The sequence below is a fragment of the Bradyrhizobium cajani genome (assembly GCF_009759665.1).
GTDB lineage: Bacteria > Pseudomonadota > Alphaproteobacteria > Rhizobiales > Xanthobacteraceae > Bradyrhizobium > Bradyrhizobium cajani.
Window position 1 is genome coordinate 57,672 of the sequence record NZ_WQNE01000025.1, and the last position, 57,671, is coordinate 115,342.

Sequence of the window (57,671 nt, forward strand, 5' to 3'; positions counted from 1 at the left end):
GATCAGCCGCGAGCCGAGCTGCGCGAGCTTGCCGCCGATCTGCGCCTCGGCTTCGTAGTGGAGGATGGTGACGTCGGGCGCCTCTTCCTCGAGCCTGACCTTCGCGCCGCCCTTGGCAAAGCCGGCCACGCCGCCGGTGCCCTCGCCGACGATGCGATAGCCGTCGGGCGCATCGATATCGGTCAGCGTCACCTTGCCGCTGAACGTCGCCTTCACCGGGCCGACCTTCAGCACCACGGTTGCCGTCATCTCCGTGGGCGACGCCATCTCGAGCGATTGGCAGCCGGGAATGCAGCGCCTCAGAATCTCGGGATCGTTGAGCGCGGCCCACACCTTGGCTTTCGACGCCGGGATGCGCTGGCTGTCGTTCATTTGCATCGCTTCCGCCCTCCGTTGTGCTTGTCGAACTCGGGTAGAGCGGCACTCGCCATCGATCAATCGCCAGGAAGTACTAGGCGAGCGGACGCGGCACGGGGGCCGGCGCCGCAATGCCCGGCGCCAGCCACGCCCAGGGCACACCCACAATAAAATCAATGACTTAACAATCCGCCAGGTACTACCAAGATCGCGATTACAAAGCCGCGAACGCGTGCTCCTATTCGCGGCAAGGAACAACATCCAAGGGAGAACAACGTGCGATAGGCTGAGCTCGCGGACGAGTGGCGGCGGCACGCGACGTCGACGATGCGACGTTGCCTGCGGATGCGCTGCAGAACTTTCCAAACCTGCCTTGCGGTTGCGCCAAGCGTTGGCGGCGACCTGGAGCATCATGATCGAATCGCGCGCCGTGACGGAAGCCACGATGACCTTTCCATGACGCGGGGTCACCAAAATGCCAGTTGCAAAGTTCCGTTGCGCTGTTTCTAATTAGAACCAATCAAAATCATTCTGGGAGGACTTCACGTGTCTACAGTCAAACTGACGGTCAACGGCAAGGCCGTTTCCGTCGACGTCGAGGACCGCACCCTGCTGGTCCACGTCTTGCGCGATCACCTCAACCTCACCGGAACCCATGTCGGCTGCGACACCAGCCAGTGCGGCGCCTGCGTCGTGCACATGGACGGCAAGGCGGTGAAATCCTGCACCATGCTGGCGGGCCAGGCGGACGGCTCGAGCGTCACCACGATCGAAGGCATCGCCAAGGGCGACGAGCTGCATCCGATGCAGGCCGCCTTCCGCGACAATCACGGCCTGCAGTGCGGCTATTGCACCCCGGGCATGATCATGTCGGCGATCGACATCGTGCAGCGCCATCATTCTCAAGGATCTGGCGGCCAGCTCGACGAGGCCACCGTGCGGCAAGAGCTCGAGGGCAATATCTGCCGCTGCACCGGCTACCACAACATCGTCAAGGCCGTGCTGGATGCGGCCGGGCGCATGAAGGTTGCGCAGGCGGCCGAATAGCGGCCGCCGCGAACAAGAAAACCACTGCCGCTTTCGATGGAAAGCGCAGGTCAACAAATTTCCGGTCGGGAGGACCAGCCATGGGTGTTGAAGGCATCGGCGCACGCGTCGTGCGCAAGGAAGACAAGCGTTTCATTACCGGCAAGGGCCGCTACGTCGACGACATCAAGCTGACGGGCATGACCCATGCCCATTTCATCAGAAGCCCGCACGCGCACGCCAAGGTGAAGAAGATCGATTCGTCCGCCGCGCTGAAGATGCCGGGCGTGGTCGCGGTGCTCACCGGCCAGCAGCTCGTCGACGACAAGGTCGGCAACCTCATCTGCGGCTGGGCCATCACCTCCAAGGACGGCAGCCCGATGAAGATGGGCGCATGGCCGGCGATGGCGCCGGAGACGGTGCGCTTCGTCGGTCAGGCCGTCGCCGTCGTGATCGCCGACAGCAAGAATCTGGCGCGCGACGCGGCCGAGGCCGTGGTCGTGGATTACGAAGAGTTGCCCGCGGTCGCCGATATGCAGGCCGCGATCAAGGCCGGTGCGCCGCAGCTTCACCCCGAAGCCCCCGGCAATCAGGTCTACGACTGGGTGATCGGTGACGAAGGCGCGACCGACGCCGCCTTCGCCAAGGCCGCCAACGTGGTCAAGCTCGACGTCACCAACAACCGCCTCGCGCCGAATGCGATGGAGCCGCGCGCGGCGATCGCCGATTACGACGCGGCCGAGGAGCATTTCACGCTCTACACGACGTCGCAGAACCCGCACGTCGCCCGCCTCGTGCTGTCGGCCTTCTACAACATCGCGCCCGAGCACAAGCTGCGCGTGATCGCCCCCGACGTCGGCGGCGGCTTCGGCTCGAAGATCTTCATCTATCCCGAGGAGATGGTGGCGCTGTGGGCCTCGAAGAAGGTCGGCCGTCCCGTGAAATGGACCGGCGACCGCACCGAGGCCTTCCTCACCGACGCGCATGGCCGCGACCATGTGACCCATGCCGAGATGGCGTTCGACGCCAACAACAAGATCACCGGGTTGAAGGTGAAGACCTACGCCAATTTCGGCGCCTACATGTCGCTGTTCTCGTCGTCGGTGCCGACCTATCTCTACGCGACGCTGCTGTCGGGCCAGTACAACATCCCGGCGATCCATGCAGAGGTGATCGGGGTCTACACCAACACGACGCCGGTCGACGCCTATCGCGGCGCGGGCCGCCCCGAGGCTAGCTACCTGATCGAACGGCTGATGGAGACGGCGGCGCGGCAGCTGAAGGTCGATCCGGCCCAGCTGCGCCGGACCAACTTCATCACCCAGTTCCCGCACCAGACGCCGGTGATCATGGCCTATGACACCGGCGACTTTAACGCCTCGCTCGATGCGGCGATGAAGGCGATCGACTATGCCGGCTTCGCCGCCCGCAAGGCGCAAGCGAAGTCACAAGGCAAGCTGCGCGGCATCGGCGTCTCCTGCTACATCGAGGCCTGCGGCATCGCGCCGTCAAAGGCGGTCGGCAGCCTGGGCGCCGGCGTCGGCCTGTGGGAATCCGCCGAGGTGCGCGTCAACCCGGTCGGCACCATCGAGATCCTGACCGGCTCGCACAGCCACGGCCAGGGCCACGAGACCACCTTCTGCCAGCTCGTTGCGGATCGCCTGGGCGTTCCGATCAGCCAGGTCTCGATCGTCCATGGCGACACCGACAAGGTGCAGTTCGGCATGGGCACCTACGGCTCGCGCTCCGCGGCCGTCGGTCTCACCGCGATCCTGAAGGCCATGGAAAAGATGGAATCCAAGGCCAAGAAGATCGCGGCGCATGCGCTGGAAGCGTCGGAGGCGGACATCGTCATCGAGAACGGCGAGTTCAAGGTGACAGGCACCGACAAGGCCATCGCGTTCCCGATGGTCGCGCTCGCCGCCTATACCGCGCACAACCTGCCTGAGGGAATGGAGCCGGGCCTGAAGGAAAGCGCCTTCTACGATCCCACCAACTTCACCTTCCCGGCCGGTGCCTATATCTGCGAGCTCGAGGTCGATCCCGGCACCGGCAAGACCTCCTTCGTCAACTTCGTCGCGGCCGACGATTTCGGCCGGCTGATCAACCCGATGATCGTCGAGGGTCAGGTCCATGGCGGCCTTGCGCAAGGGATTGGCCAGGCGCTGCTCGAGCACGCCATCTACGACGCCAACGGCCAGCCGGTCACGGCCTCGTTCATGGATTACTCGATGCCGCGCGCCGACGATTTGCCCTCGTTCAACCTCTCCCACACCACGACGCTGTGCCCGGGCAATCCCCTGGGCATCAAGGGTTGCGGCGAGGCCGGCGCGATCGGCGCTTCCGCGGCCGTGATCAACGCGATCACGGATGCGATCGGCAAGAACGACCTGGAAATGCCCGCCACCCCGGACCGGGTGTGGCGCACGATCCACGCGGCTTGACACCACGTCGTCATTCCGGGGCGACGCGCAGCGTCGAACCCGGAATCCGGAGCTGAAGAATTCAACCTCGAGATTCCGGGTCTGCGCCTGCGGCGCATCCCGGAATGACAGAGAAAAGATTTCAGGAGCAACGAAGATGTACCAGACCACCTATCATCGCGCTTCCTCGGTCGACGAAGCCGCCAGCCTGTTCGGCAAGAGCAGCGAGGCGAAATTCCTCGCCGGCGGGCAGACGCTGCTGCCGGTCATGAAGCAGCGGCTCGCAGGTCCCTCCGACGTGATCGACCTTTCCAAGATCAAGGACATGATCGGCGTCGAGGCCGCCGGCGACACGCTGACGATCAAGGCCGCGACGCCGCATTATGACGTCGCCACCAGTGACGCCGCGAAGAAGGCGATCCCCGCGCTCGCCTATCTGGCGTCGCTGATCGGCGACCCCGCCGTGCGCTATCGCGGCACGATCGGCGGCTCGATCGCCAACAACGATCCCGCCGCCGACTATCCGGCTGCGCTGCTGGCGCTCGGTGCCACCGTGAAGACCAACAAGCGGTCGATCCCGGCCGAGGATTTCTTCCAGGGCCTGTTCACGACGGCGCTCGAAGACGGTGAGATCATCACCGCCGTGTCGTTCCCGGTTCCGGCAAAGGCAGGTTACGCCAAGATGCGGCATCCGGCCTCACGCTTCGCCCTCACCGCGGTGTTCGTCGCACAGACGAAGTCGGGCGAGATCCGCGTTGCCGCGACCGGTGCCTCGCAGAGTGGCGTGATGCGGGTTGGTGCCATCGAAGCCGCGTTGAAGGCGAACTGGTCGCCGTCGGCGATCGACAGCGTCAGCATTCCCGCGAGTGGACTTCTGTCCGACATCCACGGCACGTCGGAGTACCGCGCCAACCTCGTCAAGGTGATGGCGCAGCGCGCGGTGGCTGCTGCCGGCTAGCAATCCAGCGTCTCGACGCAATTTTTCCGCGGCGCGCACTTCGGTGCGCGCCGCTTTTATTATGCGCCCATGCATGAAAAGCGCTTGCCTCGCTGACGTGAAGGCGGGAAAAGTTAATCAGCCAATTAACTCGCCCACAGAGGAACGTCCGACGCGGCTGCCGTGCCACCGGCATCCGCCCGCGACCCGAGGAAACAACGACGTGCTCGATAAACCAGCCCCAAACTCGTCCGTCCGCACCTTCGGCCCGCTGTCGGGCTTCCGCATCGTCGAATTCGCCGGCATCGGACCCGGCCCGTTCGCCTGCATGATGCTGGCCGACATGGGCGCCGACGTCGTCACCCTCGACCGCGTCGGCGCGAAGAAGAGCATGAAGTCGGTGGCGGGCCGCGGCCGCAAGGTGATCGAGCTCGACCTCAAGGACAAGGCGGCGATCGCCGAGGTGCTCGACCTCTTGGCCAGCGCCGACGCGCTGGTCGAAGGCTTCCGTCCCGGCGTGATGGAGCGGCTCGGGCTCGGGCCCGATGTGGTGCTCGCGCGCAATCCAAAACTCGTCTACGGCCGCATGACCGGCTGGGGCCAGGAAGGCCCGCTTGCGAATGCCGCCGGCCATGACATCAATTATATCTCCATCACTGGCGCGCTCGCCGCGATCGGCACCGAAGAGGCGCCGGTGCCGCCGCTCAACCTCGTCGGCGATTTCGGCGGCGGCGCGCTCTATCTCGTGGTCGGCGTGCTCGCCGCGCTGCTGGAAGCATCAAGGTCCGGCAAGGGGCAGGTGGTCGACGCCGCGATGTGCGACGGCGCGGCGTCGCTGATGTCGTTCTTCTTCGACATGACCACGATCGGCCGCTGGACCGAAGGCCGCAACCAGAATTTCCTCGACGGTGGCGCGCATTTCTACGGCGTCTATGAATGCGCCTGCGGTCACTTCGTCTCGATCGGCTCGATCGAGCCGCAGTTCTACGCGCTGCTGCGCGAGCATGCCGGCCTCTCCGACGCCGATTTCGACGCACAGATGGACCGCAACGCCTGGCCGGCGCTGAAGGAGAAGCTGAAGGCCGTGTTCAAGAGCAAGACGCGCGAGGACTGGTGCAAGATCATGGAAGGCACCGACATCTGCTTCGCCCCGGTGCTGACCATGTCGGAGGCGACCCGGCATCCACACATGGTCGCCCGCAACGCCTTCGTCGAGCGCCACGGCGTGAAGCAGCCGGCGCCCGCGCCAAGATTCTCGCGCACGCCGTCGGCGGTGCGCGAGCCGGAAGCGGCGGAGATCGGGGCGGTGACAGCTGCGTGGAAGGCGGGGCATTAGACCCCTGTTGCAACAATTTCCGCTGTCGTCCCGGCGAACGCCGGGACGCATAACCACAGGGAGTGGTTTGGCGAAGACTCGGAGTTCGGCGCTTCTGCCGACCCCAATCGATGGATTCCGCGGTATGGGTCCCGGCGTTCGCCGGGACGACACCGATGAATGTAGCGCGAGTTGCGTCTGACGCGGACGCCCCTACGCCGCGCTATCCACCTTCAGCACCCCGCGCCGGATCTGATCTTCTTCGATCGATTCGAACAGGGCCTTGAAATTGCCCTCGCCGAAACCGTCATCGCCCTTGCGCTGGATGAACTCGAAGAAGATCGGGCCGATCGCGTTGGCTGAGAAGATCTGGAGCAGCACCTTGGTCTGGCCGCCGTCGACCACGCCTTCGCCGTCGATCAGGATGCCGTTCTTCTGGAGACGTGCGAGGTCCTCGCCGTGCTTGGGCAGGCGCGCATCGATCTTCTCGAAATAGGTGTCGGGCGGCGCCGGCATGAACGGCAGGCCCGCCTCGCGCAGACCTTCGATGGTGCGGTAGATGTCGCGGCAGCCGCAGGCGATGTGCTGGATGCCCTCGCCGCGATAGATCTTCAGATATTCCTCGATCTGGCCGGAATCGCCGGCGTCCTCGTTGATCGGAATCCGGATCTTGCCATCCGGGCTGGTCAGCGCGCGCGAGAACAGGCCGGAGGCGCGGCCCTCGATGTCGAAGAAGCGGATCTGGCGGAAATTGAACAGCTTCTCGTAGAAACCGGCCCAGACATCCATGCGGCCGCGATGGACGTTATGGGTGAGATGGTCGAGATAGAACAGGCCGGCACCATCGGGCCGCGGATCGCGCGCGTCCAGCCATTCGAACTCGGCATCGTACGCCGAGCCCTTGGCGCCGTAGCGATCGACCAGATAGAGCAGGCTGCCGCCGATACCCTTGATCACGGGCACGTCGAGCGTCTTCTGCGCCGACGGCACATCGGCAGGCTCGGCGCCGAGCGCGATCGCGCGCTCATAGGCCGCCTTCGCATCGACCACGCGGAACGCCATCGACGGCGCGCAGGGGCCGTGCGCGGCGACGAAATCGTAGCCGTGGGTGCCGGGCTCTTCGTTGACGAGGTAGTTGATGTCGCCTTGGCGATAGACCGTGATCTTCTTGCTCTTGTGGCGTGCGACGGGCGCATAACCCATCAACCTGAACAGCGTGTGCAGCTGTTGCGGATCGGGATGCGCGTATTCGACGAACTCGAACCCGTCGGTCCCCATCGGATTGTCGGCGCTGATCGTGGCCGGCGGTGCATCGTGCGGAAACGGACCCATGGTGCTCTCCCAAATTGCGCTGGCTGGAACTATCCTTCATGAGGCGCGCAATGAGCGTGCAAACGGGACACGATTTCGCTATCCTACGCACGATCCGTGCACGGAATAGGCAAAATACGCATGATCTCAGTTGACGCCTTCGACCTCAAGATCCTGGGCGCACTCCAGGACGACGGCCGCCTCACCAACCAGGAGCTCGCCGATCTCGCAGGCCTGTCGGCCTCGCAATGCTCGCGGCGGCGGATGCGGCTGGAGGAGGAGAAGGTGATCGCGGGCTATCACGCCGACCTCTCCAGCGAGGCGCTCGGCTTCGGCGTGATCGCCTTCATCCAGGTGGGGCTTGCGACCCATTCGCCGGACAATTCAAAGCGCTTCCGCGCGCTGGTCAATCGCATCGACGAGATCCAGGAAGCCTATTCGCTGACGGGCGATGCCGACTATGTGCTCAAAGCCGTGCTGCGCGACCTCAAGGGCCTCTCCAATCTCGTCAACGACGTCCTGATGCCGCACCAGAGCGTGGCACATGTGCGCTCCTCGATCGTGCTCGACAGGCTCAAGGAAAGCTCAAAGCTGCCGCTCAAGGAGATCAAGCCCGGCTGAAATCGAGGGAACTACGGCATTCGCGCTGCCGGCCGGATCTGCGATGATCTGCGCCAATCCGGAGACTCAGCCATGGCCCTCCAGCTTCGACCGAACTGCGAATATTGCGACCGCGACTTGCCGCCGAACGCGACCGACGCGCGGATCTGCTCCTATGAATGCACGTTCTGCGCGGACTGCGTCGAGACGAAGCTCTCCAATGTCTGCCCGAACTGCGGCGGCGGTTTCGCGCCGCGGCCGATAAGACCGACGCAGGAATGGCGGCCGGGTGTGTGCACGACCAAGCAGGTGCCGTCCGACAAGAGGGTGCATCTGAAATACAGCCCGGAGGACGTCGCGGCGCACTGCGCGAGAATACGGGACGTGCCGCCGGAGGCGCGCTAGGTTGGAAGCCGTCGTTCCGGGGCGATGCGCAGCATCGAACCCGGAACCTCGAGATTCTCCGGTGCGCAATTGCGCACCGTAGTTCGCGCTGCGCGCGCCCCGGAATGACAGCAGCTACCCCGCCGCCAAAATCGTCCCCTCGACCTCGCCAAACCCGACGCGATAGCCGTTGCCCTGGCACCAACCGCGCATCACGAGGCTGTCGCCGTCTTCCAGGAACGAGCGTTTCACCCCGCCCGGCAATTCCACCGGCTCGGTCCCGTTCCAGCTGATCTCCAGGAGGCTGCCGCGCTGGTTCTTCTCCGGGCCGGAGATGGTGCCACTCCCCAGGAGATCGCCGACGTTCATCGCGCAGCCAGAGGAGGCGTGGTGCATCAGCTGCTGCACCGAGGACCAGTACATGTACTTGAAATTGGTACGGCTGATGCTGGCGGGTGCGTTGGCGCCGGCGGCACGCAGGGACACGTCGAGCGCGATGTCGTAGTTCTGCGGCTTGCTCTGCTTGAGATAATCGAGCGGCACCGGCTCCTGCTCCGGCCCCTTCAGGCGGAACGGCTCCAGCGCCTCGCGCGTCACCACCCAGGGGCTGATCGAGGTCGCGAAGGCTTTTGCCAGGAACGGGCCGAGCGGCACGTATTCCCATTGCTGGATGTCGCGCGCGCTCCAGTCGTTGAGCAGCACGAAGCCGAAGATCATCTCTTCGGCCTGTCGCTCGGTGAGCATGCCACCCATCGGCGAGGGCTGGCCGACCACGACGCCCATCTCCAGCTCGAAATCGAGCCGCTTGCACGGCCCGAAGCTCGGCACCTCGACATTCGGCGGCTTCAGCTGTCCGCGCGGGCGCTTCACCTTCGTGCCGGAGACCACGACGGTGGACGCGCGGCCGTTATAGGCGATCGGCATGTGCAGCCAGTTCGGCTGGAGCGCATTGTCCTTGCCGCGGAACATCACGCCGACATTGGTGGCGTGCTCTTTCGACGAATAGAAATCGGTGTAGCCGGAGACAGTGAACGGCAGATGCAGTGTTGCATCGCGCATCGGCACCAGAGCCTGCTTGCGCAGCTCCTCATTGTCGCGCAGCTCCGGATGATCGTGGCGCAAGAGCTCGCTGATCCGCGCCCGCGTCTTCGTCCAGACCTTTGGTCCCAGCGCCATGAAGGGATTGAGCGACGGTCCTGAGAACACACCGAGCGGCCCGACATCGAGCCGGGAGTCCTGCTCGAGCTCCCAGAGATCGAGCACGTAATTGCCGATCGCGACGCCCACGCGCGGTGTCGGATTGGCCGCGGTCGAGAACACGCCATAGGGCAGGTTCTGGATCGGGAAGTCGGAGGCGGGATCGACGTCGATGAAGGAGCGGAGGCTGAGGTCGTTGGGGTGGGGCATTGGTTTCCTGCCGAATTATTTAAAATTTTCTCCGCCGTCATTCCGGGGCGCGCGGAGCGCGAGCTCCGATGCGCAATTGCGCATCCGAGAATCCATACTCACGACCGTGGTTATGGATTCCGGGCCTGCGCCTTCGGCGCATCCCGGAATGACGAAGCAACTACGGCCTGTTCGGATCGAACCGCTTCTCCAGGCCCTTCCAGCAGTCCGCATAGTCGTCCTGAAGCGTCGACGAACTCGCAGCATGCGCCGTCACGCGCTGCGGGTAGCGGGTCTCGAACATGAAAGCCATGGTGCCGGTCAGCTTGACTGGCTTCAATTCGCCATTGCTGGCGTGCTCGAAGGCGTCGCGATCGGGGCCGTGCGGCAGCATGCAATTGTGCAGGCTGATGCCGCCGGGCACGAAGCCCTGCGGCTTGGCGTCGTAGACGCCGTAGATCAGGCCCATGAACTCGCTCATGATGTTCATGTGATACCAGGGCGGACGGAAGGTGTTGTCGGCGACCATCCAGCGCTCGGGGAAAATGACGAAATCGATATTCGCGGTGCCCGCGGTCTCCGACGGCGAGGTCAGCACCGTGAAGATCGAGGGATCGGGATGATCGAAGCCGATCGCGCCGACCGGCGAAAACGTGCGCAAATCGTACTTGTACGGCGCGTAATTGCCGTGCCAGGCGACGACGTCGATCGGCGAATGCGGCAACGTGGTCCTGAACAGCGAGCCGCCCCATTTCACGTAGAGCTCGGTTGGCGTGTCCTTGTCTTCGTAGTTCGCCACCGGGGTGAGGAAGTCGCGCGCATTGGCGAGGCAGTTGGCGCCGATCGGCCCGCGTTCCGGCAGCGTGAAGGCGCCGCCGTAATTCTCGCAGAGATAGCCGCGCGCCGGCCCGTTCGGAATCTCGACGCGGAATTTGACGCCGCGCGGGATCACCACGATCTCGCCCGGCTCGGCATCAATGCGGCCGAACTCGGTGACGAGGCGCAGATTGCCCTGCTGAAGCACGAACATCAGTTCGCCATCGGCATTGTAGAAATGCTGGTCCACCATCGACTTGGTGATGAGGTAGACATGCGCGGCCATGCCGGCCTGCGTGTTCACATCACCGGCCGTGGTCATGGTCTGCACGCCCTGAAGGAAGGTGACCTCCTCCTTCGGCATCGGCGTCGGATCCCAGCGCAGCTGTGCGATCGGCAGATCGTATTCATGGCACGGCGCCGAGCGCCACAGCCCGGCATCGACCTTCTCGAAGCGGCCGGAATGCTTCACCGAGGGGCGGATGCGATAGAGCCAGGAGCGCTCGTTGGTGCCGCGCGGCGCCGTGAAGGGCGAGCCGGAGAGCTGCTCGGCGTAGAGCCCGTAGGCGCAGCGCTGCGGCGAGTTGCGCCCGATCGGCAGCGCGCCCGGTAGCGCCTCGGTCTCGAAGCTGTTGCCGAAGCCGGACATGTAGCCCGGCGTGACCTGAGCCGAACTTCGGACGATCTGATCAGGCGAGGTATTGATGTTCATGACTATCCTCCTCCTTGCAGGGCGGCCCACATTTCCTGGTCGCGTTTGTCGGTCCAGATCACGGGATCGTCGATCCCCGACGCTTCGTCATAGGCGCGCGACACGTTGAACGGCAGGCAGTGCTCGTAGATGGCGAAGCTGGAAAATTTTGGATCCATCACCTCGCGCGTCGCCGCCATCGATTCCTTCAGCGTGCGGCCCCTGGCAACGGAGATTTCGGCCGCGCCATAGAGCGAGGTGACGAAGTCGCGCGTCATCGCGATGGCTTCGCGCACTGTGCCTATGCCCTTCAGCGCGTCACCGCGGCCCGGCGCGATCGCCTTGGGATTGAAGTTGCGGATCTCGTTCAGCGTCAGCGGCCATTCGCGCAAATGCGCATCGCCGCAATAGCAGGCCGAGTGATATTCGATGAGGTCGCCGGAGAACATGACTTCCGCGTCCGGCACCCAGGCGACGATGTCGCCGGAGGTGTGGCCGGCGCCAAGCTGCATCAGGCGCACCTCGCGTTGTCCCAGATAGATCGACATCTCGCCTTCGAAGGTCAGCGTCGGCCAGGTCAGGCCGGGGATGCTCTGCGCGTCCTGGAACAGGCGCGGGAAGCGGCCGTATTCGGAATCCCAATCCTGCTTGCCGCGCTCCGCGATCAGGCGATAGGTCTCCTGCGAGGCGACGATGCCTTGCGCCTTGTAGGCGGATGCGCCCAGCACGCGCACGGCGTGATAATGCGACAGCACGACATATTTGATCGGCTTGTCGGTGACGGTGCGGACGCGCTCGATCACCTTGTTCGCCATCGCGGGCGTCGCCTGCGCATCGAACACGAGGCAGCCGTCGTCACCGACGATGACGGCCGTGTTGGGATCGCCTTCGGCGGTGAAGGCGTAGAGATCGGTGCCGATCTCGGAGAAGGTGATCTTCTTCTCGGAGAGATCGCCGGTGGATGCGAAATTCTTCGCCATCAATTCGTCCTTCAAGTCACTGGGTTATTGTTGTTGCTGTTGCTGCTGGCCGTCGATCATGCGGCGCTTCGCGAGTCCGATCGCCTCGCGCAGCACGTCGATGTCGCCGATATGGTTGGCGAGGATCAGCACCAGCGCCGCATCGAAATCGGCGCTCTGCTCGTCGGTGAGGCCGCGATGCGCCTCGACGACGGCGCGGAAGGCATCGTCGGGCCGCGCGAAGTTGGAGCTGGTCGACAGGGGCATGCGCAACCTCAATTCACGCCATTCAATTCGAGCCACTCAATTCAGGCCTTGGGCGCGCGACAGCGCTGCCGCGATCGCCTCGCGCGTCGGATTGCGGAAGCGCGCCGCGACATAGCCATCAGGCCTGAGCAGATAGGCCGTACCCGGCTCGGCGTCATAGCGCTTCGCGACAAGGCCCGAGGGATCGGCAAGCCCGCCCTCGCCGCCGATACGGATATCCTTGACGCCATCGGGCGGATCGATCACCGCGCCATTGCTGAACGACAGCAGGGCGAAGTCCGTTCCACCCTTGCGGAAGGCATCCGTCAGATAGGCCTGCTCGGCAACGGGCGCGTCGAGCATGGAACAGCCGGGCGACGGTCCGCCGCGCCACGCATCAGCATCCGGAGATGACAGCGGCGATTCGTAACTGCACGGCACCGACAGCCGGCCGCCATTGACCATGCGCTTGCCGAACTCGGTCTCCTTGGCCAGCGACAACACCGCCTTGCGCAGCCGCGCTTCCTGATGCGAGTTCGGCGCCATGAAATCGGTCGAGCGCGTCGATTCGCGGATGTTCTCGTCGGCCGCCATGCTGCGCTCGGCATGATAGCTCTCCAGCAGGCTCGCAGGCGAAGCGCCGCGAAGCACGCGGTCGAGCTTCCAGGAGAGATTTTCGGCATCCTCGAGCCCGGAATTGGCGCCGCGCGCGCCGAACGGCGAGACCTGATGCGCGGAATCGCCGGCGAAGATCACGCGGCCATGGATGAAGCGGTCCATCCGCCGGCACTGGAATTTGTAGAGCGAGATCCACTCGAACTCGAACTTGTCGTGGCCGAGCATGCGCGCGATGCGCGGCCGCACGTTTTCCGGCTTCTTCTCGACGACGGGATCGGCATAGCGGTTGAGCTGGAGGTCGATGCGCCAGACGTCGTCGGGCTGCCGGTGCAGCAGCGCCGAACGTCCCGCATGGAACGGCGGATCGAACCAGAACCAGCGCTCGGTGGGGAATTCCGCGGTCATCTTGACGTCGGCGATCAGGAACTGATCCTCGAACACCTGGCCGGCAAATTCCGCACCCACCATCTGTCGCAGCGAGGAGCGTGCGCCGTCGCAGGCAATGACATATTGCGCATGCAGGCGATAGGCGCCCTCCGGCGTCTCGATCGTCAGCGCAACGGAATCGTTGCGCTGCTCGAGTGCGGTCACCTTGTTGCGCCAGCGCAGGTCGATATCAGGCAGATCACCGATGCGATCGACCAGATAGGCTTCCGCGTAATATTGCTGGAGGTTGATGAAGGCCGGCCGCTTGTGACCGTCCTCGGGCAGAAGATTGAACTGGTAGAGCTGGGACTCGCCGTGAAAGATACGGCCGACACTCCACACCACGCCCTTGGCGACCATGCGGTCCGCGACGCCGAGCCGGTCCCAATATTCCAGCGATCGCTTGGAGAAGCAGATCGCGCGCGAGCCCTCGCCGATGCGGTCGGCATCATCCAGAAGGACGACGCGCTGACCGCGCTGGGCGAGGTCGATTGCGAGCGACAGCCCGACCGGTCCGGCGCCGACCACCACGACCGCATGCTCGGCCGGGTCCTGGCCGGGACGATCCTGATCGGGGTGGCGTCGATAGCCGAACTGGGATTTGGCCTGCGCCATGCACTATCCTTGGCTCTGGTCAGGGGAAGACTGATCTGCTAGATAGTCTCACGTGCAACTATTTTGGACCGGAGCCGGCCGGCCGTCAACTGGAATTCGGAGCGAGCTGATTTGGCCAGGACATCCAGCGATACGGCGCTGAAGACACGCGAGACGGACGAGGCGTCGCCGCGGCCAAAGGCGCGGCTCGACCTGTTCAAGTTCGTGCCATTCCGCCTCAACCGGCTCGCCGCGGAAGTGAGTTCCGCGCTCGCTGTCGAATATCAGGAGCGTCATGGCCTCGACATTCCGGCATGGCGCGTCATCGCCACGCTCGGCTTCCGCAACGATGCCTGTAGCGCGCAATTCATCTCGCAATGCACCCGCACGCACAAATCGACCATCAGCCGCGCAGTGACGACGCTGTTGCAGGAGGGGCTGATCGAGCGGGTCGAGAACGAAGCGGACCGCCGCGAATTCCGCCTGCAACTGACGAAGAAGGGCCGCGCGCTTTACGAGGAGTTATTCCCGCAATTGCTGCGGCGGGAAGACGAGATCCTCGCCTGCCTCTCCGCGCAGGAACGCAAGCAGCTGTCGGCGCTACTCGGCAAGATCGAAGCGAGCCTCGATCTGATCCAGACCAGCGAAGAGGCGGACGCGAAGCAGGCGTATTAGCTGCCCCTCATGGTGAGGAGGCGCGAAGCGCCGTCTCGAACCATGAAGGCCCCGCTGCTGCATCTCGGCCTGCATCCTTCGAGACGGCCGCGATGCGGCCTCCTCAGGATGAGGGTTTCGCACCATACTATTTCGCAAACGATCTCGACGGCGGCAGGTGCAGCGCCCAGGCGTCGACCTTGTCGCTGGCGCGCGGATAGATCTCCGTCACGATCGGATCATGCCCGGGAATGAATCTATCGGGGTGGCCGGCGAGGCGTTCGATGGTCTCCCAGCCCTGCGCCATGTCGCCGACATTGTAGACGATCGGGAACGGGCTCCTGCGCTGGAGATTGGCGTAGTAATGCGCGGCATCGGAGGCCAGCACCACCGGCCCGCGCGAGGTCTCGACCTTGACCACCTGCAAGCCGTCGGAATGGCCGCCGACACGATGCACGGTGACGCCCGGCGCCACCTCGCCATCGCCGGAATGGAAGTGGACGCGCTCGCCGTAGACATGGCGCACCATCTGCGTGACGTGCTCGACCGTAAATGGATGCCGCAATAGGCCGTTGCACATGCAGCGCCCCGTCGCATAGGCCATCTCGCGCTCCTGGAGATGGAAGCGCGCATTCGGGAAACGATCGAGATTGCCGGCGTGGTCGTAATGCAGATGCGTCACGATGATGTCGCGGATGGCGGACGCCGCAACGCCAAAGCGCTCCAGCGCATCGACCGGATTGAGCGTCAGCTTGCGCGCCCGCGCGCTCGCCTCCTCGGCGTTGAAGCCGGTGTCGACCAGAATGTCGCGGCCGCCGCCGCGGATCAGCCAGACGAAGTAGTCGAGATCCTGCGCCGCGCTATCGTGCGGATCGGGCGCAAGGAAGTTCATGTGGGGGGTGCGCGGCGACATCGTCGCATAGCGCAGCGCGTAGATTTCGTAGGCGTTTCCCATGGCTTTGTTCTTCTTGCTTTTGGCTGTGTTCTTCTGATTGGACTTGCGGGACGAACCCCTTCACCAAGCCATTGTCCGCCGCAAAGGTCAAATACCGCGGGTTGCGGCGCGGCGCTGCAATGTGAGACCAATCACATTTTCATCGCCATGGCGGCCCTATCATGCCGCCGATAGGATCGAACCAGATCGCATCGAGCACATCCATGACAGCCCGGTCATTCCCCTGCGGCGCGCCCACGCGTTCCGGTCAATTGTTGCGATAATGCCGAATCTCCAAGCGGTTGACGCCCCCCATCCCCGGTTTGATAATGCAAATTGCGTAAGTTAAGGTCGCCGCGGCGCAAGCTGGGAACGGCGCCTTTTTGGCTGGACCGCGCTGATTATGAAAATTCGCTTCCTTGTTCTTCTGCCCTTGCTCCTCTCGCTCGTCCCGGCCGCTCCATCGCTTGCGGCCGGCGACCGTTATGCGTTGGTCATCGGCAATGCCAAATATCCGGACGCGGACGCTCCGCTGAAGGAACCGCTCAATGACGCGCGCGACGTCGCCGACGAGCTCAAGCGCGACGGCTTTTCGGTCGAGATCGGCGAGAACCTGACCGGCGACGGCATGCGCCGCGCCTTCGACAAGCTCTACACCAAGATCAAGCCGGGGTCGGTGGCACTGGTGTTCTTCAGCGGTTTCGGCATCCAGTCGGCACGCCAGAGCTACATGCTCCCGGTCGATGCGCAGATCTGGACCGAATCCGACGTGCGCCGCGACGGTTTCAGCCTCGAGACCGTCCTTGGCGAGCTCAACACCCGCGGCGCCGGCGTCAAGATCGCGCTGATCGACGCCTCCAGGCGCAACCCGTTCGAACGCCGGTTCCGCAGCTTCTCGGCCGGCCTGACGCCGGTCATCGCGCCGAACGGCACCCTGGTGATGTATTCGGCTGCGCTGGCCTCGGTGGTTTCGGACGCCGGCGGCGAGCACAGCCTGTTCGTCCAGGAACTCCTCAAGGAAATCCGCGTCCCCGACCTGATGGCCGAGGAGACGCTGAACCGCACCAAGATGGGCGTCACCCGGGCCTCGCGCGGCGAGCAGGTGCCGTGGATATCCTCTTCATTGGCCGAAGACTTTTCGTTCATGCCGGGTGCAGCGGGATCGCGTCCGGCGACGCCGCCGCCCGCGCCTCCCGCACCGCCGGCCGTGGTTGCCAACAATCCGCCGCCGGCGCCGCCCGCGCCACCATCACCGCCTCCGCCGCCGAAGCCGGCCGACACGGCGGCGGCACCTGCTCCTGCGCCCGCACCTCCACCTGCGCCCGCCCCATCACCGAAGCCGCAGGTCGAGGCGGCCCTGCCGCCACCGCCACCGCCGGTGAAACCGGCCGAGACCACCCCTGCGCCGAGCACGGATAGCGGGCCGAGCGCGGCCGCCCTGGCCGACGACCCCACGATCAAGAGCCTGACAGCCAAGATCGCCTCCAATCCGGATGACGTGAATGCGCTGTACCGGCGCGGTCAGGTCTATGCCAGCAAGGGCGCCTATACCCTCGCCATCAAGGATTTTGACGACACGCTCCGGATCAACTCGAAGGACGTCGAAGCGCTGAACAACCGCTGCTGGACCCGCACTGTGGTCGGCGACCTCCAGGCCGCATTGAAGGATTGCAACGAGGCGTTGCGGTTGCGGCCGAACTTCGTCGATGCGCTGGACAGCCGGGGACTCGTCAATTTGAAATCGGGCGCGGTCAAGAACGCGATTGCCGATTTCGATGCGGCCCTGAGGATCAACCCGCGCCTGACCTCTTCACTTTATGGCCGCGGCATCGCCAAGCAGCGCAATGGCTCGGCCCAGGAAGGGGCACTGGACATCGCCAATGCCAAGGCGATGGACCCGAACATCGTTCAGGAATTCGCAAGTTACGGAGTCCGTTGATTTTTTTTGAGTTGAGACGCGACTCGCCTCGAACCTTGAACAGCCCAAGGAAGACTAATGGGCGGATGATGAAGGCGGCCTTTTTCCCTGGCGGCCTATTGCGGAATTTGGAAGAGCGCGAACTGACTGCGCAGGAGGGACTGGCTATGAGAATGGCTGCAAAAGGGCGTACCGCGATCCTGTCCATGATCATCGGCGCCGCTCTGTCGGCCTCGCCGGTGTTTGCCGGCGACGATGGCAACAGCAAGAACGTCACCGAGGACGAGATCGTCCGCGCGCTGGCGCCGCCGCCGAAGAAGCCCCTGACCCGCGGCCTCTCGATCGCCCCGCAAGCCGATCCCGCGCCGAATGCGGCGGAGACCAAGCTGATCCAGTCCATGCGCGGCCGCTCAACGCGCTCGCTGTCCTCGACCGAGCGCGAGGAGATCGCCTCGGCCGCCAAGGACAAGCCGAACATCGATCTCGAGATCACCTTCGACTACAACTCCGCCAATATCAGCGCCAAGTCGATGCCTTCCGTGCAGGCGCTCGGCCGCGCGCTGACCAGCCCCGATCTGAAGGGCTCGACCTTCGTCGTCGCCGGCCACACCGACGCCGCCGGTGGCGAGGCCTACAACCAGGACCTGTCGGAGCGCCGCGCCGATTCGATCAAGCGCTATCTCGTCGAGAAATACAGCATTGCCGCGACCGACCTCGTCACCGTCGGCTACGGCAAGAGCAAGCTGAAGGACCCGAACCAGCCGATGGCGGAGGTCAATCGACGCGTGCAGGTCGTCAACATGGAAAACAAGACCACCGCATCGAAGTAGCACGACGTAATCCTTTGAAGTGACAAGTCGTGATGTGGTGTAAAGTCTCGCTTCCAAAGCGCGTCCCGCAGCTTTGCGGGACGCTTCATTTCAGGGAAACGCTCTCTCTAGGCCTCGTGCGGACGGCCGTGAGCCAGGCCAGGACAATCCGGCGATGAAGGTCTCCGAATATCTCAAACCCGCCGGAACCGTGGTGTTCGTCGTTGCACTCGGCGTCGGCTATTATCTGTTCGAGCATCGGCGTCGCGCCGAGCCGAAGGAAACGCCGGGCGAGGCGCTCGTCATCGTGACGAAGTCGACCAATGCCTGCTTCTCCGACCTGGTCCGGGTGACCGGCTTCTTCGTCCCGCGCCGCGAGGCCGTGGTCGTCGCCGACCAGGAGGGGTCCAGGGTCACCGATGTCTTCGTCACCGAAGGTACCATTGTCACCGAGAACCAGGAACTGGCGCGCCTGACGGCGCCGCCGCAGATTCCGGGCCAGCCGCAGCGCCCCGGCCCGCAGGGTCCGATCTCGCTGAAGGCGCCGGCGCCCGGCCTCATCACCGAGGTCCGCACCGTCGTCGGCGCCCCCGCCTCGCCGCAGGCCGGACCGATGTTCCGCATCGCCGTCAACAACGAGATCGAGCTCGACGCCCAGGTCCCGGCGGTGCACATGCCCAAGCTCAGTCCTGGCGCGACCGTGCGCATCAGCCGCGACGACGCGCCCGACCTGATCGGACGGGTTCGGCTGGTTGCGCCCGAAATCGACCGCGCCACCCAGCTCGGCCGCGTCCGCATCAGCGTCACCAACAATCCCTCGCTGAAAGTCGGCATATTCGCCCGCGCCTCCATCGACGCCAAGCGAAGCTGCGGCGTCTCGATCCCCAAGACCGCGATCGACCATCTCACCGTACAGGTGGTGAAGGGCAACGTGGTCGAGACGCGCAAGGTGCGGGTCGGGCTGACGTCCGACACCTCAACGGAAATTCTGGAAGGTCTCGACGTCGGCGAAATCGTCGTGGCCGACGCCGGTTCTTCGCTGCATGACGGCGACCAGATCAAAACCATGTTCGCCGATGAACTCGATCGCACGCGGGTACGCTGATGGCTCTTAATATCTCCGCATGGTCGATCCGCAATCCGCTGCCGTCGGTCGTCTTCTCGATCATTCTCCTGATCCTCGGCTGGACCTCCTTCACCAAGCTCGCGGTGACGCGGCTGCCGTCGGCCGACATTCCCGTGATCTCGGTTGCGGTCTCGCAGTTCGGCGCAGCGCCGGCCGAGCTGGAATCGCAGGTGACCAAGACGGTTGAAGACGCCGTCTCCGGTGTCGAGGGCGTCAGGCACATCACCTCCTCGATCACCGACGGCCTCTCGGTCACCACGATCCAGTTCGCGCTCGAGACCAACACCGACCGCGCGCTCAACGACGTCAAGGACGCGGTGACGCGCGTGCGTTCCAACCTGCCGCAGAACGTCACCGAGCCGCTGATCCAGCGCGTCGACGTCATCGGCCTGCCGATCGTGACCTACGCCGCGATCTCGCCCGGCAAGACGCCGGAGCAGCTCTCCTATTTCGTCGACGATGTGGTCAAGCGCGCGCTGCAGGGCGTGCGCGGGGTCGCCCAGGTCGAACGCATCGGCGGTGTCGAGCGCGAGATCCTGGTTTCGCTCGATCCCGACCGCTTGCAGGCAATGGGGCTGACGGCCGTCAACGTCAGCCAGAGCCTGCGCGGCACCAATGTCGACGTCGCCGGCGGCCGCGCCGAGATCGGCAAGAACGACCAGGCCATCCGCACGCTCGCGGGCGCCAAGACGCTGAGCGACCTTGCCGGCACCATGATCCCGCTGTTTGGCGGCGGCGAGGTCCGGCTCGATGATCTCGGCACCGTCACCGACACCATCGCCGATCGCCGCACCTTCGCCCGCTTCAACGGCGAGCCGGTGGTCGCCCTCGGCATCAAGCGTTCCAAGGGCGCCAGCGACGTGAAGGTGGCCGAGGCCGTACAGAAGCGCATCGATGCGCTGAAAGCAGCCTATCCCGATGTCGACCTCAAGCTGATCGACACCTCGGTCGAATATACCAAGGGCAATTACCACGCGGCGATCTCGACCCTGTTCGAAGGCGCCATCCTCGCCGTCATCATCGTGCTGCTGTTCCTGCGCGACCTGCGCGCCACCATCATCGCCGCGATCTCGCTGCCGCTGTCGATCTTCCCGGCATTCTGGGCGATGGACCTCCTCGGCTTCTCGCTGAACCTCGTCAGCTTCCTCGCCATCACGCTGTCGACGGGTATTCTCGTCGACGATGCCATCGTCGAGATCGAGAACATCGTCCGGCACATGAACATGGGCAAGTCGCCCTATCGTGCCGCGCTGGAGGCCGCCGACGAGATCGGCCTCGCGGTGATCGCGATTTCGCTGACCATCATCGCGATCTTCGCACCTGCGAGCTTCATGTCGGGCATCGCCGGACAGTTCTTCAAGCAGTTCGGCATCACCGTCTCGGTGCAGGTGTTCTTCTCGCTGCTCGCCGCGCGCTTCGTCACGCCGGTGCTGGCCGCCTACTTCCTCAAGCACCATGCGCATGTGGAGCCGCCGCCCGGCCGCGTGCTGCGGTCCTATCACAGGATCGTGGCCTGGTCGGTGAAGCACTATTTCATCACGGTGCTGATCGGCCTCGGCGTGTTCGCCGCGTCGATCTGGAGCATCACGCTGCTGCCGCAGGGCTTCCTGCCGGCGCAGGACAGCGCACGTTCGCTGCTTGCCCTCGAGCTTCCGCCGGGCACCCAGCTCGCCTACACCGAGAAGGTCACCGAGGACATCGTCGCGCGCCTGCGCAAGCGGCCCGAGGTCAAGAGCATCTTCGTCGACGGCGGGCGCGTTCCGCCGGGCACCCAGGAAGTGCGTCGCGCCGCCCTGATCATCAACTACACGCCCAAGGACAGCCGCGACATCACCCAGCGCGAGCTCGAATTCTCGATCAGCCAGGAGCTGGAGAACGTTCCCGATATCCGCTTCTGGTTCCTCGACGAGAACGGCCTGCGCGCGATCTCGCTGGTGGTGACCGGCGTCGATCCCAACATCGTCAACAACGTCGCGAGCGAGCTTGCGACGCAGATGAAGCGGATTCCCACGATCTCCAACGTGATCTCGGAAACCTCGCTGGAGCGCCCGGAGCTGCGTATCGAGCCGCGCGCCGATCTCGCCGCACGGCTCGGCGTCTCGACCGAAAGCCTGTCGCAGACGATCCGCGTTGCCACCATCGGCGACGTCGGGCCTGCGCTCGCCAAGTTCGATGTCGGCGATCGCCTGGTGCCGATCCGCGTGCAGCTCGAGGATGCCGCGCGCGGCAATCTGAAGACGCTCGAACAGCTCCGCGTGCCGCTGGGCGAGCACGGCGAGAAGGGTGGCGTGCCGCTCTCGGTCATCGCCGACGTCAAGCTCGATCAGGGTCCGACCAGCATCAACCGCTACGATCGTGAACGGCAGGCGACCGTCGCAGCCGACCTCGTCGGCTCCGCCGCGCTCGGCGACGCCACCAAGAAGATCTACGACCTGCCCGTGATGAAGAGCTTGCCAAAAGGCGTGAAGGTCTCGCCCTCCGGCGACGCCGAAAGCCTGAACGAGCTGTCCGACGGCTTCGCCACCGCGATCACGGCGGGCCTCATGATGGTCTATGCCGTGCTGGTGCTGCTGTTCGGCACCTTCCTCCAGCCGATCACCATCCTATTCTCGCTGCCGCTCTCGATCGGCGGCGCCATCGCGGCGCTGCTCGTCACCGGCAAGCAGCTCACGACGCCGGTATGGATCGGCATTCTGATGCTGATGGGCATCGTCACCAAGAACGCGATCATGCTGGTGGAGTTCGCCATCGAAGCCATTCACGCCGGCAAGCCGCGCGAAGAGGCGATGATCGACGCCGGCATGAAGCGCGCCCGTCCGATCGTGATGACCACGATCGCGATGGCCGCGGGCATGATGCCGAGCGCGCTCGCGGTCGGCGCCGGCGGCGAGTTCCGCTCGCCGATGGCGCTCGCGGTGATCGGCGGTCTGATCTTCTCGACCATCCTGTCGCTGGTGTTCGTGCCCGCGATGTTCATGGTGATGGACGATTTCGGCGCCCTGATCTGGCGGTTCGCCAAGCGGCTGATCGTGCACAGCGAGGACGCCGAAATTGCCGGTCATCACCGAGCAGCACCGGCGGGCGCCACTCCGACGGAAGCGGCACCGGCGCCAAAGAACGTCGTGCACCCCGCGGCGGAGTAGATTCCGGACGAGTAAGCTGACGACGCGCACTGGCGAAAGTCGGCCGCAGTCGCTATGTTACTCCCATGACGTTCACGCGCATCACGATCGATCCTGCCGTCTGTACCGGCAAGCCCTGTATTCGAGGGCTGCGATTTCCGGTTGCACGGCTGCTCGGCCTGCTGGCAGCCGGTGAGACGCGTGAATCCGTTTTGAACGATTACCCGTATCTCGAGCGCGAAGACATCGACGAAGCATTGCGCTACGCGGCCTTCCTCGCTGAGGACGAAGCCGTTGAGCTGCACCCCAACGTTCCGGCAAAGTGAAATTCCTCATCGACATGCCGCTCTCGCCAACGCTGTCGCACTGGCTGGCAGAGAACGGGCATGATGCTGTCCATGCTTCCGTGATCGGGCTTCATGCCGCGAGCGACGTTGAGATCATCGATCGCGCCAGGCGGGAGACGCGCACTGTCGTCACGGCAGACCTCGACTATCCTCGCCTGATTGCGACGGCAGGCGGCGACAGCCCAAGTCTCGTTCTTTTCCGGGGCGGCGACTGGACGGAAGCGGCCGTCCGAACCCGATTGGCAGAAGTTCTGGCAGTGCTGACTGAGGACGAGATCCAGAGCAGCATCGTCACCATCGACCGGGATCGCGTCCGCCGGCGCAGGCTCCCGATCGGTTGAGCCCTACTCGTTGCGCGCGATCGCGGTCAGCTTGGTCATGTTCCGCAGCAGGATGCGGCCGCGCTGGAGATCCAGGATCGCATCCTTGCGCCAGGCCTGAAGCTGGCGGTTGACGCTTTCGCGGGCGGCGCCGACGAAGACGCCGAGCTGCTCCTGCGAGATGTGCACCTCGGAGCCGAAATCGGCGGCGAGCGCGCAGAGCCGCCGCGCCAGCCGCACCGGCAGCGGCTGCAGCATGGACTCTTCCATGCGCTCGCTCTGCCAGCGGATGCGCTGGCACAGCAGCGCGATGATCTTGATCGCGACCTTCGGCTCGCGCTCGAGGAAGCCGAGAAAGTCTTCGCGCCGCAGCACGAACAATTCGCTGGCCTCGCCCGCGGTGGCATCCGCCGTCCGGCTCTGGCCGTCCAGCACCGCAACCTCGCCGAACAGGTCGCCCGGCCCCATGAAATTCAGCGTCAGGCGGCTGCCGTCGGAGGCGCCGGTCTCGATGCGGACCTGGCCGCGGCGCACGCCGAACAGTGCGTTGCCGGGATCGCCCTTCTGGAACAGCACCTCGCCGTTCGCCAGATGTTGGGTGTGGCAGAGATTGGACAGCCGCTGGAGCTCGTCCGCGCCGAGATCGGCGAACATCGCGTTCATCTTCAGGATGACCGCAAATTCGGCCTGCTTGCTCATTTCAATGTCCTTGTGAATTTACTGGCGAAATCCTTGGCAAATCGCTTGGAACCATCGACATCAGGATCGCGTAAAACCGCGCCGGGGAAGTGTGTCATAAGTCACATAACTTTGCAGCACCCCCTGACTATTTTTACGCGCTTGGAGCCGCTTCCCGTCCGGGGATAAACTCAGGCGCAAAGGACGGATGCAAAGGACGGGTCATCTGCCGGGTTCGACACCGATTGTCCGTCGTTGGAAAGTCGACATGAGAGTAGTGAAATTCGCCGGCGCGGCGGTGGCCGCCGTCATCATCGTGATCGCACTCCTGTTGGTTGTCGGGATCCCATCCGGCTTCCTGACCTCGACGATTGCCTCGCGGGTCGAGAATGCGACCGGCTATCGCCTGTCGATCGACGGCACCACGAAGATCAGCCTGTGGCCGACGCTGAACGTCACGCTCAATGACCTCACGCTTGCCGACCCGAAGGACCGCAGCGGCATCACGCGCCTGACGGTCGACAGCGTGCAGGCCGACATGTCGCTCGCGAGCGTGTGGTCGGGCCGCCCGAAGATCAGCGAGCTCGTCATCACCCATCCTGTGCTCTACCAGCCGCTGCTGCGCGAGCGTCTGCCGAATGCCGGTGCCTCGCCGAAGCCGCTTGCGCTCGATGCGGATGGCGTGACCATCGACAGCGTCAAGGTCGTCGACGGCGAGATCGCCTTCTCGCGCCTGCGCGACCGGGTCGAGGGCCGCGTCAGCGCCATCAATGCCGACGCGGTCGCCGGTCGCGACCGCAAGGTCGACATCACCGGCACCGCGCGCGTCGGCGAGCACCCGACCAGGTTCGACATCAAGGCGACCACGCCGGCGGCGCCAGGTGACCGACCGACGATTCCGGTGGATTTCGCCATCGACATGCCTGATGTGCTGAAGTCTCAGCTCACCGGTCATGCCGAGATGCGGCTGAGCGGCGACGTCGTGATGATCAACGGCGTGAACGGCAGGCTCGGTGACGGCGCATTCAACGGCTGGGCTTCGGTCGACATCGCGAGCAAGCCGCTGGTCAAGCTCGATCTCGACTTCCAGCGTCTCGCGATTCCGCTGGCGAAAACGCCGGAGGGCGCGTCCGGGCAGCCCTGGAGCAATGCGCCGATCGACGTGTCCGGGCTCAATTATGTCGATGCACAGATCAGGATCTCGGCGAACGAAGCCGCGATCGGCGATGCGCGCATCGCGCCGCTCGCGCTCGATGCCAAGCTCGCCGGCGGCGTGCTGAAGGCCGGCACCGCCAATCTCGGCGCCTATGGCGGCCAGGTCTCGGGCGAGGTGATCCTGGATGCGACCACCGGAGCGCCGAGCTTTGCCATGCATTCCGACCTCGTCGGCGTGCGCGCGCTGCCGCTGCTCCAGGGCCTCGCCGAATTCGACCGGATCGACGGCAAGCTGCAAGCCAAGCTCGCGCTGCGCAGCGCCGGCAACAGCCAGCGCGCGCTGATGGCGAACATGCAGGGCACCGCCTTCGTCAATTTCCAGGACGGCGCCATCCGCGGCATCAATGTCGCGCAGATGATCCGCTCGCTGACCACCGGCACGCTGTCCGGCTGGCAGGACAATCAGAACAACAACCAGAACAACAGCCAGGAGCAGAGCACGGACCTGTCGCAGCTCTCGGCCTCCTTCCGCATCGACAAGGGCCAGGCGGTGACCACCGACCTCAACCTGATCGGGCCGCTGGTGCGCGTGACCGGAGCCGGCACCATCGCGCTCGACACCAAGATGATGGGCTTTCGCGTCGAGCCCAAGCTTGTGATGACGACCGAAGGTCAGGGCCGCACCTCCGAGCCGGTCGGCTTCGGCATCCCCGTGATGATCCAGGGTCCCTGGTCGCAGCCGCGGATCTACCCTGACATGGCCGGCATGCTGGACAACCCGGACGCCGCCTATGCCAAGCTGCGCGAGATGGGCAAGGGCCTGTTCGGCCCCGACGGCGGCGGGCTCGGCAACATCCTGGGCAGCCTTGGTCTCGGAGGGACCACGACGCCGAACGGCGGCAACGCCGCCGGCAATGCCAATCCGCAAGCCCAGCAGCCGGGACAAAACAATCCGCCCGGCGGTCCCTTGAGCGGTCCCTTGGGGGAGGCGATCGGCAATCTGATCCAGCAGGGTCTGTCCAGCGGCGCAGGAGCCGGCACCAGCACCGGCCGGAGCCGCAGCCTGCCGGGAGCGCCGTCCACGCCCGCGCCGGAGGCGTCGCCCGCGCCCGCGGCCCCGGAGGCCCCGCCCCTCGCGCAGCAGGACAGTCAGCCGATGAACGACGTGCTGCGGCAGCTCTTCAATCGATGATGGGCGGACGAGCGCGCTGGAGTTCACGCCAATCCGCTTACATCAGCGCTCAATCCGCAGCTTCCTCCGAACGGACGAGGGCGCGACAATTCAGCACCCTTTCACCGGCCCCGGCAGTACACAGCGGGTAACCACGTCGGCCGCTGCACCGGTCCCCTGGCCCGAATTGTGGTAGAAGGGCCGAAAGGGCCCTACGGCCCGTAGCGCCGGCGTCTGGCCGCCGCGCGAGAGGATCCGGATGGCAGGAGCGAAAGACAAGACACGGTTTCTGCGCGAGGGCCTGTTCGCCAAATATGTCGTCTCCCTCGTCGGCCTCGTCGTGTTCGTGCTCGCCGTCAACGGCGCGATGGAGACCTGGATCTCCTACCGCGCCACCAAGACATCGCTGACCGACGGGCTGGAGGACAAGGCGCAGGCCGTCGCCCGGCGGATGGAGCAGTCGATCTCGGAGCTCGAGCGCCAGATCAGCTGGGTGACGCGCGCGAGCCAGGACACGCTCGAGAAGCGCCGCGCCGACTATGCCCAGTTGCTGCACCAGGTCTCGGTGGTCAACCAGCTGTTCCAGCTCAACGGCGAGGGACGCGAGGTGCTGCGCGTCTCGCGCCAGTCGACCACCACCGGCGCCCACGCCGACCTTTCCCGCGACATGCGCTTCACCGAAACCGTCGCCCGCGGCGTCAGCTATGCGCCGGCCTGGTTCGCCGACCGGACGCCGTTCATGTCGATCTCGGTGGCGCATTCCGGCTTCAATGCCGGCGTCACCGTGGCCGAGATCGACCTGAGCTTTCTCTCCAATTTCCTGTCCGACACCCAGGTCGGCAAAGCGGCATTCGCCTACGTGGTCGATCCGCGCGGCCGTGTGCTGGCGACGTCCTCGAAGGGGCCCGATGTCGGCAAGGACCTGTCGAAGCTGCCGCAGGTCGCCGCCGCGATCGCGCCCGGCCGCGAGCCCGACACGTCGGGCACCGACTTCAACGGCCATTCGGTACTGACCGCCGCGAGCACCGTGCCGAAGCTCGGCTGGAGCGTGCTGTTCGAGCAGCCGACCACGCAGGCGTTGACGCCGATCCGCGACCAGCTGGTGCGCATCGCGCTCCTGATCGGCATGGGCCTGATGGTCGCGATCCTCGCCGGCACGCTGCTGGCCCGCCGCATGATCATCCCGATCACCGCGCTGCGCGACGGTGCGCACAAGCTCGGCGAGGGCGATTTCAGCCATCGCATCGACGTGCACACCTCGGACGAGCTGGAAGACCTCGCCGGTCAGTTCAACCGCATGGCCGACCAGATCCAGGAGACCTATTCCAATCTCGAAACCAAGGTCGACGAACGCACCCGCGACCTCGCGCAGTCGATCAACGAGCTGAAGGTGCTGGAAGAGGTCGGCCGCGCCGTCGCCGCCTCGCTCGATCTCAATGCCGTACTGCCGACCATCGCCGCCCGTGCGCTCGAGATCACCCATGCCGATGCGGTGCTGATCTACGGCTATGATGCGGACAAGCGCCGCTTCAACCTTGTCGAGGCCAACGGCATCGACGGATCGGCCGAGGGCGCGCATGTCACCATCGAGGAAGGTGCGAACATCCTGAGCGATGCCGCCGGCAGCGGCGAGCCGATCGCGCTGGCCGACCTCGACCATGCCGCCGCGCAGCCGCTGCGTGACGCCGCGATCGAAGCCGGTTTCCACTCGGTGCTGGTGGTGCCGCTGGTCGACCAGCAAGGCACGCTAGGCTCGCTGGTGGTGCTGCGCCGCGCCCGCGGCGAATTCGCCGGCAGCCTCACCGGCCTGATGCGCACCTTTGCCAACCAGGCGGTGCTGGCGATGCGCAATGCGCGGCTGTTCACCGAGGTCGACCACAAGGGCCGCGAGCTGGAGGCGGCGAACGAGACCGTGCGCGCCCAGGCCGACAAGCTGCGCGAGCAGACCGAGCAGCTCAAGGACTGGAACAAGTCGCTGGAAGAACGCGTCAGGACCCAGCTCGGCGAGATCGAGCGCATCCGCAAGCTCGAGCGCTTCCTGGCGCCGCAGGTGGCGCAGCTGATCGCCTCCTCCGACAGCCCCGAGGGTCTGCTCACCAGCCAGCGCCGCGAGGTGACCGTGGTGTTCTGTGACCTGCGCGGCTTCACCGCGTTCACGGAAACGACCGAGCCGGAAGAAGCGATGAACGTGCTGCGCGAATATCACGCCGCGCTCGGCAAGCTGATCTTCAAATACGAGGGCACGCTCGACAAATATGCCGGCGACGGCGTGATGATCCTGTTCAACGCGCCGATCCAGTTCGAGGACCACACCAAGCGCGCCGTGAAGATGGCGGTGGAGATGCGCGACACCATCGGTCCCTTGACCGAGCGCTGGCGCAACCGCGGCCATAGCCTCGGCTTCGGCATCGGCATTGCACTCGGCTATGCGACGCTCGGCCAGGTCGGCTTCGAGCAGCGGCTGGAATATGCCGCGATCGGCAGCGTCACCAACCTCGCCTCCCGCCTCTGCGGCGAGGCCAAGGCCGGCCAGGTCGTGGTCAGCCGCCGCGTCTACGGCATGGTCGAGCCGTGGGTCGAGGCCCGCGCCCTCGACGATCTCCAGCTCAAGGGCTTCAATCACCCCGTGCTCGCGATGGAGATTTTGTCCTGGCGCGAGGAGGTTGACAACGTGGTGGATGCGGCGGCGGCACGGCGGCGGGGGTAGTCAAAACAAAAACTGCGAAAACAACCCCGTGCACAGTAGGCGGGGGCTGTCGGATCAATGACTTACGCGGGTGTTGCGCGGGTGCTCGTGTCGTTTGACACGTCGGGCAAAACACCGGCAGAATAGCAGCATCTCCCACATCCCCCACGAACCACATCCCTGCTCCCCGCGACTAATCATCGCCTCGACGACGGGGCTGAAGTCCGGATGGGAGACGGCCTGTGGCGTTTGCCTTGCCTTCGCGTGCTTATGATCTGCAGATGCTGGACCGTCCGGCCGACCGGGTGCGCGATCATGGCTGGGTCTATGGGCTGCCGCCGGGCATCGCGAGCGAAGAATGGCCGCTCGATCCCGTCAGCGGCTATCCGCTGATGCACGGGTTCACGCTTCTGCTGCCGGAGGATTATCGCGTGCATGGCGCGGACATCGTCGCGGTGTCGTTCTTCGCCACCCCGGCCGATCACAACGACGGCGGCTCGACTGACGACCCTGAGATCCGCGAGGCGGTGCTGGCGCGGCCATCGCATCCGCGCCTGTCGCGCATGACCGACGTCCTCGACTACGAATATGCCGCGCTGCTGCTGACCAAAGCCGAATACGAGGGCGCGTTCGCGACGCCGCCGGCACCGCTTGCGCTTGCAACGGCGGAGCGGCCGCGCTGGCTCGATGTCGGCGGCGCCAGCGCCTTCTTCGAGTCCGCCCCGCCCTTCGCGCAGAAGATGTTCGCCGGCGCTCCGCGCGCCGATCTGGCGGAGAACCTCGCGATCGCCCTGACGCCGCGCGCGACCGATCCCAACGCCGGCAAGCCCCCGCAGGACCCGCACTTCCTGCGCACCCCGCCGAGCGACTATCAGTCCTACTACTACTTTGTCGGCGGCGTCCCGAGCACCGAGAATTACCGCCTGCACGACTGGGGCAAGGACCACGCCCACAACCATCTCGGCGGCACCATGCGGCCCTGCCAGGCGGTTCCGGAGATGAGCCCGTTCTACATCGAGTTCGAGGAATATTTCGGCGGCTACAATTTCGGCACCGGCAACGCACAGCTCGACTTCAAGGACATGAAGTTCGACTGGGCGTGCGGGTAGCCATTGCTCCGCGCTACAGTATCGCGGGCGACCGGACATGGAGCTTGGGCGCTGAAGGCCAGTACCGGACTTGCCACTTACCTCATCGTCGAATTTGCTGCCGGCTCATTTCACGGGGGCTGAAATGCGGCGACCCGATCGATGAGGTCGGTGCCGGATGCGGATTGATGTGCGCGCGCGAAGACGAGCCGAGATGTCACGTGGATTTCGGCCTCGGCTCTGCCGTCCTGGCCGATCAGGATCAGGCCGGCACCGCCATTTGCGACATTCAGGATGATCGGCTCGCCGCTCCACGTCTTGATTGGCTCCATTCCGATGATGAGAAATTCACCGATGGGCTGGTCAAGATATTGGATGCGCAATTGCGGGCCGACTTCGGCCGCCGCAAGTTCAAAGCCGAGCTGTCGGGCGCGCGCGTAAACGTCAGCCAGGGTCACCATATCGGACGTGAACCCAAGCTGGACTGGCGATACGAGGACAAGCTCCAATTCGGTCTTGCCAGAGCCAAGGACGAATGTCGGGCGAGCGAGTATTTCAGCGGCTTGCCCGCCGATGCTGCAGCCCATACCGTGCATCTTATTGCGCAGCCCAAGCGGGTCGGCGAAGGTGCCAATTGTAATGGTCTTCCATGTCGCCACATCGCGGTCGGACTTGATGAGTTGTTGCGGCGCTTCCGCCGGAAGCATCTTGAGCTTCAGCTGGTTTTGCAAGACATCGCGAGCCGTGCATTGAGCCCGCGCCGCATGGCTTGCGAACTGCACGATGCAAGCCGCGCACAGTATCGAAACAATGAAGTAACGGCCGCGCCGGCGTGCGCGCGAATGGCGACCGACTGTGCCGCAATGCGCCCTGCTCGTCGGACCGGCCTTCGCTCGCAGCGTTGTGTGGGTCACGTCATGGCTCCAGGCATGAAACAACGGATGTCGATCCGCAACGGCTTGCCGAGCGTCCAATCGTCGCTGGATGCGCACGCAGGAGTGCCGTCGCTCACCTCCCGGTCAGCGTCGTGCCGTCGGCACCTAACTTCTTCTGGTGTCACTCGGGCTACCGCCGGCTCAGCTCAGCGGTCCACCGATTGTCAGCGTAACGCAGGTCTGTTGTGAGACAGCACGAAAAAAAACGAAAAATGACGAAATCGGGCTCTGCCGCCGCCTTGAGACGCAGTTTGCGGTCCGCTAGGATCAATGGCGGAAGGTGTGCTCATGACCTGCCTGCGGCTGAACGGGTACACGCTCAATTTGGATCAGGCGCAGTTGTTCGACCGGCACGGCCAGGCCGTTGAGCTGCGACCCCAGGCGCTGGCAGTCCTGCTTGAATTGGGGCGCCGTCACGGAGAGCTGGTTACAAAACTCGATCTGAGTGCACGAGTCTGGCCGGGCGTTTCGGTAACCGACGACTCGCTCGTGCAATGCGTGGTCGAGATCCGGCGCGCGCTCGGTGACACCCGGCAGCAGGTCGTGCGGACGGTGCCGCGACGTGGTTATCTCCTGATCGTCGACGCGGCCGACACGGCACCACGCGATGTTCGGAGATACTATCGCCTGGCCGCCCTTGCGATGGTGGCCGTCGCGATCGTGCTGGTCTGGCAGTTTCAACTCCTCGGCGCCGGCTCCGGGAGGCCAAAGGCGCATGACAGGACGACGGCCGATATTGCAATTCTGCCATTTCGCGTGCTCGAGGCCTCGCGCGAAGGCAGCCCGGACGGCAACGGATTGGCCTACGTCATTGCCACCGAGCTTGCGCGTAATCCCGACCTGCACATCGTCTCAACCCTCGCCACGGCCGAGCTTGGCGGCAAGAACCTGTCGCCGGCGCAGATCGCTGCGATAACCCACGCCCGCTACCTTGTGGATGGCAGCGCGGAGAGGCGCGGCGACCGGTTGCAGCTCCACGTGCAACTGATCGCTTCCGGCAACAGTCGCATCGTCTGGAGCGGCAGGTTCGAGGCTACGGCGCAGGACCTGCCCGACGTTACGGAAACGTTGATCTCACGGATCAGCGCCTCGCTTGGCGCAACCGTGCGCGAGTCGGACCGGGCAGCGTTACGGAGCCGCGCGCCAGCCTCGCTCGATGTGCACGCGCGCGTGCTGCGAACCATTGCGTTGACTTACATGCCGACTCCCGAGGGTCTCCGCCAGGCGCGACAGGAACTCGAACTGGCGGCCCGCCTTGATCCGAACTACGCCCCCACATGGGCCGGCCTCGGACTGGTGAAGAAAATGCTGATCTTCGGCCAACACGATCCCGGGCTCAGCCGTCAGGACCTGCCGCAGGCGATCGCCGACGTCAATCGCGCGATTGCGCTGGAGCCGCTGCGTGCCAGCTCGTGGCGCGTGCTGTCCTTGACAATCGAGGCGGGCCAGAACCCTGAGGCGGCAGTGAGCGCCGCCGAGCGGGCGATTGAACTCGGCCCCGGCGATCCCGACAATTGGGTCGCCCTTGCCAGCGCGTTGCACCACGCCGGTCGAACCCAGGCAGCGGTTGAAGCCTTTGAGAAGGCGATCTCCTGGAGCCCGCTACGCCCACCGCAATACGCTCACCTCGCGGCGAGGCTACGCTACTCCGTGCAGGATTACGAGAATGCGCTGCGCTTTGCCCGCGAATGCATGGATCGAACACCAGCGCTGGGCGTCTGCAAGGCGGTCTGGCTGTCGTCACTCATTCGCACCGGCCGTGCCGCCGAGGCGGAGGCGGCGTGGCCCGCTTTGGTTGTGGCCACACCTTCTTTGCGGACGTATCGGATGACGCCGCGGAATACGCCGATGGCACTGTCGGTTGATGAGGACCTCGACAGGCTTCGCAAGAGCAACACCTCGGCAATGACTCAATAGAGCTTCACTTCCGCGGCTCGACGGTTGTTTTTGTCGATCCGTCTGGCGCTGCCTGCATCCCCGGCGGGCTTTGACCTTGCGGGCTTTCCGGCTGCGCACCACCTGACTTTGTATCAAGAGGCCCAGTCCAGCCTTGCGGCTGCAATTGACCTTTTTCTTCCGGCGCCGAGCGCCCGGTCGGCGTATTCAAGTCTTGCTTCGGATCGGCTTGCGCCGTCGCAAATCCGCACGACAAGGCCCAGCAAATCGTCGTTATCACAATCGTCCGCACGGCGACCTCCGCTTGGCTCAATCCAACAAACAGGCTGGCGCAGCTGCTGACCTCCGAAGCAGGTTGATGCGCGCGACCGCTCACGCTCCCCGCTTCGGTCCGATCGCCTCGAAGCCGGCCTTCTGCTCGTCGCTCAAATCCGCTTCGAAGTCGTCGAGCGCATCACTGATGCCGCCGACCGCTTGCAACATCGTCTCCAACCGTGTCTTCACGGCGTCGAGGCGGGCCTGCGGTGTCGCGGCGGCCTCCGCCGGACACGGGCTCAGCGTCTCCATGGTGCGCAGCGTGGTGTCCTGGAGCACCTCGAGGCGGGCGCGGCCGATCTCGTCGAGACGGAGCGTGGAAGCAATCTCGGCGGCGGGCCATTGCTGTTGCAAGAGCTGCTCGTATTGGCGCTGCGCCTGCTGGTCATAGCGGGGGTCGTAGTCCGGTTGGCACGCAGCTGTCGCCTGCGCATCCTTGGGCTGGCGAGCCGCAAGCGCAGCGCGACGGTCATTGGCGAGGGCATTGAACCTTGCCTTCTGATCGTCATTGAGGAGACCGACAAACTTCGCAAGCGGCGGCGCGATTGCGTCCGTTGCCTTGATCATCGCCGCGATGCGCTCGCGCATCAGGCCGAGGCGCTCCGCCGCCATCGCGGGCGCCTGCGCCGGGCAGGCGGCGCGGATGGTGTCGCGCGCGGCATTCCAGGCGGTCGCGAGCTCGTCGAGCGTCGTGCGCTGCAACTCGTTCGGCGCTACGGCCGCGGCGATGCGATCGACGGGCAGGCCGCCGGTGTCGCTGGCATCGCAGACAGTCTCGACCGAAGGGACCTTTCGCGCGCGCCGGCCTTGCGGCGCGGCGTAGGCAGCAAGCTCGGGCGCCGCATAGGGCGTGAAGATCGCGGCATAGATGTCGACATAGCCGTAGAGCGAGAGGCTGGTGGTGTCGCCAAAGATGATTGCGGTGGTGAGATCGTCATGCGCAAACGGCCAGAACACGGGACCGACCCAGCCGTAGCTGCCATCGGGATGACGCCACCAGCCTTGCGGCCTGCGACCACCATGCCAGCCCGACAGCGCGCCTTGCGCCGTCAGCGCCGCGCGCAGCACGTAGGGATTGTAGGGCTGGCCGCGCTCGGCGCCGCGCGGATCCTGCGACCTCAACGCAGCAGAGCGGTATCGGCCGCCCCGCACCGCCATGCGGGCGTGGCGCAAGCGCGACACGCCGATCATATTGCCGACGGCGAAACGGGCAACACCGAGCGGACCGCCGCGCAGTCCGAACTGCGCCTCCGCCCTGCTCGGCAGCAGCACTGCCGCAACCACGAGGGCGGCGCCTGCCAGCGCCAGTCCCATGCGTCCCGACACGAAAGCTGACCCGACCACCTCGGCCTCCTCCCCAGCGCCAAGCGCGCACTGCGTCGCATCACAATGACGCGCTGGGGAACCGATTGTTCCGGAAGAACGCAAGCCAAAGCGTCGCGGGCAATCGGTCTGCGTTTCGCGGGAAGGGCTCCTTGCCCTTTGACAGCTGCGAGATTGCCGAACCTGTCGGCCTGCATGGTTCGAGACGCCCGCTTCGGCGGGCTCCTCACCATGAGGGTCTAAAACTTCGCCGAGCAACAAAACCTCATCCTGAGGGCCCGCCGTAGGCGGGCGTCTCGAAGGATGGCCAGGGGCGAGCTATTCGCCACGTTTTTCTTTCGCGCTTCGCGAAGCGCGCGCTCACCTCGCCTTCTGCGGCATGACGAACGTCTGGCCGGGATAGATCAAGTTGGGGTTGTGGATCTTGTCGCGGTTGGCGTTGAAGATGACGGCGTAGCGGGAACCGTCGCCGTAAGCGAGCCGGCTGAGCGCCCACAGGCTGTCGCCGCGGGAGATCACCCGGCTGCCGCCCGCCGCCGGCGGTGCCGTGTTGAGGACGTCCGCCGGCGACGCCGATGCGACGGTCGTGGCCGCGGGGTCCCGCGCCATCAGGCGCGGTTTCGGCCGAGCCGCAGGCCGCTCCGGTGCCGCGGCAAGGCGCGGCGAGGCGGACGCCAAGGCTGCCACGACATCCGACTTGTCGTCCGGCTTGTCGGCCAGCTTCATCTCCTGTTTCGCCTCCTGCCTGGCGGCCGGCGCCGGACGTGCGGGCGGCAGGGCCGCCGCGGCGATCGTCACCGGCATGCTGCGGCCGGATTGCGTGACGGTGCCATCCGGCGCTTTCGCGCGCAGCGTCAGCTCGTAGCTGCCGGCAGGAAGCTGCGGCGGGGTCATCACGAACTGGCCCGAGGCATCGGCCACCACCGAATCGAGCGGCTGGCCGTCGCGCAGCAGCTCGACTCTGGCGCCCGGCGTAGCCCGGCCCGCGATCACTGCCGCTTCGCCATGATCGTCGATGCGACCGACGTCGAAACGGGGGCCGGTGTCGGTCACGGCCGGCGGCGGCTTGACCGGCGCGAGATCAGCGAGCGCCGCCGTCACCTGCTTCTGCGTCTCGGCGACCGCGCCCGCCTTCGGTTCGGGAGCCGGTGCCGGCGAGGCGGCCGGGGCCGGCGGCGGGCTGGCGGCAACCTTCGGCTCGTCCGGTTTGGATTCTGACGTCAGCTCTGATTCGGGCTCGGCCTTGGCGTCAATCCTGGGTTCGGCCCTGGCCTCCGGCTGCTTGGCGGCGACGGCGATTTCGGTCTTCGCCCCGCCCGGCAGCATGCGGCGCAGCTCGGTCGGACCGATCACCAGCACGGTGCCGATCACCGCGAGCAGACAGAATGCAATGAAGGCCTTGGACGCGATCATCATCGGAAAAGAACCTTGATCAGAGCCTTGCTTAGAACCTTGGAACGCAAATCAGCCGAGGCAGCAAATTGCGCCGATTTGGCTGCGGCAGCAAGACGGTCAATAGGATGATCGCCGGCCCGCACCGCCCGGAATGAACCGGCACGGCCCCCTCGCCGTCAAAATGATCGAGGCCGCGAGGCGGCTATTTTTCAAGGAATTTTTCCCGTGAACGCATTTTGCCGTCCCGCGCCATGGCTGGCGTTTGCACTACTACTGGCTACCTCCCCCGCGCTCGCCGCATCCGGGCCGCCGCCGGGATTCGTCCTCACCGACAATGCCGATCTCGCCTTCACCTCGCCCGACGGCGCCACCAAGCTCGAGCAGTACATGAAGGACGGCGGGGATTTCGACGTCAAATGGCAGGTCTGGGCGCGGCACGGCGAGCGGATGACGGAGTTGAAGCCGGAGCAGGGCTATGGGGCCGACTTCCGCTTCACCAGCGACTCGCAATACCTGGTGCGGATGCAGAAGACCGGCTCGGGCGAGCAGGACCTCTATCTCTACCGTGCCGAGAAGGGCACCTTCGTGAGCGCGACCAAAACGTCGCTCAGCAATCTCGCCTGGGCCTATTTCCACAGCCGGCCCGACACGAAGAAGATGAAGCTCGACTACCATATCTCGGCCAATCTCGTGAAAGGCACGGAAGAAGCCTATCGCGGGCTCGGCGTGCACTGGCCCGACAACCGCTACCTCGTGATCTCGCTGTCGTGCGAGATGGACAAGCATCCGAAGAACGTCGCGGTGAAGGGACTGGCCGACTGGCGCTGCCGCTACGACCTCAAGAGCGGCACCTTCGACATGCCGGCGATGTTCGCCAAGGCGAACGCCGAGGCCTTGAAGTGGGAGATCCGCCGGTAAGGTGGCCGCTCGACCGGGAACAAGCCCCTGATTCCGCTCCGATTCATCCTTTCCTAACCCTCACTGGTAACGGGGTCTTGTCGGTTTTGCTGCATCTTGCATCCCACGGGAGGACTGGATGGGCACGTCGATCCGATGGACCGCGCGCATGCGCGCGCTGCTTCGCCGTTGGCAGGGAGCACCGCTGACGTGGCTGATCGTCGGCGGCTTCGTGCTGATGGCCGCAACCGCGATCGGCACCGCGCTCACCGTCGACCGCTTCCGGCAGAGTGCGATCGAAAGCGGCCGCGACAGCCTGGAAAACTCGGTGCGCATGCTCGCCCGGCATTTCGACCGCGAGTTCGAGTATTTTGCGGTACTCCAGAAGAGCATCATCGCCGAGCTCGAAAGTCACGGCATCGAATCCCCTGAGGTCTTTCGCAGCGAGATGGGCACGCTCGCCATGCATGAGGTGCTGCGCGCCAAAGCCAGCGGCTGGTCCGACGTCGCCGGCGCCAATGTGTTCGATTCCAACGGCGTGCTGATCAACTCGTCGCGGCGCTGGCCGGTCGCCGATGTCTCGGTGTCCGACCGCGGCTATTTCAACCGTCTCAAGAACGACCCGGCTTCGCAGGAGGAGATCGAGGTCGTGGCCAGCCGGCTCGGCAACGGGCCGGCGATCGTGTTCGCGCGACGCGTCTCCGGCCCCCACGGCGAATTCCTCGGTATGGTCTCGCGTGCGATCGCGCCCGAACAGCTCGAATCCTTCTTCGCCTCGACCGGGCTCGGCGAGGAATCCTCGATCGCGATGCACCACCAGAATGGCCAATTGCTCGCGCGCATCCCGCATGTCGATGAAATGATCGGGCAGAACTTCCGCCAGGGCACGCCCGAGCAGAGAGCCGTGTTCGAGCGCACCTTCGTCACCACGCAGCTCGCAAGTCCGATCGACGGCAAGGACCGCATCGTCGCCTCGCGCCTGCTGACCGGCGAGCCGCTGGTCGTGGTCGCGACCAGGTCGCTGGACGCGACGCTCGCGACCTGGCGCACACAGACGAAGTTCTTCGTCACCGTCGCTGTGGTGTCGATCGGCCTGCTCGTGCTCACGCTGTCGCTGATCTTCCGCCAGGTGATGCGCCGGCTCTCGCTGGAGAAGCAGCGGCTCGACACCGCGATGAACACGATGACGCAGGGCCTCCTGATGTTCGACCAGGACGAACGCCTGATCGTCTGCAACCGCCGCTATATCGAGATGTACGCCCTGTCGGCCGACGTGGTGAAGCCCGGCGCCTATTTCCGCGACGTGATCCAGCACCGCTTCGACACCGGCTCGTTCCACGGCGACGTCGAATCCTACTGCGACGACATCCTGAGCAATATCGGGCGCACCCAGAGCGTCATCGTCGAGACCGCCGACGGACGGCTGGTCGAGATCAAGAACCAGCCCGGCGCCGCGGGCGGCTGGCTCGCAACCCATGACGACGTCACCGAGCGCATCCGCGCCGACGAGCGCATCGCGCACATGGCGCATTACGACGCGCTGACCGACCTGCCCAACCGCGTACTGATGCGCGGCCATCTGGAGCGCCGCATCGCGGAGCTCGCCGAGGGCAAGCCGTTCGCAATCCTCTATATCGACGTCGACGAGTTCAAAGGCGTCAACGACTCGCTCGGCCACGAGGTCGGCGACGAGCTGCTGCGCCAGGTCGCGAGCCGCCTGCGCGCCTGCGTCAGCGGCAACGATCTCGTCGCGCGGCTCGGCGGCGACGAATTCGCCATCGTCAAGGCCGGCACCAACGATCCCGCCGAGTTGACGGCGCTGGCGGAAACGATCCTCAAGACGCTGCGCGCGCCCGTGAACTGCAAGGGCCAGGAGATCCCGACCAATGCCAGCATCGGCATCGCCATCGCGCCCGACCACGGCGACAATCTCGACGATCTGCTCAAGCGCGCCGATCTTGCGATGTATGCGGCCAAATCCGAGGGCCGCCGCACCTTCCGCGTCTTCGTGCCGGAATACGACGCCAAGGCGCGGCTGCGCCGCCAGCTCGAACTCGATCTGCGCCAGGCGCTGGCGCGCGGCGAGTTCGAGGTGCACTACCAGCCGCTGGTCGACCTCGCCGCCAATGTCGTGACCGGCTGCGAAGCGCTGCTGCGCTGGCGCCATCCCGAACGCGGCATGGTCTCGCCTGCGGACTTCATCCCGGTCGCCGAAGACACCGGACTGATCGGCGAGATCGGCGAATGGGTGCTGAAGCAGGCCTGTACCGAGGCCGCGAGCTGGCCCGGCCAGATCCACATCGCGGTGAACGTCTCGCCGGTCCAGTTCCGCGCGCGGACGCTGGCGCTCAAGGTCGCCGCGGCGCTCGCGGAGTCAGGGCTTGCGCCCGGCCGGCTCGAGCTCGAGATCACCGAGACCGTGCTCATTCGCGACGACGAGGAGGCGCTGACGATCCTACAGCAGCTGCGCGAGCTCGGCGTGCGCATCGCGCTCGACGATTTCGGCACCGGCTATTCGTCGCTGAGCTATCTGCACCGCTTCCCGTTCGACAAGATCAAGATCGACCGCAGCTTCATCAGCGACATCGGCCAGTCCGAGGACTCCGCTCCGATCGTGCAGGCCGTGGTGCACATGGCGGCCGCCCGCCGCATGGCGACGACCGCGGAAGGCGTCGAGACCGAAGCCCAGCGCGAGGTGCTGCGCCAGCTCGGATGCAGCCAGATGCAGGGCTGGCTGTTCAGCCCGGCCGTGCCCGCGGCGAAATTGAAGCAGCTGTTGCCGACGCAGGCGGCGGCCTAAATTAGCGCGGTCTTGCATGCGTCCCGCATTAGCGACGTCCGCATGGCCCGAAGAGGCAGGCCGGACTACAGAAGGGCCAAAGCAGCCTTCTCCGCGTCGTGCGGAAAGATCCACTGCGCCGCCGACATCCAGGCTTGCGCCCTCTGCGTCTGTTGATCCGGATCCGCACCGGCGGACCGGTAGAACCGGCCGGCCAGGCGCGAGGCGGCCTGCACGCGGCTGGTCCGGTCCAATCTCAGATCCTGATAATCCTTCAGGCGCGCCGGAATCTCATCGCGTTTGGCGTGCTCCAGCAGGATCGCAAGTGCGAAACCATCCTCGATGGCTTGCCCGGCGCCTTGCCCGAAATGCGGCACCATCGGGTGGGCGGCATCGCCGAGAAGCGTCACATGTCCGCGTGACCAGTACGGCAAGGGCGGCCGATCGTAGATTCCCCAGCGAAACGTATGGTCGAGCGCCGCAATCAAGTCCCGGACGGGCGCATCCCAGCCCTCGTACTCGGCTGCGAGTGCCCTGGCGTCCCCCGGCGCGAACCAGGTCTCCTCCATGTCGCGCGGGCTCGGGACGAACGCGACGATGTTGATCAACCGTCCCTGCGACACCGGAAAGCAGATGAAGCTGCGGCCCTCGCCCATCCACATGTTCAGGCCGCGCAGCTCCGCGCCCCATGAGAGCCTTTCCGACTGCACCAGGCCGCGATAGGCCACGATACCTTCGCTGGTCGGGCGCGCTGCCAGGCCGATCTGGCGCTGCACCATTGAATGGATGCCATCCGCGCCGATGATGACATCCGCATCGCAGGTGGCGCCATTGGCAAAGGTCAGTCGCGCTCCGGTCTGTGCATCTTCGACAGCAATACAGCGATGCCCGAACCGGACTGGTCGCTTCAATGCACCAAGCAGCATCTCAAGGAGTTCGACGCGGTGAATCTGATAGCTCAGCACGGTGGGCGAACCAAGCGAGATTGGCTCTCCGCGTGATGTCCGTCGCGTGAGCCCCTGGCTCCGCGTGGTGATCTTCTCGATGGCGTCACAAATCGAGGTGCGCTTGAGCAAGATGAGTGCATTCGGCGGGATGGATAGTCCGGCCCCGGCCTCACGTGGCGAATCGGCGCCTTCAAAAACCGTGACGTTCATGCCCCGCGCGCTCAGCGCGAGCGCCGCCGACAATCCGCCAACCCCCGCGCCGACGATGGCAACATCCAGCCCGCCGTTCATTTGGCCCCGATCCGCTCTCGCTGAAGCCTGTTTCGCGAAACGATCACTCGTCAATTGCCTGCGAAATCATCGAACAGCACCCATCTGCTACCGTCGAAACGCGCCATCCTGGCCTTTCTCCAGCCGATCCGGTCCGTCGGGGTTACGTTGATCGTCAGGCCGGGCAGAAACGTCGGTAGCTGTACGCCTTGAATATTGGTGGCTTGCCTGATGAGATTTTCGCGCGACAGGTCGTCGCCGCACTTCTTCAGCACCTCGACTATCATCTGGGCGGCCGCATAGGGGAAGATCGATTCCTGGATATCGTCGTTCGGTGCCCACTCCTTCATGAAGGCGCGATACTCCAGCATGCCGGCATCGTCGTCCCACATGGGATCCTCTGATGTCTTCAGCCAGAACGCACTGACGGCGCCCTTCGCTGCCGCAAGTCCTGCTGGACGCAAGACAGTCGATATGTTGCTGACGCCGGACAACAGCACGTGCTGAACGTTCCAGCGAAGCTCATGCGCCTTGCGGATGGCCTGCGCGGCAAACCGTGCGTTGGAGGCATGAAACAACGTATCCGCACCGGATGCCTTGAGCACCAGGACTTGTGAATCGACCGTGGGATCCATGATGTCGTAGGCGGCCTCTGCCACCACCATGGACAAAGCGCGTGATCCCAGAGCAGCCTTGAAGCCGTCCAAATTGCCCTTCCCGAGATCGTCGTTCTGATAGATCACGGCGACCTTCGCGTCGGGCTTGGACTTCAGCAGATATTCGGCGTAGATCCTGGTCTCGACAGGCTGCGGCATCATGAACGTGGTCGTCCACGGCAGGTTCTGGGGGTCATCGAGCTTCGGCGTGCTGGCGAGCACGAGGATTTGCGGCACGGCCTTGGCGTTGAGGTATTTCGCGATCGCGAGATTGGTCGGCGTTCCGACTGATCCAACGATCGCAAGAACATCATCGTCTTCCACGAGCTTCCGGGTCTGCTGCACCGTCTTCCCCGGCGAGAACGCATCATCGAGCGAAATGAGTGTGACCTTGCGGCCGTTAATGCCGCCCGCCGCGTTTATCTTGTTGAGATAGGCCGCCTCCACCCGGCCGAACCGGCTGAGCGAGGACAGCGGGCCGCTGTATGGCATGGTCTGGCCGAGCTTGATCTCGGTATCGGTAACACCGGGGCCATATTTCTTGTCGGCCGCTGTCGCTGGCAATAGGCCGATGATCGAGAGGCTCAACGCGACAAGGATTAAGGGCCGGGTCATGGAGGCATACCTTGTGTTGGCGGCTTCGACGGGTGCGTTTTACTATCCCGGGCTGCAAGATGATGCTGTACAATCGCGCCTGCGTCCCGAAACTGCGCCGAAATTTTCCGAAAGCAAGTTCCACGAGGCCGCCTTGTTGAAGTCATCGCAGCTTTCAATGGTTGTCGGCGACCGGACCGTGGATATGGCCCGTGAAACGTTGCGCGACGGACGTGGCGAAATCGTCCCGCTGCGTCCGCGCGCCTGGGCGGTGTTGCGGCTGCTTGCGGCACGGGCCGGGCAGCTGGTCGGCAAGGACGAGATCATGGATAAGGTCTGGTCGGATTGCGAGGTCACGGAGGATTCCCTTGTCCAGGCCATCGGCGACATCAGACGCGCCCTGGGAGACGCCGGCCGGTCGGCCCTGAAGACACTTCCCCGCCGCGGCTACATGTTGATCGTCGATGAAGCGCCGATTGATACCCGCGCCGTTTATGACGAGACGCCGCGGCCATCCGATATCGAAGCGCCGCCGGCGTGTCGATCGATGCCGCATTTGTCTATCGTCGTCCTCCCATTCGCCAACATCGGCGGCGATCCCGCTCAGGAGTATTTCGTCGATGGCGTGACCGAGAGCCTGACGACGGATTTGTCGCGCATCGCCGGCTCGTTCGTGATCGGCCGCAACACTGCATTCACGTTCAAGGGAAAAGCCGTCGACGCCCGACGGATCGGCCGTGACCTGAACGTGCGCTACGTCCTGGAAGGCTCGGTGCAACGCGGCGGCAACCGTTTTCGCTTGAATGCGCAGCTGACCGACACCGAGACCGGAAGTCATGTATGGGCCGACCGTTTCGACAAGCCCGCGGCCGAACTTCTGGACATGCAGGACGAGATCGTGTCGCGGCTGGCCAACACCCTGAATGCGGAGCTCATCGCTGCCGAAGCGCGACGCGCGGAACGATCTCCCCATCCGGACGCGATGGACCTGTACTTCCAAGGCAGAGCTCTCCAGAACAGGGGCGTAACACGCGCACTTCTGGCGCAGGCGAGAGATTTCTTCGCGCGATCCCTGGCGCTCGATCGCGGCAACATCGAAGCGGCGGTCGCCGCGGCTCAGGTCGACGTGTCCGTGGGGTCAGCCTTTATGGCCGATGACGTCAACGTGCATTTCGACGCTGCGGAGACGGCCTTGAACAGTGTGCTGCTCCATGCCCCGAATCATCCGAGAACCCACATGCTGCTCGGCGCGGTGCAGATTCAGACGAGCCGCATCGACAACGGTATCGCCCAATGCCGCCGCGCACTGGCGCTCGATCGAAATCTGGCCGATGCACACGGGTTCATCGGGCTTGGCAAGTATCAATCGGGCCGTAGCGAGGAAGTTGAGGGGCACATTCAGGAGGCGTTCCGGCTCTCCCCGCGGGATACACGCGCCTTTCTGTGGTACATGTTCGTCGGGCTGGCCAAGTTGAGCATTAATGCCGATCGCGAATCCCTCGACTGGTTTCGACGGAGCCTCGAAGCCAACCGAAACCATGCGCTGTCGCATTTTCACTTTGCGACCGCGCTGGCCTTGGTGGGCGATCTCAAGGAGGCGCGATCGATCGCGGAAGCAGGACTTGCCCTCGACCCCAACTTCACGATCCGCCGCTACCGCTTCAACGCCAAGGGCAACAATCCGATCTATCTCGCGCGACGCCAGCGCTACTTTGAGGGTTTGCGCCTCGCAGGCGTGCCGGAGGGTTGATTCGACGCAGAATTCATCGGCTCAGGCGAACCAACACCTCGTCCACGCACGCGTCCAGGCTGCGATGGGCGGTATCGATGACGAGGCGATCTCGATTCCAGTCGTCGTAGGCGCGGGCCGCGACGGCGTGCCAGTCGGGTAACTTCAGTCCCGCGACGTCGCTTGATCTCGTCTCAATTCTCCGGCGGTGCTCGGCAAGATCGCTGCACACGATTTCCAGCCAGATGATTTCGGCCGCGCCGCGTCGCGCCGCCGCTTCCCAACCGTCCCGCGCCGCGTGGCAGTCGTTGACACAGTCCGCGACGATGTCCTGGCCGAGGGCCAGATTGTCCGCGGCGATCGCCTGGGCTGCGCGATAGGTCCAATCGAAGAGATCGCCCGGCGCCGTACCCGATGCCCAGATGGCCTGATCCATCGAGTCGATGCGCAGCCACATGGCGCCAGAACGCCCCGCCAGATGCCGCGCGATGCTCGACTTGCCGACCCCCGGCAAGCCGGCCAATGCGATGAGTCTTGCCATTGCCACTTCTCTCAAAACTGCGGGGTTTGATGTTAGCGCGGCTTCACCGGCGTTTCCATGCAAGCCCGCGTGCCCCTGCATGGCGCTCCGGCGTGCGCCGTGGCGTGACCTCACGATCAAACCACGCTACCTTCCCCGGGCAAGAACAAGAGGAAGCGTCGATCGTGTACGACTATATCATCGTGGGCGGCGGCTCGGCGGGGTCCGTGCTGGCCCACCGGCTCTCCGCAAAGAGCGCCAACAAGGTCCTCGTCTGCGAAGCCGGACAGGACACACCACCCGGCAACGAGCCGGCCGAGATCAGGGACAGCTATCCGGGCACGGCCTATTTCGATCCGCGCTTCCACTGGACCGAGCTCAAGGTCACGACCCAGATCGTCAGCCACAACAATCCGAACGAGGCGCGCCCGCCCTTGCGCAAGTACGAGCAGGCGCGCGTGCTCGGTGGCGGCTCGTCGATCAACGGCCAGATGGCCAATCGCGGCGCACCGACCGATTACGACGAATGGGACGCACGCGGCGCGGCAGGGTGGGGCTGGAGCGACGTGCTGCCCTTCTTCAGGAAGGTCGAGCGCGACCTCGATTTCGACGGACCGTACCACGGCAAGGACGGCCGTATCCCTGTCCGCCGAATCCCGCGGGAGCACTGGACACGGCATTCGCAGGCCTTCGCCGACGCCTTCCAGCAGGCCGGCCATCAATTCGTGCCGGACCAGAACGGCGAGTTCGTCGACGGTTATTTCCCGGTGACGCACTCCAACCAGGCCGAGCAGCGCGTCTCGGCGGCCATGGGCTATCTCGATCGCGACACGCGCAAGCGCGCGAACCTCACGATCTCGACCAACACGCAGGTGAGGGAGCTGCTGTTCGAAGGTACGCAATGCGTCGGCGTGAAGGCTGTAGTCGACGGGCGGGAGCAGGAATTCCGGGGACGCGAGATCATTCTCTCCAGCGGCGCGATCCATTCGCCCGCGCATCTCTTGCGCGCCGGCATCGGCCCGGTCGGTCACCTCAAGGATTTGGGCATTCCCGTGCTGATGGGGCTGCAGGGCGTCGGCCAGCGCCTGATGGATCATCCCTCGATCTCGCTGTCGTCCTTTGTCCGCCGCGGCGCGCGCATGAACGAGCACACCCGCCGCCACATGCAGCTTGGCCTGCGCTACTCGTCCGGGCTCGAAGGGGTGCCGAAGGGCGACATGTTCGTCGTCGTCATCAGCAAGTCGGCCTGGCACGCGGTCGGCGCGCAGATCGGCTCGCTGCTGACCTTCGTCAACAAGACCTATTCGGAGACCGGGCAGGTCAAGCTTGCCTCGCGCGATCCCGCCGTGGAGCCGATCGTCGAGTTCAACCTGCTGTCCGACCGCCGCGACCTCGATCGCCTGATGAGCGGTTTCCGCAAGATGGCGGCGGTGCAGATGAGCGACGCCGTCAAGGCCGTGACGGACAAGCCGTTCCCGGCTGCCTATACCGACCGCGTGCGCAAGATCGGCGTGGTCAACACCAAGAACAGGATCCTCACCACCATCGCCGCGGCCTTGATGGACGGGCCGGCGGCGCTGCGCCACTACATGATCGACAATTTCGTGGTCGAAGGCTTCAGCTTCGACGACGTCATGAACGACGACGAGGCGCTCGAAGCCTTCGTGCGCAAGGCGACCATCGGCGTGTGGCACGCCTCCTGCTCATGCCGCATGGGCCGGGCCGACGATCCGATGGCGGTGGTCGACAACCAGGGCCGCGTCAAGGGCGTGCAGGGTCTGCGCGTCGTCGACGCCTCGATCTTCCCGGTGGTGCCATGCGCCAACACCAACTTTCCGGTCCTGATGTCGGCAGAGAAGATCGCGGCAGCGATGATGCAGTGAACCGCGGCGATTGTCCGGCCCGGCCGTCTGCCAGCAGCGTGGCGGACCGGGCCGCACGATTTGCCCGCAAGGCTGAGGGGTCACATCCGCCGCTTTGCGGCCTGCACTTCGACGAATTCGGCGTCGGGATGGCTGACGATGGTGGCGACCATGATGCCGCTGATGATCAGCGACCATGCGGTGTTCCAATAAATCCAGAACATGTGCCAGCCTCCGTTTCGACGTCCTCGGCCCGCGGGATCAGGGTAACGGCAAGATAGGGCTGCCGTTCCCGCGGTTGCGGCACGGCGAGTGGCGGGCGAAGCGCAGCTATTTCTTGTTGGTCGGCGGGGGCTTGCGATCGGTTTGACCGGTGTGGCGCTTTGCCACGACGTCCTCGTCGCGCCGGCCCTGGCGGGGGCGCTGCGGCGGCTTGGGCTGGCCGGCCTGGCCGCCATGCTTGCCGCCCATGTCGGGCGTGCCTTCGAGATCGTTTTCACGGGGCATGCCGGGTCAATGCGCTCGCACGGCATTGGTTCGCAATGGGGCGGCTGCTTTCGCCTGTGAACGAGTTCATAGGCGCGTCGCCGTTTGCAGTGCACGATCCTCGGCGCGCGGCGGCGCATCCCAATTTTCGACCGACGGATTTGCCCCGATGCGAAAACGACTCGTCGCCTGGACCATCCTGACCTGCGTGCTCCTTGCGGTCGCGGTGTGGACCGTGCTCGGGCCGCCCCAATATGCATCCGGCCCGCATCTGCCCTCCCGCAACGTGACGGCGGCCGCGCGATAGCCGCCCGCGCAACCGATGCAATTTCGGCATCGATCGATCCCAACTGGAATTTGGTGCCGCGGCGCGCCCCCCGCTATTCTCGACGGCAATAATGACAAGGCCGCACCGGCTTTCAGGAGGAGACCATGTTGAGACTGACACGCCGCGCCACGCCGGGCGCTGCGATCGCCACCACCCTCACCTTCCTCGCACTCGTGACTGGAGTCCGTGCCGGCATGGCCGAGACCTTCGCCTATGTCGGCAACGCCGACAGCAACAACATCAGCGTGTTCAAGATGGCCGAGAACGGCGAGATGACGCCGGTGCAGACCGCCGCCTTCACCGGCGTCGACAAGCCCGGCTCCTCGACGCCGCTCGCGATCACGCCCGACAAGCGCGTGCTGATCGCCGGCGTGCGCTCGCAGCCCTTCCTCGCGGTGAGCTTTGCGATCGACCCCAGGACGGGCCAGCTCAGCCATGTCGGCAACGGCCCGCTCGCCGACAGCATGGCGAACATCGCCGTCGACCGTGGCGGAAAATTCCTGTTCAGCGCCTCCTATGGCGGCAACAAGGTCGCGCTGAATCCGCTTCAAGCCAACGGCGTCGCCGGTGAGCCGAAGCAGGTGATCCCGACCGGGCCGAACGCGCACGCCTTCCTGCCCTCGCCCGACAACCGTTTCGTGTTCGCGACCAATCTCGGCTCCGATCAGATTCTGGCCTTCGCGTTCGACGCCACGGCCGGCACGCTGACGCCGAGCGATCCGCCGGCGATCAAGGTGCCGGAAAAGTCGGGGCCGCGGCACTTCGTGTTTCACCCGGGCGGCAAGTTCGTCTATCTCGTCCACGAGCTGAACGGCGACGTCGCGGCATTCAGCTATGAGGCCAAGAGCGGCGCCTGGACCGAGATCCAGCGCACCACCGCGCTGCCCGAAGGGTTTTCGGGAAAACCCTGGGCCGCCGACATCCACATCACCCCGGACGGCCGCTTCCTCTACGCCTCCGAGCGCACCACCAACACGCTCGCCGCCTACAAGGTCGACGCGGCCAGCGGCAAGCTGACCACGATCGGCAGCGTACCGACCGAGAAGCAGCCGCGCGGCTTCCACATCGATCCCACCGGGCGCTACCTCGCCGCCGTCGGCGAACTCTCCGACAGCATGACGGTCTATGCGATCGACCAGAGCAGCGGCGCGCTGGCCAAGCTGAAATCCTATCCGACCGGCAAGAAGCCGAACTGGGTGGAGTTCGTGAGCCTGCCGTGAGCGGCGCGCGGCCGGCCTACGTAATCATCCGTAATTTCGGAGGCCGGGCCTTCGCACATATCCTGGGGGCATGGACCGTCAGATTGTCTTCAAGTGCCCCCAGACCGGCATGAATGTGCAGCATCGGCTTGGCGACGAGCCGGCCGATCGCACGCACGTCTCCGTGCCGTGCCCGGCCTGTACGCGCCTGCACCTGATCGATCGTTCCACCGGCAAGCTGCTCGGCGATCGCCGGGGTTGACCGGCCGCTCCCGGCCAGGTCCGGCGGGCAGCGAACCTGATCTCCAATCCCGCGACTAATCAAGGACTTGCCGCGGTCGTGCGGCACCCCACCTTTGGACAAGGCTGCCATAGTCCGGGCGGCCGCCATCTGCTATCGATTGGAGGCATAGCCCCCGTGGAATTTCCGATGCGTCATTTGCCCCGTGCCGTTGCTCGAAGCCTTTATCCCGCCGCCATCGCCGGCGCGCTCGTTCTCGGCCACACTCCGGCCGGCGCCGCCGAGGACGACGCCCCCAAGGGGCCGGCGGTCACGGTGCTGAAGGTGGCAAAGTCCTGTTTCTCCGACATCGTCGAGGCCACCGGCACCATCATCGCGCGCGAGGAGACGTCGGTGCGGCCCGAGCGTCCCGGCCTGAAGGTGACGGAGGTGCTGGCGGAAGCCGGCGACACCACCACGGCCGGCCAGGTGCTGGCCCGCCTCGCGCTGCCCGAAGGCGGCACGCTTCAGGTCACGGCTCCCGTGGCGGGCGTGATCGCGACCTCGACGGCGCAGATCGGCGGACTGGCCTCGGCCAAGGGCGAGGCGCTGTTCACGATCGTGGCGCGCAGTGAATATGACCTCGTCGGCCTGGTGGCGACCAGCGACGTGAGGAAGCTCGCGGTCAACCAGACTGCGACCGTGCGCATCGCCGGCGCCGGCGATATCGACGGCAAGATCCGCCGAATCGGGCCGACCGTCCAGCCGAACATCCAGCAGGGCATGGTCTATATCGGCATCTCCTCGCAGAAGCGGCTGTTGCTGAATGCGAGCGGGCGCGCGCTGATCAAGACCGGGCAGAGCTGCAATGTCGCGGTGCCCCTCACGGCCGTGCAATATTCGTCGGCCGGCACCGTGGTGCAGATGATCCGCCGCAACCGCGTCGAGACCAAGCGTGTCGAGATCGGGCTGATGTCGGGCGGCAATATCGAGGTCCGCGACGGCCTCAACGAAGGTGACGTCGTCGTCGCCCGCGCCGGCGCGCTGCTGCGCGAGGGCGATCCGGTACGCCCGGTGATGGCCGCGGAGGCGGCGAAGTAGCATCTCGCCGCGCTGTCATTGCAAGGAGCGAAGCGACGAAGCAATCCAGAGTCTTTCCGGGGAAAGACTCTGGATTGCTTCGCTGCGCTCGCAATGACGATGTGGAGGCAGATGTGCGCAACAACACGCGCATCGTAGGGTGGGCAAAGCGACTTGTCCGCCATAGCTCGAAGAGCGACGGCGGAAGTGTACCCACGTCTTCTATCGGAATGCTGGAAAGATGGTGGGCGCGGCGCTTCGCGCCTTTGCCCACCCTACGCGTGTTCGCAGAACCTGAGAAAAAATTAGCCGCCGGCTTCGCCGAAATGGACGTCTTCGAGCAACGAGGAGGAGACGGTCGGGACCTGGTCGCCTTCGGAGGCGCGGGAGATGGCGACGCGGGTCTTGTTGAAGACGCTTTCGGCGCTGCCCTGCGTATTGAGGTTGGTGAGGAGCTCGCTGACCAGCACGCTGTGCTCGCCCTTGCCGTCGTCGACGACCTTGCCGGGCGAGGCCGAGGAAAGGATCAGCGCATTGTCGGGCGCGCTGATCGGCGCCAGGCCATGGCTGTAGGAGCGGAAGCGGCGCTCGTAGGGATTGCGGCGGGAGGCATCGACGACGACGAGCTTGGCCTTGGCACCCTGCTCCTTCATCATGTCGAGCACGCGTTCGATGGAAACGCCCTGGCGGCGGACGTCGCTTTCCTTCCAGATCACGGCATCGACCGGCAGCATGTAGCTCTCGCGGCCGGCCTGGACGCCGTAGCCGCCGAAGAACAGCATGACCACGGTGTCGGGCTTGATCCGGGACTTCAGGCGGCCGACGGCGCGGACCATGTCGTCCTTGGTCGCGTCTTCCACCATGTCGACATCAAAGCCGTTCTTGCGCAGGGCCGAGGACAGCGCGCGGGCGTCGTTGATCGACTGCGTCAGCGGCGCGCTGGCGTCGGGATAATGTCCATTGCCGATGACGAGCGCGAGGCGCGAGCTCTGGCCGATCGGGCCGGTGACCTGGTCGGTCGCGACCGCCTTGGCGGCGTCGATCGCGCGCATGTTGAGGGCAGCGTGGGCGCCGATCACGAGCGACACCGTGCCGATGAGGGCTGCGGCGACCGCAATCGTACGGCGGGAAATGTCGAGCTGCCTTACATTCATCTCGCTTCATTCCTGTCAGTGCCAAAGACCAGCCAAGCGCGCGCACACTGTTTGAGTAGCGCGATAGCGTCTTTAGGTTTGAGGGATTGGCCGGGGAAGTGCCCCCGAATTGCGCGCAATTTGCGGCGCCGCACCAAACAAACCCTTAACCGGATATAGGGCCCCCGGCAATAGATTGCCCAAAAATTGAGCTAAGTCACTGGAGATGTTAGTTAATCCTCCAAGCTAGATTCGTGCTTTTTTTGGGTTCCCGCGGCTTTCCGGGATCTGATCATGCAGCCTTCGCGCCAGCTTTTTCCGTGATCACCATCACGTTTGTATTTCCTGCGAATCCGGGTAGCTTTTTCAACGACTTGGAGGGGGTGGTGTGCGGACGGCTGCGCGCTTGCCGGCCCAGGCCAAGGCCCCGCGACCAGGTATTTCATGAGCTTTCATTATTTTGCCGGCGCCGCCTGCCGGGCGCTGACGGCCCGGAAGGACGGCCCTTCGCTTTACGACGTCTGCGATCCCGTATTGTCGAGTCCGACCGGCGGCGATCCGCATCTGGCCAAATTCTACAAGACCGCGCTCGGCAATCCCGCGTTGCGGATGCTGCTGCGGCGGGCTGGCCTGCCCGAGCTGCGCGACGAGGCCAAACTGGCCCGGCTGCGCGCGGCGCTCACCCGCGCGCGCGACGATGCCGAGCCCGACTGGGCGGCGGTTGGCCGGCCCGTCGCCGACCTCGTCGACAGCATCGCGCTCGACCATCCCAAGCCGCCGCCGGCGCTGTTCGTCGGCACCCCGCCGCAGGCCGCGCAGATCGACGGCGTGATCCGCGACTGCGCGCAGCATCTGCTCGGCTCCTACCGCAAGAACGGCTTCCTGCCGACCTATGCCGCGTTCAATCTGATCGGCGATCCCGACTTCCGCGGACGCGAGCTGATCATGGCGCTCACGGGACTGAACGCACGCGGCTACAAGAATTCGTCGCTGCTGTTCAACCTGGCCCGCGTCTTCATCGCGCGCTCGCATGCAGCCGCCGTGATCAATCCGCCCTGGACCGGCATCGCCGAGCCGATGTGGGAGCCGGTGCAGATCCGCCACCGCTCGGCCTATTACGATGCGTTCTTCATCGAGGCGCTGCTGAGCTATGTCGAGACCGGGCTCGCCTCGCCCACCGACAAGGCCGCGGCCGAGCGCGCCATCGCCGACATGGTGGATTTCTGCGTCAACATCAGCCGCGAGGAGGTCGAGGGCATCGGCGGCGCGCGGTTCAACGTCATCACGGCGCTGGCGCCGGCGCCGCATCCGCGCTTCTCCCGCTTCTTCGCCCAGATCAAGCAGGATCTCGGCTTCGGCATCTACGTGCCGGATTGCGACACCACGGCGTGCTCGATCTCCGCGGCGACGCAGGCCGGCTGCACCGATCCGATCCTCGATCAGCCGCTGCTCGACTTCTACGCCGGCTACCAGGTGCGTGCCGGCGTCAACGAGCCGCGCGTGACTGTGCCGCTCAACGACAATATCGACTACGAGGGCGGGGTGGCGACCTGGATCGACAATCTCGCCGGCGAGCGGCCCTATGGCAACGATCTCGATCCGACGCTCAATCTCGACATTCTCGAGGTGAGCTTCCGCAACCTCGTGCGCTGGAAGATTTTGGAAACGCCGGCGCGGCTGGCGACCGTGCATCGCATCATCGGCTTCCAGAAGCGGCTGGCGGCCAGCGGCGCCTTCGCCAATCCGCGCTCGCACATCTATTATTTGCCGGAGCTCTACAGCGCCTATTTCGGCCGCTGCTACGCCGCCTTCCTGGCGCTGCCGCTGGCGGCGCAGGCCGCGATCGATCCCGACGGCGATTTCGATTTCATTCGCCACCGCGTGCTGTCCTACGTCAAGGGCGAGCTGATGGCCGCCGAGATGAACGTGTTCGACGCCGCGCTGGCGCTGATCGCGCTCGGCCATCTCGGCGCCGACCCGCGCGCCTTCGCGCCGGCGCTGAACGTCATCGTCGCAAGCCTCGGCGAGGGCGGCCGCCGCGGCCCGTTCCGCGCCTATGAATGGAACAAGATGAAGACGCCGACGCGGATCCTGGTCGGCGGGCCCGAGGTGACGTCGGCGTTCGTGCTGATGGGTCTGGCGGTGGCCCGCAGGCGAATAGTGAATGGCGAATAGCGAGTGGCGCGGTCGGCGCCCCATTCGCCATTCCCTACTCGCCATTCGCTCCGGATGACGGGAAGTTGAAAGCCCATCCGTTAGGCAGGTGCTGGCCGAGTGGCCAAAAGCTGACCACAATCGCGGGGTCTATCGAGATTTTTCCTGGAACTTGCGGACCGGCATGTTGCGAAAACTCCTGATTGCGCTGGCTTTGCTCGCCTTGTCCTGGCCCGGCTGGCCCTCGCTGGCCGAGGCTGCCGACATCACCGGCACGGCAAAGGTCCGCGCCGGTGACGCTGTCGTGATCGGGAACACGCGGATCCGGCTCGGCGGCATCGACGCGCCCGCGGTCGACCAGCTCTGCCTCAACACCAAGACCGAGCGCTGGACCTGCGGGGTCGCGGCCCGCGACGAGCTCGCCAAATACAGCGAGGGCAAGAACTGGGTCTGCCACGCCCGCGCGATCGACCGGCGCGGCCGCACCGTGGCGCGCTGCGAGGTCGGCGGCGAGGACATCCAGAAATGGCTGGTGCGCAGCGGCTGGGCGCTGGCCTACACCCGCATGTCCCATGATTACGCCGCGGACGAAGCCGCCGCGCGCGAGGCAAAAGCCGGGATGTGGCAGGGCGCCTTCATCGCGCCCTGGGACTGGCGCGTGCGCAACAAGAAGACGGCCATCCTGGGCGCCACCAAGCCGCCCGACGGAGCGCATGCGGTGCTGCTCGCCTCGGCATCCGGCCCGGTCGCCCCTTCGCCTGACTGCACCATCAAGGGCAACGTCAACACATCAGGCGAATGCATCTATCACCAGCCGACCAGCCGCTGGTACACGCAGATCAAGATGAAGATCAGCAAAGGCACCCGCTGGTTCTGCTCGGTGGAGGAGGCGGAAGCTGCCGGCTGCCGCGAAACCAGGAGATAGCCCACCCCAGACCTGCGTTTTACGCGCTTTTCCAGGAGCCCGGCGGCGCGTAAAACGTGTCAACCAGCAACCCACCAGCCTGTTCTCAAGCAACAAGGACCAACAGCAATGACCGTTCGCGCGGGCCGGGAATTTCTGGCCATCCCCGGGCCCACCACGATGCCCGACGAGGTGCTGCGGGCGATGCACCGTCCGGCGATCGACATCTATTCCAAGCAGATGCTCGACCTGACCGAGAGCCTGCTCAGCGACATCTCGAAGCTGTTTGCGACCAAAGGCAAGTCCTACATCTACATCGCCAACGGTCACGGCGCCTGGGAAGCGGCGCTGAGCAACGTGCTCTCGCGCGGCGACAAGGTGCTGGTGCTGGAGAGCGGACGCTTCGCGATCGGCTGGGGCAATGCAGCGGCCCTGATGGGCGCCGAGGTCGAGGTGCTCAAGGGCGACTGGCGCCGCGCGGTGCGACCGCACGAGGTCGAGGAGCGCCTGCGCCGCGACAAGGAGCACACCATCAAGGCCGTCGTCGTCGTCCAGGTCGACACGGCTTCAGGCGTGCAGAACGACATCGAGGCGATCGGCAAGGCGATCAAGGCGAGCGGCCATCCCGCGCTGTACATGGTGGACACCGTGGCATCGCTCGGCTGCATGCCGTTCGAGATGGACAAATGGGGCATCGACGTCGCGATGTCCGGCTCGCAGAAGGGCCTGATGACGCCGCCCGGCCTCGGCTTCGTCGCCGCCAATGCGCGCGCGCTCGAGGTGCACAAAACGGCCAATATGGCGACGCCCTATTGGAGCTGGAGCGAGCGCGAGGGCACCGAGAATTATCGCAAATATGCCGGCACCGCGCCGGTGCATCTGTTGTTCGCGCTGCGCCAGGCGATCGACCTCTTGCACGAGGAAGGCCTGGAGAACGCCTTCCGCCGCCACAGCCTGCTCGGCGAAGCGGCGCGCCGCGCGGTGTCCGCCTGGTCGGAAGGCCAGGTGCTGGGCTTCAATGTCGCCGAAGCCAGCGAGCGCTCCAACACCGTGACCACGGTGACCATGAGCAACGGCCATGATCCGGCAGTGCTGCAACGCTATTGCAAGGAGAAGTGCGGCGTCGTGCTCGGCACCGGCATCGGCGATCTCTCCGGCCAGGCCTTCCGCATCGCCCATATGGGCCACGTCAATGCGCCGATGCTGCTCGGCACGTTAGGGGTGATCGAGATCGGATTGAACGCGCTGAAGATCCCGCATGGCAAGGGCGGGCTGGAGGCGGCAGTCGCGTATCTCGGCGAAGAGGTGGCGGTGTAGGCCTCCGCTGCCGTAGCCCGGGTGAGCGAAGCGACACCCGGAATTCGTGCGACAACGACCCGCATATCGCTGCGCTCATGCGGGCTACGGCAGATTCGATGGCGGCACGCGATATGCCCCGACTTGCGCCTTCAGCTCATTCAGCGACGCCAGAGGCGCCTTCGGGTCAACCACGTATTCCCCACTCGCCAGCCACTTCAACACCTTCGCATCAATGATCGGCGAATGGTGGATGACGTCACCGTAATTGCCGAGATCGTGCGTCACCTGCTTGATCGCGCGAAAGTCGTGGAGGCGGACATTGGGAAGCTGCGTCAGGGCTTTCGCAATATGCGCCGTGAGATCGGTGACGATCTTCAGCGTCCCGGGCGAGGCATCGCGCATCGCGACGAATTGCAGGATGGAATAGGGCGGGAAGTAGATCTCGAAGGTCACGTCGGGATGGCGCGCGACCAGGCCGACGGCATCGCGCTCGAAATGGCCGACCATCGCCTCATAGCCATAGCCTTCGCCGAGAAAACGGCTGCGCACGGGGCTCGTGATATAGGCGAACGAGGCGAGCGTCTTGTTCGCATTGTAGTCACGCGCGACGTCGAAATCGCGCGGCAGCGCGTAGATGTCATCGACATCTGCTAGCGCGAACTTGACGGGCAGATAGGGCGCCGCGTGAATCAACGGCTCCCGCAACGGCGGGATCGATCGCATCAGCGCGAACAGCGACTCCTTCGCCATCGCGGCGCTGAACAGGTAGGACGCAACCCCCTTCGCCGTCCTGCGATAGAGATCGACGGACAGATAGGGGTCGGTCTCGATGCCGGCCGCATCGACGAAGATGAAGTCGTCCATCTCCCAGATCACGCGCCGGGCGCCGCGATCGATGGCCTGCTCCAGCACGAAGGCCTGCTGGCGCGAATTGGATCCGGTCATCGCCAGCTTGAGCGAACGGACGCCGAGCGCACGGTCGATGTCGCTCTGGCGAAAATGGATCGCGAGCGAGGTGCCCATGAAGGCGGTGTCGAACGACTGGCTGCGGATCAGCCCGGCATTCTGCACGCGCGTGTCGTCGGAGTAGAAGGCGGCAAGACGCGAGGGACGAAACAGCTGCAGGGGATCGACGACATAGGTCAGCGCGGCCGCACCGAGCATGCACGCGATGCTCGCGAGGAGAAGGCGACCCAGATGTGTGAGCGGCGTTCGCATCAGAACCGGAAGTAAATGAATTCGCTGTGGCTCTGGATGCCGAGGACGCCGAACGCAAGCACCAGCGACGCGCCGTAGAGGACCAGCGGCCGCATGCGCCCTGCCCGCAAGTCCTCGCCGACCCTGCGGTTGCCGTGGTCGTATCCCAGGATCGCTTGCGTGTTCGGCGCCAGCCACACCAGCGCGGCGTAGATTGCGACCAGCACCAGCGCCGCGATCTCCTCGCGGCCGAGGACGATAGTCGAAGGATCGGCCATGGCGTGAAGCACCCGTAGCGCCCACGCGACGCTCTCGGCGCGGAAGAACACCCAGGCGACCACGACGGCGAGGAACGTCAGCGCGGCGCCGGCGATGCGGACCGGGTGCGCAACGATCGCGGGGATGTTCGGCGCCAACGTATTGAAGGCATGGTTGACGCAGAGATAGGCGCCATGCAGCGCGCCCCACACCACGAACGTCCATGCCGCGCCGTGCCAGAGCCCGCCGAGCAGCATCGTGATCATCAGGTTGACGTAGCGCAGCACGCTGCCCCTGCGATTGCCCCCGAGCGGAATGTAGAGATAGTCGCGCAGGAATTGCGACAGCGTCATGTGCCAGCGGCGCCAGAACTCGACGATGCTGGTGGCCTTGTAGGGCGAATTGAAGTTGACCGGCAGGAAGATGCCGAACATCAGCGATATGCCGATCGCCATGTCGGAATAGCCGGAGAAGTCGAAATAGAGCTGGAACGTGTAGGCCAGCGCGCCGAGCCAGGCCTGGTCGAAGCTCGGCGAGCGCGCCTCGAAGGCGAGCGCGACCAGCGGCTGGATGCCGTCGGCCAGGCAGGTCTTCTTGAACAGGCCGATCGCGAAGATGATGATTCCGCAGAGAACGAGATGCGCGTCCGGACGCTTGGACTCCTTGCGCTCGAATTGCGGAATCATGTCCTTGTGGTGGAGGATCGGCCCCGCGATCAGATGCGGGAAGTAGGTCACGAACAGCGCGTAATGCGGCAACGCGTAAGCCGCGACCTGCCCGCGATATGCATCCACCAGGAACGCAATCTGAGTGAAGGTGTAGAAGGAAATGCCGACCGGCAGCAGGATGTGGACCGCAAAATGCGTGCCGGCCAGCGCATTGATGTTCTCGGTGACGAAGCCGGCATATTTGAAGATGCCGAGCACGAGAAGATCGCCGGCGACGCCACAAGCGAGCGCCGCCTTTCGTTGCGACGGAGTAAGCTGCGCCACGATCAGGAGATGGCCGACGCCATAGTTGAAGGCGATCGAGATCAGCAGCAGGGTCAGGAACTGCCAATTGCCGATGGCATAAAAGGCGAGCGAGGCCAGCGCCAGCCAGACCACCGGCATGAGATTGCTGCGCCGCCCCAGCCAGAAATAGCCGGCCAGCACCGCGGGCAGGAACAGCAGGATGAACGGATAGGAATTGAAGAGCA

At 65.0% G+C, this 57,671-nt stretch carries 48 protein-coding genes (2 of these 48 cut by a window edge); 27 read left to right on the forward strand and 21 right to left on the reverse strand.

Annotated features, from left to right (window positions below; translation table 11 throughout):
- Positions 1-378, reverse strand: the 5' portion of a protein-coding gene (locus tag GPL20_RS26105; protein WP_157333010.1) for an SRPBCC family protein. 72 nt of this gene lie to the left of the window's left edge; only the first 378 of its 450 coding nucleotides appear in the window; its start codon is at positions 376-378; its stop codon lies off the left edge, out of view.
- Positions 379-903: 525 nt separating this feature from the next.
- Here GPL20_RS26105 and GPL20_RS26110 point away from each other — a divergent pair.
- The 4 genes from GPL20_RS26110 to GPL20_RS26125 all read left to right on the forward strand — a co-directional run bounded on the left by GPL20_RS26110 (position 904) and on the right by GPL20_RS26125 (position 6,079).
- Positions 904-1,404: a (2Fe-2S)-binding protein gene (locus GPL20_RS26110; RefSeq protein ID WP_254126154.1), complete on the forward strand. Its 501-nt coding sequence runs from the start codon at positions 904-906 to the stop codon at positions 1,402-1,404.
- A gap of 80 nt (positions 1,405-1,484) precedes the next feature.
- Positions 1,485-3,827 carry a xanthine dehydrogenase family protein molybdopterin-binding subunit gene (locus GPL20_RS26115; RefSeq protein WP_157333012.1) on the forward strand — a complete coding sequence of 781 codons (2,343 nt, stop codon included), beginning with the start codon at positions 1,485-1,487 and terminating at the stop codon, positions 3,825-3,827.
- Between the two features lie 136 nt (positions 3,828-3,963).
- Complete coding sequence (locus tag GPL20_RS26120) at positions 3,964-4,764, forward strand: FAD binding domain-containing protein (RefSeq protein WP_157333014.1); 801 nt, start codon at positions 3,964-3,966, stop codon at positions 4,762-4,764.
- Positions 4,765-4,966: 202 nt separating this feature from the next.
- Complete coding sequence (locus GPL20_RS26125) at positions 4,967-6,079, forward strand: CaiB/BaiF CoA transferase family protein (protein ID WP_254126156.1); 1,113 nt, start codon at positions 4,967-4,969, stop codon at positions 6,077-6,079.
- 192 nt (positions 6,080-6,271) lie between these two features.
- Here GPL20_RS26125 and hppD read toward each other — a convergent pair whose 3' ends face one another.
- Entirely contained in the window at positions 6,272-7,390 is a 1,119-nt protein-coding gene (hppD, locus tag GPL20_RS26130; protein WP_157333016.1) for a 4-hydroxyphenylpyruvate dioxygenase, read from the reverse strand.
- A gap of 120 nt (positions 7,391-7,510) precedes the next feature.
- On the opposite strand from hppD, the gene GPL20_RS26135 reads away from it, so the two are divergent.
- Both GPL20_RS26135 and GPL20_RS26140 read left to right on the forward strand, forming a co-directional pair.
- Positions 7,511-7,990 (forward strand): Lrp/AsnC family transcriptional regulator, encoded by a 480-nt coding sequence (locus GPL20_RS26135; RefSeq protein ID WP_157333018.1) that lies wholly within the window; start codon positions 7,511-7,513, stop codon positions 7,988-7,990.
- A gap of 72 nt (positions 7,991-8,062) precedes the next feature.
- The gene (locus tag GPL20_RS26140; RefSeq protein ID WP_157333020.1) at positions 8,063-8,374 is read left to right on the forward strand and encodes a DUF1272 domain-containing protein; all 312 of its coding nucleotides are present in this window, start codon (positions 8,063-8,065) and stop codon (positions 8,372-8,374) included.
- Positions 8,375-8,488: 114 nt separating this feature from the next.
- Here GPL20_RS26140 and fahA read toward each other — a convergent pair whose 3' ends face one another.
- From fahA to GPL20_RS26165, 5 genes are all read right to left on the reverse strand, one after another.
- Positions 8,489-9,760, reverse strand: a complete 1,272-nt coding sequence (gene fahA, locus GPL20_RS26145) for a fumarylacetoacetase (RefSeq protein WP_157333023.1) — start codon at positions 9,758-9,760, stop codon at positions 8,489-8,491.
- 160 nt (positions 9,761-9,920) lie between these two features.
- Entirely contained in the window at positions 9,921-11,267 is a 1,347-nt protein-coding gene (hmgA, locus tag GPL20_RS26150; RefSeq protein WP_157333025.1) for a homogentisate 1,2-dioxygenase, read from the reverse strand.
- A 2-nt stretch (positions 11,268-11,269) separates the two neighbouring features.
- A complete protein-coding gene (locus GPL20_RS26155) occupies positions 11,270-12,226 on the reverse strand; it encodes an MBL fold metallo-hydrolase (protein WP_157333027.1) in 957 nt (318 codons plus the stop codon).
- Between the two features lie 24 nt (positions 12,227-12,250).
- The gene (locus GPL20_RS26160) at positions 12,251-12,472 is read right to left on the reverse strand and encodes a DUF2783 domain-containing protein (RefSeq protein WP_157333029.1); all 222 of its coding nucleotides are present in this window, start codon (positions 12,470-12,472) and stop codon (positions 12,251-12,253) included.
- A gap of 36 nt (positions 12,473-12,508) precedes the next feature.
- On the reverse strand, positions 12,509-14,110 hold the full coding sequence (locus GPL20_RS26165) for an FAD-dependent oxidoreductase (protein ID WP_157333031.1): 1,602 nt from the start codon (positions 14,108-14,110) through the stop codon (positions 12,509-12,511).
- 111 nt (positions 14,111-14,221) lie between these two features.
- Here GPL20_RS26165 and GPL20_RS26170 point away from each other — a divergent pair, with 111 nt between their 5' ends.
- Positions 14,222-14,764: a MarR family winged helix-turn-helix transcriptional regulator gene (locus GPL20_RS26170; RefSeq protein ID WP_157333033.1), complete on the forward strand. Its 543-nt coding sequence runs from the start codon at positions 14,222-14,224 to the stop codon at positions 14,762-14,764.
- 127 nt (positions 14,765-14,891) lie between these two features.
- Here GPL20_RS26170 and GPL20_RS26175 read toward each other — a convergent pair whose 3' ends face one another.
- Positions 14,892-15,698, reverse strand: a complete 807-nt coding sequence (locus GPL20_RS26175; RefSeq protein ID WP_157333035.1) for an N-acyl homoserine lactonase family protein — start codon at positions 15,696-15,698, stop codon at positions 14,892-14,894.
- 382 nt (positions 15,699-16,080) lie between these two features.
- On the opposite strand from GPL20_RS26175, the gene GPL20_RS26180 reads away from it, so the two are divergent.
- From GPL20_RS26180 to GPL20_RS26205, 6 genes are all read left to right on the forward strand, one after another.
- Positions 16,081-17,616, forward strand: coding sequence for a caspase family protein (locus GPL20_RS26180; RefSeq protein ID WP_157333037.1), 1,536 nt, complete (start codon positions 16,081-16,083; stop codon positions 17,614-17,616).
- Positions 17,617-17,762: 146 nt separating this feature from the next.
- Entirely contained in the window at positions 17,763-18,425 is a 663-nt protein-coding gene (locus GPL20_RS26185) for an OmpA family protein (RefSeq protein ID WP_167533218.1), read from the forward strand.
- Between the two features lie 154 nt (positions 18,426-18,579).
- Positions 18,580-19,509: an efflux RND transporter periplasmic adaptor subunit gene (locus GPL20_RS26190; RefSeq protein WP_157333039.1), complete on the forward strand. Its 930-nt coding sequence runs from the start codon at positions 18,580-18,582 to the stop codon at positions 19,507-19,509.
- Entirely contained in the window at positions 19,509-22,673 is a 3,165-nt protein-coding gene (locus tag GPL20_RS26195; RefSeq protein ID WP_157333041.1) for an efflux RND transporter permease subunit, read from the forward strand. Before GPL20_RS26190 ends, GPL20_RS26195 begins: the two co-directional genes overlap by 1 nt.
- Before the next feature lie 65 nt (positions 22,674-22,738).
- The gene (locus GPL20_RS26200; protein ID WP_157333043.1) at positions 22,739-22,978 is read left to right on the forward strand and encodes a DUF433 domain-containing protein; all 240 of its coding nucleotides are present in this window, start codon (positions 22,739-22,741) and stop codon (positions 22,976-22,978) included.
- Positions 22,975-23,340 carry a DUF5615 family PIN-like protein gene (locus GPL20_RS26205; RefSeq protein ID WP_157333045.1) on the forward strand — a complete coding sequence of 122 codons (366 nt, stop codon included), beginning with the start codon at positions 22,975-22,977 and terminating at the stop codon, positions 23,338-23,340. Before GPL20_RS26200 ends, GPL20_RS26205 begins: the two co-directional genes overlap by 4 nt.
- A gap of 3 nt (positions 23,341-23,343) precedes the next feature.
- Here the strand turns inward: GPL20_RS26205 and GPL20_RS26210 are convergent, their stop codons facing one another.
- Positions 23,344-24,018 (reverse strand): Crp/Fnr family transcriptional regulator, encoded by a 675-nt coding sequence (locus GPL20_RS26210; protein WP_157333048.1) that lies wholly within the window; start codon positions 24,016-24,018, stop codon positions 23,344-23,346.
- A 247-nt stretch (positions 24,019-24,265) separates the two neighbouring features.
- Here GPL20_RS26210 and GPL20_RS26215 point away from each other — a divergent pair, with 247 nt between their 5' ends.
- The 3 genes from GPL20_RS26215 to GPL20_RS26225 all read left to right on the forward strand — a co-directional run bounded on the left by GPL20_RS26215 (position 24,266) and on the right by GPL20_RS26225 (position 30,118).
- Positions 24,266-26,344, forward strand: a complete 2,079-nt coding sequence (locus GPL20_RS26215; protein ID WP_157333050.1) for an AsmA family protein — start codon at positions 24,266-24,268, stop codon at positions 26,342-26,344.
- 238 nt (positions 26,345-26,582) lie between these two features.
- Positions 26,583-29,030: an adenylate/guanylate cyclase domain-containing protein gene (locus GPL20_RS26220; RefSeq protein WP_157333051.1), complete on the forward strand. Its 2,448-nt coding sequence runs from the start codon at positions 26,583-26,585 to the stop codon at positions 29,028-29,030.
- A gap of 260 nt (positions 29,031-29,290) precedes the next feature.
- A complete protein-coding gene (locus GPL20_RS26225; protein WP_157333053.1) occupies positions 29,291-30,118 on the forward strand; it encodes a hypothetical protein in 828 nt (275 codons plus the stop codon).
- Between the two features lie 110 nt (positions 30,119-30,228).
- Here the strand turns inward: GPL20_RS26225 and GPL20_RS26230 are convergent, their stop codons facing one another.
- Complete coding sequence (locus tag GPL20_RS26230) at positions 30,229-31,011, reverse strand: hypothetical protein (protein WP_373568289.1); 783 nt, start codon at positions 31,009-31,011, stop codon at positions 30,229-30,231.
- Between the two features lie 309 nt (positions 31,012-31,320).
- Here GPL20_RS26230 and GPL20_RS26235 point away from each other — a divergent pair, with 309 nt between their 5' ends.
- Positions 31,321-32,949, forward strand: coding sequence for a winged helix-turn-helix domain-containing tetratricopeptide repeat protein (locus GPL20_RS26235; RefSeq protein ID WP_167533219.1), 1,629 nt, complete (start codon positions 31,321-31,323; stop codon positions 32,947-32,949).
- 351 nt (positions 32,950-33,300) lie between these two features.
- Here the strand turns inward: GPL20_RS26235 and GPL20_RS26240 are convergent, their stop codons facing one another.
- On the reverse strand, positions 33,301-34,557 hold the full coding sequence (locus GPL20_RS26240; RefSeq protein ID WP_157333125.1) for a Spy/CpxP family protein refolding chaperone: 1,257 nt from the start codon (positions 34,555-34,557) through the stop codon (positions 33,301-33,303).
- A 369-nt stretch (positions 34,558-34,926) separates the two neighbouring features.
- Positions 34,927-35,982: a LysM peptidoglycan-binding domain-containing protein gene (locus tag GPL20_RS26245; RefSeq protein ID WP_157333057.1), complete on the reverse strand. Its 1,056-nt coding sequence runs from the start codon at positions 35,980-35,982 to the stop codon at positions 34,927-34,929.
- A 204-nt stretch (positions 35,983-36,186) separates the two neighbouring features.
- On the opposite strand from GPL20_RS26245, the gene GPL20_RS26250 reads away from it, so the two are divergent.
- On the forward strand, positions 36,187-36,879 hold the full coding sequence (locus GPL20_RS26250) for a hypothetical protein (RefSeq protein WP_347340045.1): 693 nt from the start codon (positions 36,187-36,189) through the stop codon (positions 36,877-36,879).
- Positions 36,880-36,997: 118 nt separating this feature from the next.
- Positions 36,998-39,658, forward strand: a complete 2,661-nt coding sequence (locus GPL20_RS26255; protein ID WP_157333058.1) for a bifunctional diguanylate cyclase/phosphodiesterase — start codon at positions 36,998-37,000, stop codon at positions 39,656-39,658.
- Positions 39,659-39,723: 65 nt separating this feature from the next.
- On the opposite strand, the gene GPL20_RS26260 is transcribed toward GPL20_RS26255, so the two are convergent.
- Together GPL20_RS26260 and GPL20_RS26265 are read right to left on the reverse strand one after the other, a co-directional pair.
- Positions 39,724-40,875, reverse strand: a complete 1,152-nt coding sequence (locus GPL20_RS26260; RefSeq protein WP_157333059.1) for an FAD-dependent oxidoreductase — start codon at positions 40,873-40,875, stop codon at positions 39,724-39,726.
- A gap of 50 nt (positions 40,876-40,925) precedes the next feature.
- Positions 40,926-42,125, reverse strand: coding sequence for an ABC transporter substrate-binding protein (locus GPL20_RS26265; RefSeq protein ID WP_157333060.1), 1,200 nt, complete (start codon positions 42,123-42,125; stop codon positions 40,926-40,928).
- Between GPL20_RS26265 and GPL20_RS26270 the strand changes: the two genes are divergently transcribed.
- Complete coding sequence (locus GPL20_RS26270; protein ID WP_246250992.1) at positions 42,124-43,854, forward strand: winged helix-turn-helix domain-containing protein; 1,731 nt, start codon at positions 42,124-42,126, stop codon at positions 43,852-43,854. The genes GPL20_RS26265 and GPL20_RS26270 overlap by 2 nt on opposite strands.
- A 13-nt stretch (positions 43,855-43,867) precedes the next feature.
- Here the strand turns inward: GPL20_RS26270 and GPL20_RS26275 are convergent, their stop codons facing one another.
- On the reverse strand, positions 43,868-44,374 hold the full coding sequence (locus GPL20_RS26275) for a P-loop nucleotide/nucleoside kinase family protein (protein ID WP_157333061.1): 507 nt from the start codon (positions 44,372-44,374) through the stop codon (positions 43,868-43,870).
- Positions 44,375-44,538: 164 nt separating this feature from the next.
- Here GPL20_RS26275 and GPL20_RS26280 point away from each other — a divergent pair, with 164 nt between their 5' ends.
- On the forward strand, positions 44,539-46,236 hold the full coding sequence (locus GPL20_RS26280; RefSeq protein ID WP_254126235.1) for a GMC family oxidoreductase: 1,698 nt from the start codon (positions 44,539-44,541) through the stop codon (positions 46,234-46,236).
- Between the two features lie 80 nt (positions 46,237-46,316).
- Here GPL20_RS26280 and GPL20_RS40010 read toward each other — a convergent pair whose 3' ends face one another.
- The gene (locus GPL20_RS40010) at positions 46,317-46,439 is read right to left on the reverse strand and encodes a hypothetical protein (RefSeq protein ID WP_256557468.1); all 123 of its coding nucleotides are present in this window, start codon (positions 46,437-46,439) and stop codon (positions 46,317-46,319) included.
- A 106-nt stretch (positions 46,440-46,545) separates the two neighbouring features.
- Complete coding sequence (locus tag GPL20_RS26285; protein WP_157333062.1) at positions 46,546-46,722, reverse strand: hypothetical protein; 177 nt, start codon at positions 46,720-46,722, stop codon at positions 46,546-46,548.
- A gap of 148 nt (positions 46,723-46,870) precedes the next feature.
- Between GPL20_RS26285 and GPL20_RS39205 the strand changes: the two genes are divergently transcribed.
- Positions 46,871-47,008 (forward strand): hypothetical protein, encoded by a 138-nt coding sequence (locus GPL20_RS39205; protein WP_157333063.1) that lies wholly within the window; start codon positions 46,871-46,873, stop codon positions 47,006-47,008.
- 125 nt (positions 47,009-47,133) lie between these two features.
- Positions 47,134-48,249, forward strand: a complete 1,116-nt coding sequence (locus GPL20_RS26295) for a lactonase family protein (RefSeq protein ID WP_157333066.1) — start codon at positions 47,134-47,136, stop codon at positions 48,247-48,249.
- A gap of 16 nt (positions 48,250-48,265) precedes the next feature.
- Here GPL20_RS26295 and GPL20_RS26300 read toward each other — a convergent pair whose 3' ends face one another.
- A complete protein-coding gene (locus GPL20_RS26300; protein ID WP_157333068.1) occupies positions 48,266-48,601 on the reverse strand; it encodes a hypothetical protein in 336 nt (111 codons plus the stop codon).
- A gap of 57 nt (positions 48,602-48,658) precedes the next feature.
- Between GPL20_RS26300 and GPL20_RS26305 the strand changes: the two genes are divergently transcribed.
- Positions 48,659-49,549: an efflux RND transporter periplasmic adaptor subunit gene (locus GPL20_RS26305; RefSeq protein WP_157333070.1), complete on the forward strand. Its 891-nt coding sequence runs from the start codon at positions 48,659-48,661 to the stop codon at positions 49,547-49,549.
- 284 nt (positions 49,550-49,833) lie between these two features.
- Here GPL20_RS26305 and GPL20_RS26310 read toward each other — a convergent pair whose 3' ends face one another.
- On the reverse strand, positions 49,834-50,682 hold the full coding sequence (locus tag GPL20_RS26310) for a caspase family protein (protein ID WP_157333072.1): 849 nt from the start codon (positions 50,680-50,682) through the stop codon (positions 49,834-49,836).
- A gap of 423 nt (positions 50,683-51,105) precedes the next feature.
- On the opposite strand from GPL20_RS26310, the gene GPL20_RS26315 reads away from it, so the two are divergent.
- The 3 genes from GPL20_RS26315 to GPL20_RS26325 all read left to right on the forward strand — a co-directional run bounded on the left by GPL20_RS26315 (position 51,106) and on the right by GPL20_RS26325 (position 55,036).
- Positions 51,106-52,836 carry a hypothetical protein gene (locus tag GPL20_RS26315; protein WP_157333074.1) on the forward strand — a complete coding sequence of 577 codons (1,731 nt, stop codon included), beginning with the start codon at positions 51,106-51,108 and terminating at the stop codon, positions 52,834-52,836.
- 163 nt (positions 52,837-52,999) lie between these two features.
- The gene (locus GPL20_RS26320; RefSeq protein WP_157333076.1) at positions 53,000-53,740 is read left to right on the forward strand and encodes a thermonuclease family protein; all 741 of its coding nucleotides are present in this window, start codon (positions 53,000-53,002) and stop codon (positions 53,738-53,740) included.
- 108 nt (positions 53,741-53,848) lie between these two features.
- Positions 53,849-55,036: a pyridoxal-phosphate-dependent aminotransferase family protein gene (locus tag GPL20_RS26325; protein WP_157333078.1), complete on the forward strand. Its 1,188-nt coding sequence runs from the start codon at positions 53,849-53,851 to the stop codon at positions 55,034-55,036.
- A gap of 84 nt (positions 55,037-55,120) precedes the next feature.
- Here the strand turns inward: GPL20_RS26325 and GPL20_RS26330 are convergent, their stop codons facing one another.
- Positions 55,121-56,236, reverse strand: a complete 1,116-nt coding sequence (locus tag GPL20_RS26330) for a hypothetical protein (RefSeq protein ID WP_157333080.1) — start codon at positions 56,234-56,236, stop codon at positions 55,121-55,123.
- A protein-coding gene (locus tag GPL20_RS26335; protein WP_157333082.1) for an MBOAT family O-acyltransferase crosses the window boundary here: on the reverse strand, positions 56,236-57,671 show its 3' portion. 1 nt of this gene lie beyond the right edge of the window; the window shows 1,436 of its 1,437 coding nt (coding positions 2-1,437); only part of the start codon is in view: it crosses the right edge, with 2 bases visible at positions 57,670-57,671; it ends in the stop codon at positions 56,236-56,238. Before GPL20_RS26335 ends, GPL20_RS26330 begins: the two co-directional genes overlap by 1 nt.

What these genes read in the sequence shown, in the direction of transcription:
- GPL20_RS26140 (WP_157333020.1), top strand. Translation starts at nt 8,063, where the DNA reads ATGGCCCTCCAGCTTCGACCGAACTGCGAATATTGCGACCGCGACTTG.
- GPL20_RS26300 (WP_157333068.1), bottom strand. Translation starts at nt 48,601, where the DNA reads ATGGCAGCCTTGTCCAAAGGTGGGGTGCCGCACGACCGCGGCAAGTCC.
- GPL20_RS26200 (WP_157333043.1), top strand. Translation starts at nt 22,739, where the DNA reads ATGACGTTCACGCGCATCACGATCGATCCTGCCGTCTGTACCGGCAAG.
- GPL20_RS26195 (WP_157333041.1), top strand. Translation starts at nt 19,509, where the DNA reads ATGGCTCTTAATATCTCCGCATGGTCGATCCGCAATCCGCTGCCGTCG.
- GPL20_RS26165 (WP_157333031.1), bottom strand. Translation starts at nt 14,110, where the DNA reads ATGGCGCAGGCCAAATCCCAGTTCGGCTATCGACGCCACCCCGATCAG.
- GPL20_RS26115 (WP_157333012.1), top strand. Translation starts at nt 1,485, where the DNA reads ATGGGTGTTGAAGGCATCGGCGCACGCGTCGTGCGCAAGGAAGACAAG.
- GPL20_RS26295 (WP_157333066.1), top strand. Translation starts at nt 47,134, where the DNA reads ATGTTGAGACTGACACGCCGCGCCACGCCGGGCGCTGCGATCGCCACC.
- GPL20_RS26270 (WP_246250992.1), top strand. Translation starts at nt 42,124, where the DNA reads ATGGAGGCATACCTTGTGTTGGCGGCTTCGACGGGTGCGTTTTACTAT.
- GPL20_RS26265 (WP_157333060.1), bottom strand. Translation starts at nt 42,125, where the DNA reads ATGACCCGGCCCTTAATCCTTGTCGCGTTGAGCCTCTCGATCATCGGC.
- GPL20_RS26320 (WP_157333076.1), top strand. Translation starts at nt 53,000, where the DNA reads ATGTTGCGAAAACTCCTGATTGCGCTGGCTTTGCTCGCCTTGTCCTGG.
- GPL20_RS26120 (WP_157333014.1), top strand. Translation starts at nt 3,964, where the DNA reads ATGTACCAGACCACCTATCATCGCGCTTCCTCGGTCGACGAAGCCGCC.
- GPL20_RS26245 (WP_157333057.1), bottom strand. Translation starts at nt 35,982, where the DNA reads ATGATGATCGCGTCCAAGGCCTTCATTGCATTCTGTCTGCTCGCGGTG.
- GPL20_RS26255 (WP_157333058.1), top strand. Translation starts at nt 36,998, where the DNA reads ATGGGCACGTCGATCCGATGGACCGCGCGCATGCGCGCGCTGCTTCGC.
- GPL20_RS26275 (WP_157333061.1), bottom strand. Translation starts at nt 44,374, where the DNA reads ATGGCAAGACTCATCGCATTGGCCGGCTTGCCGGGGGTCGGCAAGTCG.
- GPL20_RS26225 (WP_157333053.1), top strand. Translation starts at nt 29,291, where the DNA reads ATGCTGGACCGTCCGGCCGACCGGGTGCGCGATCATGGCTGGGTCTAT.
- fahA (WP_157333023.1), bottom strand. Translation starts at nt 9,760, where the DNA reads ATGCCCCACCCCAACGACCTCAGCCTCCGCTCCTTCATCGACGTCGAT.
- GPL20_RS26175 (WP_157333035.1), bottom strand. Translation starts at nt 15,698, where the DNA reads ATGGGAAACGCCTACGAAATCTACGCGCTGCGCTATGCGACGATGTCG.
- GPL20_RS26235 (WP_167533219.1), top strand. Translation starts at nt 31,321, where the DNA reads ATGACCTGCCTGCGGCTGAACGGGTACACGCTCAATTTGGATCAGGCG.
- GPL20_RS26180 (WP_157333037.1), top strand. Translation starts at nt 16,081, where the DNA reads ATGAAAATTCGCTTCCTTGTTCTTCTGCCCTTGCTCCTCTCGCTCGTC.
- GPL20_RS26315 (WP_157333074.1), top strand. Translation starts at nt 51,106, where the DNA reads ATGAGCTTTCATTATTTTGCCGGCGCCGCCTGCCGGGCGCTGACGGCC.
- GPL20_RS26260 (WP_157333059.1), bottom strand. Translation starts at nt 40,875, where the DNA reads ATGAACGGCGGGCTGGATGTTGCCATCGTCGGCGCGGGGGTTGGCGGA.
- GPL20_RS26155 (WP_157333027.1), bottom strand. Translation starts at nt 12,226, where the DNA reads ATGGCGAAGAATTTCGCATCCACCGGCGATCTCTCCGAGAAGAAGATC.
- GPL20_RS26185 (WP_167533218.1), top strand. Translation starts at nt 17,763, where the DNA reads ATGAGAATGGCTGCAAAAGGGCGTACCGCGATCCTGTCCATGATCATC.
- GPL20_RS40010 (WP_256557468.1), bottom strand. Translation starts at nt 46,439, where the DNA reads ATGTTCTGGATTTATTGGAACACCGCATGGTCGCTGATCATCAGCGGC.
- GPL20_RS26215 (WP_157333050.1), top strand. Translation starts at nt 24,266, where the DNA reads ATGAGAGTAGTGAAATTCGCCGGCGCGGCGGTGGCCGCCGTCATCATC.
- GPL20_RS26310 (WP_157333072.1), bottom strand. Translation starts at nt 50,682, where the DNA reads ATGAATGTAAGGCAGCTCGACATTTCCCGCCGTACGATTGCGGTCGCC.
- GPL20_RS26330 (WP_157333080.1), bottom strand. Translation starts at nt 56,236, where the DNA reads ATGCGAACGCCGCTCACACATCTGGGTCGCCTTCTCCTCGCGAGCATC.
- GPL20_RS26220 (WP_157333051.1), top strand. Translation starts at nt 26,583, where the DNA reads ATGGCAGGAGCGAAAGACAAGACACGGTTTCTGCGCGAGGGCCTGTTC.
- GPL20_RS26190 (WP_157333039.1), top strand. Translation starts at nt 18,580, where the DNA reads ATGAAGGTCTCCGAATATCTCAAACCCGCCGGAACCGTGGTGTTCGTC.
- GPL20_RS26210 (WP_157333048.1), bottom strand. Translation starts at nt 24,018, where the DNA reads ATGAGCAAGCAGGCCGAATTTGCGGTCATCCTGAAGATGAACGCGATG.
- GPL20_RS26285 (WP_157333062.1), bottom strand. Translation starts at nt 46,722, where the DNA reads ATGCCCCGTGAAAACGATCTCGAAGGCACGCCCGACATGGGCGGCAAG.
- hmgA (WP_157333025.1), bottom strand. Translation starts at nt 11,267, where the DNA reads ATGAACATCAATACCTCGCCTGATCAGATCGTCCGAAGTTCGGCTCAG.
- GPL20_RS39205 (WP_157333063.1), top strand. Translation starts at nt 46,871, where the DNA reads ATGCGAAAACGACTCGTCGCCTGGACCATCCTGACCTGCGTGCTCCTT.
- GPL20_RS26325 (WP_157333078.1), top strand. Translation starts at nt 53,849, where the DNA reads ATGACCGTTCGCGCGGGCCGGGAATTTCTGGCCATCCCCGGGCCCACC.
- GPL20_RS26240 (WP_157333125.1), bottom strand. Translation starts at nt 34,557, where the DNA reads ATGGGACTGGCGCTGGCAGGCGCCGCCCTCGTGGTTGCGGCAGTGCTG.
- GPL20_RS26305 (WP_157333070.1), top strand. Translation starts at nt 48,659, where the DNA reads ATGCGTCATTTGCCCCGTGCCGTTGCTCGAAGCCTTTATCCCGCCGCC.
- GPL20_RS26160 (WP_157333029.1), bottom strand. Translation starts at nt 12,472, where the DNA reads ATGCCCCTGTCGACCAGCTCCAACTTCGCGCGGCCCGACGATGCCTTC.
- hppD (WP_157333016.1), bottom strand. Translation starts at nt 7,390, where the DNA reads ATGGGTCCGTTTCCGCACGATGCACCGCCGGCCACGATCAGCGCCGAC.
- GPL20_RS26135 (WP_157333018.1), top strand. Translation starts at nt 7,511, where the DNA reads ATGATCTCAGTTGACGCCTTCGACCTCAAGATCCTGGGCGCACTCCAG.